The sequence below is a fragment of the Novacetimonas pomaceti genome (assembly GCF_003207955.1).
Classification (GTDB): domain Bacteria; phylum Pseudomonadota; class Alphaproteobacteria; order Acetobacterales; family Acetobacteraceae; genus Novacetimonas; species Novacetimonas pomaceti.
The window spans coordinates 1-57671 of sequence record NZ_NOXG01000012.1 but is presented as its reverse complement, the minus strand read 5'-3'; the positions used below and the strand labels follow the sequence as shown (position 1 = coordinate 57671).

37 protein-coding genes, 3 pseudogenes and 1 riboswitch (1 of these 41 running past the window's edge) are annotated in these 57671 nt (G+C 61.6%); of the genes and pseudogenes, 22 read left to right on the top strand and 18 right to left on the bottom strand.

Going from position 1 to position 57671, the window contains the following annotated elements; translation table 11 throughout:
* From CFR71_RS16900 to CFR71_RS10530, 3 genes and pseudogenes are all read right to left on the bottom strand, one after another.
* Window positions 1-300: pseudogene (locus CFR71_RS16900) on the bottom strand (flavin monoamine oxidase); its annotated part reaches 138 nt to the left of the window's first position; the annotation flags it as partial.
* 232 nt (window positions 301-532) lie between these two features.
* Entirely contained in the window at window positions 533-3118 is a 2586-nt protein-coding gene (locus CFR71_RS10535; RefSeq protein ID WP_239020364.1) for a TonB-dependent receptor plug domain-containing protein, read from the bottom strand.
* Between the two features lie 446 nt (window positions 3119-3564).
* Window positions 3565-4101 (bottom strand): annotated as a pseudogene (locus CFR71_RS10530) (transposase); the annotation flags it as partial.
* 215 nt (window positions 4102-4316) lie between these two features.
* Between CFR71_RS10530 and CFR71_RS10525 the strand changes: the two are divergent.
* The 6 genes from CFR71_RS10525 (at window position 4317) to CFR71_RS10495 (ending at window position 12949) form a co-directional block, all read left to right on the top strand.
* Complete coding sequence (locus CFR71_RS10525; protein WP_110530867.1) at window positions 4317-5024, top strand: hypothetical protein; 708 nt, start codon at window positions 4317-4319, stop codon at window positions 5022-5024.
* A gap of 73 nt (window positions 5025-5097) precedes the next feature.
* A riboswitch (Fluoride riboswitch) is annotated at window positions 5098-5178 on the top strand.
* Window positions 5179-5568: 390 nt separating this feature from the next.
* Window positions 5569-6390 carry a universal stress protein gene (locus CFR71_RS10520; RefSeq protein ID WP_338065935.1) on the top strand — a complete coding sequence of 274 codons (822 nt, stop codon included), beginning with the start codon at window positions 5569-5571 and terminating at the stop codon, window positions 6388-6390.
* A gap of 36 nt (window positions 6391-6426) precedes the next feature.
* Window positions 6427-6846, top strand: coding sequence for a fluoride efflux transporter CrcB (gene crcB / locus CFR71_RS10515; protein ID WP_110530866.1), 420 nt, complete (start codon window positions 6427-6429; stop codon window positions 6844-6846).
* A 383-nt stretch (window positions 6847-7229) separates the two neighbouring features.
* Window positions 7230-10391 (top strand): efflux RND transporter permease subunit, encoded by a 3162-nt coding sequence (locus CFR71_RS10505; RefSeq protein ID WP_110530864.1) that lies wholly within the window; start codon window positions 7230-7232, stop codon window positions 10389-10391.
* A complete protein-coding gene (locus tag CFR71_RS10500; RefSeq protein ID WP_110530908.1) occupies window positions 10384-11559 on the top strand; it encodes an efflux RND transporter periplasmic adaptor subunit in 1176 nt (391 codons plus the stop codon). The genes CFR71_RS10505 and CFR71_RS10500 overlap by 8 nt, the downstream gene beginning before the upstream one ends.
* Window positions 11549-12949, top strand: a complete 1401-nt coding sequence (locus CFR71_RS10495) for an efflux transporter outer membrane subunit (RefSeq protein ID WP_110530863.1) — start codon at window positions 11549-11551, stop codon at window positions 12947-12949. The genes CFR71_RS10500 and CFR71_RS10495 overlap by 11 nt, the downstream gene beginning before the upstream one ends.
* A gap of 39 nt (window positions 12950-12988) precedes the next feature.
* Here CFR71_RS10495 and CFR71_RS16540 read toward each other — a convergent pair whose 3' ends face one another.
* From CFR71_RS16540 to tmpT, 3 genes are all read right to left on the bottom strand, one after another.
* Entirely contained in the window at window positions 12989-13168 is a 180-nt protein-coding gene (locus CFR71_RS16540; RefSeq protein ID WP_165832090.1) for a hypothetical protein, read from the bottom strand.
* Window position 13169: 1 nt separating this feature from the next.
* Complete coding sequence (locus CFR71_RS10490; RefSeq protein WP_110530862.1) at window positions 13170-14426, bottom strand: cation:proton antiporter; 1257 nt, start codon at window positions 14424-14426, stop codon at window positions 13170-13172.
* 288 nt (window positions 14427-14714) lie between these two features.
* Window positions 14715-15368, bottom strand: a complete 654-nt coding sequence (tmpT, locus tag CFR71_RS10485; RefSeq protein WP_110530906.1) for a thiopurine S-methyltransferase — start codon at window positions 15366-15368, stop codon at window positions 14715-14717.
* Between the two features lie 131 nt (window positions 15369-15499).
* Here tmpT and CFR71_RS10480 point away from each other — a divergent pair, with 131 nt between their 5' ends.
* Window positions 15500-16327, top strand: coding sequence for a dienelactone hydrolase family protein (locus tag CFR71_RS10480; protein ID WP_110530861.1), 828 nt, complete (start codon window positions 15500-15502; stop codon window positions 16325-16327).
* Between the two features lie 51 nt (window positions 16328-16378).
* Here the strand turns inward: CFR71_RS10480 and CFR71_RS10475 are convergent, their stop codons facing one another.
* A complete protein-coding gene (locus CFR71_RS10475) occupies window positions 16379-21214 on the bottom strand; it encodes an ATP-dependent helicase (RefSeq protein WP_110530904.1) in 4836 nt (1611 codons plus the stop codon).
* A 145-nt stretch (window positions 21215-21359) separates the two neighbouring features.
* Between CFR71_RS10475 and CFR71_RS10470 the strand changes: the two genes are divergently transcribed.
* The 3 genes from CFR71_RS10470 to CFR71_RS16895 all read left to right on the top strand — a co-directional run bounded on the left by CFR71_RS10470 (window position 21360) and on the right by CFR71_RS16895 (window position 24989).
* Window positions 21360-22367 carry a zinc-dependent alcohol dehydrogenase family protein gene (locus CFR71_RS10470; RefSeq protein WP_110530860.1) on the top strand — a complete coding sequence of 336 codons (1008 nt, stop codon included), beginning with the start codon at window positions 21360-21362 and terminating at the stop codon, window positions 22365-22367.
* A 505-nt stretch (window positions 22368-22872) separates the two neighbouring features.
* Window positions 22873-24243, top strand: a complete 1371-nt coding sequence (locus CFR71_RS10465; RefSeq protein WP_110530859.1) for an NAD-dependent succinate-semialdehyde dehydrogenase — start codon at window positions 22873-22875, stop codon at window positions 24241-24243.
* 476 nt (window positions 24244-24719) lie between these two features.
* Complete coding sequence (locus CFR71_RS16895; RefSeq protein WP_239019265.1) at window positions 24720-24989, top strand: 2Fe-2S iron-sulfur cluster-binding protein; 270 nt, start codon at window positions 24720-24722, stop codon at window positions 24987-24989.
* A 19-nt stretch (window positions 24990-25008) separates the two neighbouring features.
* On the opposite strand, the gene CFR71_RS10455 is transcribed toward CFR71_RS16895, so the two are convergent.
* Window positions 25009-25944, bottom strand: coding sequence for a ketopantoate reductase family protein (locus CFR71_RS10455; protein WP_110530857.1), 936 nt, complete (start codon window positions 25942-25944; stop codon window positions 25009-25011).
* Between the two features lie 271 nt (window positions 25945-26215).
* Between CFR71_RS10455 and CFR71_RS10450 the strand changes: the two genes are divergently transcribed.
* A complete protein-coding gene (locus tag CFR71_RS10450; protein ID WP_110530855.1) occupies window positions 26216-26986 on the top strand; it encodes an SDR family oxidoreductase in 771 nt (256 codons plus the stop codon).
* A 16-nt stretch (window positions 26987-27002) separates the two neighbouring features.
* Here CFR71_RS10450 and CFR71_RS16195 read toward each other — a convergent pair whose 3' ends face one another.
* The 4 genes from CFR71_RS16195 to CFR71_RS10435 form a co-directional block, all read right to left on the bottom strand.
* The gene (locus CFR71_RS16195; protein ID WP_133251133.1) at window positions 27003-27236 is read right to left on the bottom strand and encodes a hypothetical protein; all 234 of its coding nucleotides are present in this window, start codon (window positions 27234-27236) and stop codon (window positions 27003-27005) included.
* 73 nt (window positions 27237-27309) lie between these two features.
* A complete protein-coding gene (locus CFR71_RS10445) occupies window positions 27310-28392 on the bottom strand; it encodes an L-idonate 5-dehydrogenase (RefSeq protein WP_110530853.1) in 1083 nt (360 codons plus the stop codon).
* A gap of 200 nt (window positions 28393-28592) precedes the next feature.
* On the bottom strand, window positions 28593-30038 hold the full coding sequence (locus tag CFR71_RS10440; protein ID WP_110530851.1) for a helix-turn-helix domain-containing protein: 1446 nt from the start codon (window positions 30036-30038) through the stop codon (window positions 28593-28595).
* Window positions 30039-30117: 79 nt separating this feature from the next.
* Window positions 30118-30369 carry a hypothetical protein gene (locus tag CFR71_RS10435; RefSeq protein ID WP_110530848.1) on the bottom strand — a complete coding sequence of 84 codons (252 nt, stop codon included), beginning with the start codon at window positions 30367-30369 and terminating at the stop codon, window positions 30118-30120.
* Between CFR71_RS10435 and CFR71_RS10430 the strand changes: the two genes are divergently transcribed.
* The 6 genes from CFR71_RS10430 (at window position 30368) to CFR71_RS10405 (ending at window position 37345) form a co-directional block, all read left to right on the top strand.
* Entirely contained in the window at window positions 30368-31297 is a 930-nt protein-coding gene (locus CFR71_RS10430) for an AMP-binding protein (protein ID WP_110530846.1), read from the top strand. The genes CFR71_RS10435 and CFR71_RS10430 overlap by 2 nt on opposite strands.
* Window positions 31298-31536: 239 nt before the next feature.
* Window positions 31537-32544, top strand: a complete 1008-nt coding sequence (locus tag CFR71_RS10425) for a Gfo/Idh/MocA family protein (protein WP_110530844.1) — start codon at window positions 31537-31539, stop codon at window positions 32542-32544.
* Entirely contained in the window at window positions 32541-33935 is a 1395-nt protein-coding gene (locus CFR71_RS10420; protein WP_110530842.1) for an MFS transporter, read from the top strand. The genes CFR71_RS10425 and CFR71_RS10420 overlap by 4 nt, the downstream gene beginning before the upstream one ends.
* A 32-nt stretch (window positions 33936-33967) precedes the next feature.
* Entirely contained in the window at window positions 33968-34729 is a 762-nt protein-coding gene (locus CFR71_RS10415) for a 2-keto-4-pentenoate hydratase (protein WP_110530902.1), read from the top strand.
* A 17-nt stretch (window positions 34730-34746) separates the two neighbouring features.
* Window positions 34747-35676, top strand: a complete 930-nt coding sequence (locus tag CFR71_RS10410) for a 2-hydroxyacid dehydrogenase (RefSeq protein ID WP_110530840.1) — start codon at window positions 34747-34749, stop codon at window positions 35674-35676.
* Window positions 35677-35962: 286 nt separating this feature from the next.
* The gene (locus CFR71_RS10405) at window positions 35963-37345 is read left to right on the top strand and encodes a carbohydrate porin (RefSeq protein ID WP_239019307.1); all 1383 of its coding nucleotides are present in this window, start codon (window positions 35963-35965) and stop codon (window positions 37343-37345) included.
* Window positions 37346-37443: 98 nt separating this feature from the next.
* Here the strand turns inward: CFR71_RS10405 and CFR71_RS10400 are convergent, their stop codons facing one another.
* Both CFR71_RS10400 and CFR71_RS10395 read right to left on the bottom strand, forming a co-directional pair.
* Window positions 37444-38415: an MIP/aquaporin family protein gene (locus tag CFR71_RS10400; RefSeq protein WP_239019306.1), complete on the bottom strand. Its 972-nt coding sequence runs from the start codon at window positions 38413-38415 to the stop codon at window positions 37444-37446.
* A gap of 388 nt (window positions 38416-38803) precedes the next feature.
* The gene (locus tag CFR71_RS10395; RefSeq protein ID WP_110530837.1) at window positions 38804-47395 is read right to left on the bottom strand and encodes a GH36-type glycosyl hydrolase domain-containing protein; all 8592 of its coding nucleotides are present in this window, start codon (window positions 47393-47395) and stop codon (window positions 38804-38806) included.
* A 528-nt stretch (window positions 47396-47923) separates the two neighbouring features.
* Here CFR71_RS10395 and CFR71_RS10385 point away from each other — a divergent pair.
* The gene (locus CFR71_RS10385) at window positions 47924-48577 is read left to right on the top strand and encodes a glutathione S-transferase (RefSeq protein WP_110530833.1); all 654 of its coding nucleotides are present in this window, start codon (window positions 47924-47926) and stop codon (window positions 48575-48577) included.
* 83 nt (window positions 48578-48660) lie between these two features.
* On the opposite strand, the gene CFR71_RS10380 is transcribed toward CFR71_RS10385, so the two are convergent.
* The 3 genes from CFR71_RS10380 to CFR71_RS10370 all read right to left on the bottom strand — a co-directional run bounded on the left by CFR71_RS10380 (window position 48661) and on the right by CFR71_RS10370 (window position 51143).
* Window positions 48661-49407, bottom strand: a complete 747-nt coding sequence (locus CFR71_RS10380; RefSeq protein ID WP_110530831.1) for a hypothetical protein — start codon at window positions 49405-49407, stop codon at window positions 48661-48663.
* Window positions 49404-50078 carry a type 1 glutamine amidotransferase domain-containing protein gene (locus CFR71_RS10375; protein ID WP_110530829.1) on the bottom strand — a complete coding sequence of 225 codons (675 nt, stop codon included), beginning with the start codon at window positions 50076-50078 and terminating at the stop codon, window positions 49404-49406. Before CFR71_RS10375 ends, CFR71_RS10380 begins: the two co-directional genes overlap by 4 nt.
* 159 nt (window positions 50079-50237) lie before the next feature.
* Window positions 50238-51143 (bottom strand): LysR family transcriptional regulator, encoded by a 906-nt coding sequence (locus CFR71_RS10370; protein ID WP_110530827.1) that lies wholly within the window; start codon window positions 51141-51143, stop codon window positions 50238-50240.
* A gap of 116 nt (window positions 51144-51259) precedes the next feature.
* Between CFR71_RS10370 and CFR71_RS10365 the strand changes: the two genes are divergently transcribed.
* The 3 genes from CFR71_RS10365 to CFR71_RS10355 all read left to right on the top strand — a co-directional run bounded on the left by CFR71_RS10365 (window position 51260) and on the right by CFR71_RS10355 (window position 56581).
* The gene (locus tag CFR71_RS10365; protein ID WP_110530825.1) at window positions 51260-52975 is read left to right on the top strand and encodes an NAD-dependent malic enzyme; all 1716 of its coding nucleotides are present in this window, start codon (window positions 51260-51262) and stop codon (window positions 52973-52975) included.
* A gap of 55 nt (window positions 52976-53030) precedes the next feature.
* On the top strand, window positions 53031-55097 hold the full coding sequence (locus CFR71_RS10360) for an FUSC family protein (protein ID WP_239020362.1): 2067 nt from the start codon (window positions 53031-53033) through the stop codon (window positions 55095-55097).
* A 272-nt stretch (window positions 55098-55369) separates the two neighbouring features.
* Window positions 55370-56581, top strand: a complete 1212-nt coding sequence (locus CFR71_RS10355; protein WP_110530823.1) for a cation:proton antiporter — start codon at window positions 55370-55372, stop codon at window positions 56579-56581.
* 20 nt (window positions 56582-56601) lie between these two features.
* On the opposite strand, the gene CFR71_RS10350 is transcribed toward CFR71_RS10355, so the two are convergent.
* A complete protein-coding gene (locus CFR71_RS10350) occupies window positions 56602-57000 on the bottom strand; it encodes a DUF4910 domain-containing protein (protein ID WP_338065934.1) in 399 nt (132 codons plus the stop codon).
* A gap of 143 nt (window positions 57001-57143) precedes the next feature.
* Here CFR71_RS10350 and CFR71_RS10345 point away from each other — a divergent pair.
* Window positions 57144-57671, top strand: a pseudogene (locus CFR71_RS10345) (helix-turn-helix domain-containing protein); the annotation flags it as partial.

The following is a 57671-nucleotide window of genomic DNA, read 5'->3' as shown; positions in this document are numbered from 1 at the left end:
ATGCAGCAGGCCCTGATGGTGATAGGGAATACGCCACGGACCCGGATTGATGTAATTGCCCGATGCGAAACTGACCTTCTGGGTGCCGCCTTTGTGAAGATTTTTATAAAAATCTTCACAAAATTTTATGATTTCAGTGAGTTGTCATGACTGTCTTTTCAAACAGTCTCTAAAATCCGTACCCTGCGCATGTCCCATGGACGTCATGGCCTGATACAGGGCGGCACTACCGGCAAGCATGCCAATACGTGTTAAAAGTTGCCTGTGCGTGGGTGCCTTGCGCGGATGAGCGTCTGTCACCAGAAAATTCCCATAACAACAGCCGTGATGCACCTGGCTCCATTGCTCGGAACGGATTCTGTCCGGAAACAATGTGAGCGGATATGAAGATCGTGCCTCCCTGGTCTTGGGCGGATTGCAAACTGTCTGCGTGTTCCGGATGATCGCAGAAAACAGCAGGGTCTATGCCCGTCATCAGTAAAATACCCATGGCGTGGGCCGTATGCGTTTTGACTTCAGCTGTCAGACAGGATCAGAAGTTGGCGTTAAGGCGGCCGTAATAATACCCGCCATACATGGGGATCTGGGCGGAATCTTCATCATAGGGCATGGCGCCCAGTGCATTGAGCGCCTGCGGGACCATGCGTGGACGCACGTTGAATACGTTATTGGCACCGACCGCCATGTGCCAGTTCTTCTTGAACCGGACGCCGATTTCAATATCCGTCAGCCAGTGTGGCGTATTGATGAACTGCTGCAGGGCGTTGTTGGAGTACTGCAGGGCCGCAGGACCCCAGTCCTGATATTGCATCATGTCACTGGTTTGGCCATAGCGGGTCTGGCGGATATTAAAATCCCAGTTCCTGTAGGTATAATAAGCATTCAGGATGATCTTGCTACGCGGATAATCGGTTGTGATTGCCGCGATGTCCGAAAGGTTCAGGTCCGCGCCGTTATGATGCAGACGGGTGCGGTTGAGGTCGATCGACATCGACAGCGCAAGATTGCCATATTGATGGAAGCGGAACATGTAATCCGCCTTGATGTCCACGCCCTGTGTGCGGGTGCTGGCACCATTTGTGAAATAATCTGCATACACATCGTTATAACCGGAAAAGCCGGTTGGCAGGGAGGCCAGCTGGGCAATGGCCTGCGCCGCGACCTCGCCCTGTGTTGTATTACCGTAAGGGGTAGAGCCGCCGAAATTCGTATCCTGAACGATGCGGTCACGCATATTGATCTGATAGACGTCGGCTTCAACGTGGAAACCATCGACAGGTTCCAGCACGATGCCACCGCTGACGCTGGTCGAACGCTCGGGCTTCAGCTTGGTCGCGCCAATGGCCTGGGCCGCGGCCGAATCAGCGGCAAGCAGGCCACTGGCACCGGTAGGTGAAACATTGACGGCGCTAAAATGTGATTCAGCCAGCGTCGGGGCACGGAAGCCCGTGCTGATGGTGCCACGGATGGCGATACGCTTGGTAAAGTTGTAACGTGTTGAAATCTTGCCATTTTCCGTGTTGCCCACGTCGGTGTAATGTTCCAGCCGCCCGGCAAAATCCAGTTCCCACTTCCTGGTCAGGCGGAAATCCCCATCCAGGTACCATGCCCAGATGTCACGGTACCATGTGCCAGCCGAACCGGGGGAGATGCCAGCATAACCCTGCGTACCGCCCCCCATGTACGAGACGGGATTGCCTGCGGTGATGTTGTAGGATTCCATCCGTTCTTCCGCGCCAAAAGCAAGCGTCATCGGAACAACGTCCCCGATCTTGAAACGACGGCGGAAATCGACGTTGTTGGTCCATTGCACCATGCTGTAGCTTTCAGCCCGTGCCTTACGGGGGCTGGATCCATAATCGGCAACATAAGATGTGTTAAGGGTATTCTTGTTGCCGATCTTGTCGATATCTTCACCATAGGTGGAACTGATATCCCAGTTGAAGCCCATGAAGTTGTCACCCTTCAGGCCCAATGTGGCGGCAAAATCGTTTTCTTCCATGGTTTCCAGTGGTGAGAAACCAAAGGGCGCAATGGCGGCGCAGGCCTCGCAGGAGCCACCTACAGTAGGAGTGCGGTAATTTTCATAAGCTTCCGCATGACGATGGGCATAAGTAATCAGCCCATAAAAATTGATACCGGGCGTAAACTGCTTGCCCCATTCAATCGCCAGGTTTTCACGTGTTTCTTCCGGCGTACTCATGATCTTGTTGGAGCGTTCTGAAATCTTGCCGGCATTGACGCCGGTATAGGTCGCACTGCTGGCATCGGCAGGCTGTGAAGCAAGCAGGCGGTGGTCCCGCGCGTTGTTGGCCACGAAGTGATCCGTATGGTACATCTGGCCGCTGATATGCAGGAATCCATCCTGCCCCAGTTTCATGCCGCCATCGGCATTGAGCTGGTAGCCCCAGCCGTCGCCGTTATAGGCATTCGCGCCGGTCTGGCCGCTCAGGTTCAGGCCATGATCCTGTTTCTTGGTGATGATGTTGACTACACCGGCAATCGCATCGGAGCCATACATGGCGGCCGCACCGTCTTCCAGCACTTCGATATGATCGATGGCGTTGGCCGGAATCATATTCAGGTCAACCGGGGTCGAGCCTGAATCCGGGCCTGAATCCGCATAAAGGTTGGCAGTCGTGTGGCGGCGCTTGCCATCAACAAGCACCAGCACTTCATTCGGGTTCAGACCGCGCATGCGAATGGCGGAAGTCAGGGCGCCCGCATCGGCCCCCATGGTGCTGACATTGATCGAGGCATAGGTGCGGGTCAGGGCATCAGCCAGGTTCATCTGACCCGAACGGCGCAGGGTTGCCGCGCTGACAACCGAGACGGGACTCATGCTGTCACGCGCCTTTCGATTCACTGTGTGCGTGCCGGTCGACACATTTATTGTTTCTACACCGGAACTGTTTACACCTGTGTTGTTCTCCTGCTTCAGGTTTTGCGCAGCACGCGGATGCGTCTGCGCTGTCGTTGCACGACGTGCGCGGGCGGCTCCGTTTTTTCCTGGATTCTGTTCCTTTGTTACAGGATTTCCGTTGGGTGTGGCGGCGACTGCTCCGAAAGAGACAAAAGAGCAGATGGTCGTAATTAGGAGAGAAGTTCGTCTGTTCATGATGCCCCGCGATTCTTCCATCGATTTACGATATTAAAAGATATTAACGGGACGTAATGATTATCGAGGAAAAAATACCTATCCCATTGCTTCGATATTGGTACGTTGCCGGAATGCTACACTCTGCCATGTGTCATATTATACTTACAATTTTAATAACTTAACGAAACAATACTCATAAACGTTGAGTAATTCCGGAAACCGAAGGTGCATTAAGTTGGAATTCCGATTGAGATGTCAGATGATTATGCGAATGCTTGCAGAGAGGCTGGTAATGCAGAGAGATGGGTCCGTTTGTTCGGACAGTTTTGCGGGTTGAATAAGTTCTGGCCGGTTGATGTCATGCCGCCATTCTGACGGTGTTGCTGTCGGCCCCCTAGGGCCTGACAGGCCTTGATATAGTCTGCTGTAGCAGCGATGAGGATGACGAGGAGGAAAGATGCTGCTGTCTTCTCATATCGGGTTGCGACAGCCCGCCATTCCTTGAGCCTTGCCCACAGGTTTTCGACCAGATGCCGGTGTCTGTAAGCCCATCCGGACAGGCGATCTCGGGATCGTTCTTCCTTGGCAGGATGACAGGACGCGATCCGTGGTTCCAAAGATCTTCACGGAATTTGTGCGAGGCATATCCGCGATCACAAACGACATGGGTCGGTGGATGTGGTAGTTCGTCGAGCAGGGCATACGCGGATCGTCGTGCCATCGAGAAAGACCATGCCGAGGGCCTGATCCCGGTCTTTGACCTTTTCAAGGAGGTGCTGCCACACACCGAGCTTCGACCAGCGAATGAACCGTTGTGCGGCAATCCACCAGGGACCAAGCTCAGGCGGAAGGGCACGCCATTTCGCGCCGCTCTGATGCCGCCAGAAAATCGCTGAGATCGTCCGTCGAAGGTTTTTCGGCGGGGTCTTGCCCTTCGGACGGACTTCCTCGATCAAAGGCTCCCATATGGACCATGCGGTATCGGAAAAGACAGACTGCATCATGCTCATCATAAACAGCCATGCAGTCCGTTCCGTCATTCAAGACCTGACAGGCCATAGACACGGCATAATGGGGGTGACAGACAAGGTATCGATGCCGTGCCGGTCATCATGGACCGGGAAAACCCGTCCCTGCCTGTTCGCCACGGATCCGACCCGTCTTCCATCGCCGGGCGGGCCGCGATGACCGCAACGCCCTATTTCAGGAGCCAAAAGTGCATAATCTCGATTTCAGTTCGTGGCACAGCCTTCTGGTCACCCTGATCGGCCTGTCGCTGATTACGTTGATTGGCGTTGGCATCCGGCTGCTGATGATGGTTGTCATCCAGCAGCGTCGCGAACGCATGAACCGCCAGATCAATGAACGCCTGCGGACCCTGATCGCGGCCTACCGGACGCTGGGCGGTTCATTTACCGGCGATCTGGCGGTTGATCCACGGCATCGCCGTGAACTCCGCATCATGCCAGAAGGCACGACGCTGCCGGGTGATGACACGACCGGCCAGACGGGGACGCAGGCGGGTTCAGAACGCGCGCGGCGTATCCGCGACGCGGTGGAGGCCGCGCTGTCGGACATCATCCTTCTCGGCACGGAGGAACATGTCCGCCTGGCCGAACAGGCGGCACGGGAACTTGTGGCGGGACAGCGTGTGCATACCCATAACCTTGTCGTCTCGCTCCGCAGTTTCATCCGCAAGGCGCTTGATCTCGAACCCATCCCGTCCGACCTCGCCATTCCCATGCAGGGGCCGGTGCGCACATCGTCATCCGGTGGCCGCGCGAAGGAGGATGGCAAGAAAGACGGGTCGGATAAAGGCGGCGGGGGAGGCGATGGCGGCATGCACGGGGCGGGTGACATGACTTCCTTTGGTGGCGGAACCGGCACGGACGGCCACGATGCGGCATCCCATCCCGGCCCCTGAGCGGACGCAGGGGGCAGGGGCCGCGCGCGGGATCGGGCAAGGCGCTTGACCTGAGCATGGCGCGGATGCGAATGTGGGGGCAGGCAATGGACTCTGCCTGACTTTTATTTCCGAAGGTCGAACCGCCCGCAGGGCTGATGATTCCTACCTCGCCAGATGGCATGAGAGGGAGGAGTGTGTCTGCGGTCATGGGTCTGTTTTTACGAAATTCCGGATATGGTCGGGTCACGATCCTGCGGGGTCGCGTCGGTGCCTTGTATCGCGTGTCCGCCCTGTCCGTCCGGGCGGAGTGTCGGCCTGTGGGGAAAGGGATGTTCCATGCCCCCCCGCGTGACGTCCTTATCACCCCGGATAAATGTGGTGTTCCATCGATCCCATCGGTTCAGGTGCGCGTTTCCGATCCTGTCCGGACCGGAAATGGAAGTATTCCATTGCGACGGGAACCAAAGGAAACAGTCCGGCACATCGGAAATAAAATATCCACCAATAAAATTACAATAAACAACAATATCCGAATGCAACCCAACTTCCTGCGGGAGTACTGATGATGCGTATCCTCGCCATCCTTGATCGTCCTGAAACGGCCATGTTCACGCTTGAGACGGCAGGCGGACTGGCGGACCGGATGAACGGCTCCGAAATCCGGGTTCTCTGCCCGCAGCCCGCAGGCGACCCGGATTTTCAGTCCCCGGACGAGGGATTGCCCACCCATGAGGAAAAAGCCCGCTTCGCGCGTGACATCTCGACCCGGGTGGAGGCCCTGCGTAACGCCTTTGATCGGTGGGCGGCTTCTGCCGGGCGGTCCCATGGCGCCCGATGGGTGGAAATCGCGGGCGATATTCGCAAGGTCGTCGCGCGTGAGGCGATGACCGCCGACATGACGGTCCTGAGCCGCCCGCGTTCCGGGGATCCGGACCATGTAACGCTGGCGTTTTCCGCGGTACTTTATGACGCCATGGCCGCCGTGGTGGTGGCCCCCCTGCAGCATCATCAAACGGTGGGCGCGCATCCGGTCATTGCCTGGCATCCGGCCCCCAATCTGGAACGCGCCATGGCCGCCGCCCGCCCCCTGTTGGATGGCGCGTCCCGCGTTACGGTCATCATCGGGGAAAGCCGGGAAAATGAACAGCCGGAGCCGCCTTTCGTGGATGCGCTGCGCCAGCGCGGGATTGTCGTGACGGTTGATCGTTTCATCATCGCCTCGGCCAATGTGGGGGAGGAAATCAGGACCCGCGCCCTGGCGGCAGGGGGCGACCTGCTGGTCATGGGCGCGTACAGCCGCCCGCATTTCATCGAATGGCTTTTCGGCGGACCGACGCGCGACATCCTTGCGCATGGCACGCTGCCCATCCTGACACATCACTGAAACCACCACCGCAAAAGACGGGAGAGAAAGTCACCCATGTATTCGAATGTCCTGCCTACCCTCCTGATCGCGCTTGGGGGCGCGACGGGGACCGTCCTGCGCTACTGGGTCGGACTGGCGACCGCACGATGGAGCCAGTCCCTGCCATGGGGGACGATCCTGATCAATGTGACCGGTTCCTTCGCCATCGCATTTTTCGCCGGGCTGACCATGGCGGGGGGACGCCTGCATGTCCCGGAGACAGGCAGGCTTGTATTCATGGTGGGGATCTGTGGCGGATATACGACGTTTTCCTCATTCAGCCTCCAGACGCTGGACCTTTTCCGCAACGGGACGCCGGAAAAGGCCTTTCTCAACATGGGGCTTTCCGTGGTCCTGTGCATGATCGCCGTATCGTTCGGCTATTACGCGGCACAGGCCCTGAACCAGGCCGACACGACCATCGGGCATCACTGATCCGCTGTGTTCCGGCGGTTGCGCACCGCCGGAAACCGGCTGTCATGCCACGGCTTTCCATGACCGTTTCCCGTAACCTGCGTGACATCGCGCATGGGCGCTTGGTCATTGCCTGAAACCCGGCATGGCCGCTGGAGCGGCAGCGGCGGTTTTTTCGGAATTTGATGTCATCCGATCTCCCCATTCATGCGTTCAGCGTGAAACCAGCCAGAACCGCAGGGACCGAACCACAGGAACCGGTGGTGACGTCAGGGAGCACGATCATGAAAAAGCGGGTCGTCATCAGGGGGAAACGTGCCATCCACCCCCTGCGTGTGGGAAGGGGATCGCAGCGGGGCCGGGGATCGCATGCCGGCACAAGCTGCAGGGGATAGCCCCGGGGCATGAACGCGATTGTCCGTCTGGCGCTTGCCCGGCCCTATACCTTCGTCGTGATGGCGATCCTGATCGCCATTGCCGGCGTGCTGTGCGCCATCCGCACGCCACAGGACATCTTTCCCGATATCGGCATTCCCGTCATTGCCGTGGCATGGACCTACAGCAACCTTTCCCCGCAGGACATGTCGGGACGCATCGAACTGCCATTCCAGCGGGTGCTGACAACCACCGTCAACAACATCGAACATATCGAGGGGCAGTCGCTTACGGGCATTGGCGTCACCAAGATCTTCTTCCAGCCCGGCACCGATGTCCGCATCGCCAACGCGCAGGTCACGGCCATCGCGCAGACGATCCTGCGCCAGCTTCCTGTCGGCACCACGCCACCGCTGATCCTCAACTACAGCGCATCGACGGTGCCCATTGTCCAGATCGCCCTGTCGGGACAGGGGCTGACCGAACAGCAGATGTATGATTACGGATTCAACTTCATCCGCAACCGGCTTGTCACGGTGCCGGGGGCCGCGATTCCGTATCCCTATGGCGGGCGGGTGCGCCAGATCCAGATGGACCTTGACCCCCGGCAGCTGCAGTCGCGTGGCGTCTCGGCGCAGGATGTCGGCACCGCCCTGGGCAGCCAGACCCAGATCACGCCGGCGGGCTTCGTAAAGATCGGGGAATACCAGTATAATTTCAGGCTGAACAACCAGCCGGTTTCGGTGGAACAGCTCAACATGCTGCCGGTACGGACGATAAACGGCGCGGTGGTGCGCGTGCGCGACGTGGCCCACGTGCGCGACGGCGCGATGCCGCAGCAGAACGTCGTCCATGTCGATGGACAGCGTTCCGCCCTGATGACCGTCCTGAAATCGGGCGCGACCTCCACCATTTCCATCGTGCAGGGCATCAGGGACATGGTGCCCGATGCGACACGCGGCCTGCCGAAACAGCTCCGGCTCCGCCTTGTCAACGATCAGTCGCTGTTCGTGAAGGCGGCGGTCAACGGCGTCATGCGCGAGGGCGCGATCGCAGCCTGCCTGACCAGCCTCATGATCCTGCTGTTCCTCGGGTCGTGGCGTTCGACGCTGATTGTCGCGACCTCCATCCCGCTGTCGGTCATGGGGGCGATCACGGCCCTGTCCACACTGGGCGAGACCCTGAATGTCATGACGCTGGGCGGCCTTGCGCTGGCGGTGGGGATCCTTGTGGACGAGGCGACCGTGACGATCGAGAATATCGAACGCCACCTTGAAATGGGCAAGGATGTCCACGCCGCGATCATCGATGGATCGGGGGAGATCATCGTCCCCGCCTTTCTTTCGCTGATATGCATATGCATCGTGTTCGTGCCGATGTTCTACCTGCCCGGTGTCGCGGGGTTCCTGTTCGTGCCGATGGCGCTTTCGGTCATGTTCGCGATGGTGATGTCCTTTGTGCTGTCCCGCACGCTGGTGCCGACCATGGCGATGTTCCTGCTGCGCGCCCACCATGACGAAGGCGGCAGGAAGGGGATTTTCCAGAAATTCCAGAAAGGGTTCGAACGAAGGTTCGATGCCCTGCGCACCCGTTACGGCGCGCTGCTCGAAGGGGTGCTGGAACATCGGGGGCGGTTCGTCGGCGGTTTCCTCGGCTTTGCGTTGCTGAGCATGGGGCTGCTGCCCTTTCTGGGACGCAATTTCTTTCCGCAGGTGGATGCCGGCACCCTGACGCTGCATGTGCGCGGTCCGGTGGGCATGCGGATCGAGGAATCGTCGGCCCTGTTCCAGCGGATCGAAAAGCAGATCCGCAGGCGGATCGCACCGGCCGAACTGGACTCGATCGCCGATAATATCGGCCTGCCCACCAGTTCCATCAACACGGCCTATAACGCGTCAGGCACGATCGGGCCGCAGGATGGGGACATCATCGTGGCACTCAGGCCGGACCATCGACCCACCGGGTATTATATCCGCCTTCTGCGCAACGAACTGCCGAAACTGTTCCCCGAGGCAACCTTTGCCTTCCTTCCGTCGGACATCACCAGCCAGATCCTCAATTTCGGGGCGCCAGCGCCCATAGACATCCAGGTTTCCGGCCCCGACCCGGCCGATACGCGGCAGTTCGCGGAACGGATCCTGCGCCAGATCCGCCGGATCGACGGGCTGGTCGATGCCCGTATCCAGCAGCCGGGACATTACCCCGAACTCCGCTTCGATGCGGACCGGACCCGCATCAATCAGCTGGGCCTGACCGAAAGCGACGTGACCAGCAGCATCGCGACCTCGATTGCCGGCACGGTGCAGACCGCGCCGCTCTACTGGGTGGATCCGCACAGCATGGTAACCTATCCCATCGCGGTGCAGATGCCGGAATACCGGATCAGTTCGCTGGCGGATGTCATCGGCCTGCCGGTGACCGGGATTGCGACATCGCAGCTGCAGGTGCTTGGCGCGCTGGGCACGATTACGCGCGATACGACCTCGCCGGTGGAGGCGCAGTACAACATCCGCTCCCTCATCGATGTTTTCGCGGGCGCGGATGGCCGCGACCTTGGCGCGATCGCAACGGACGTGCAGGCGGTGCTGCGCCATCTGGAACATGAACGGCCACAGACCGTAACCGTTACGCTGCGCGGGCAGTACCAGGCCATGACAACCGCATTTTCGGGCATGGGGTTCGGCCTTCTGGGCGCGATCGTGCTGATTTACCTGCTGATCGTCATCAATTTCCAGAGCTGGACCGACCCCTGCATCGTGGTCCTTGCCCTGCCGGGGGCGCTGGCGGGCATATGCTGGATGCTGTTCGCCACGCGCACCCCGCTTTCGGTGCCCGCGCTGACGGGGGCGATCATGTGCATGGGGGTCGCCACGGCGAACTCCATCCTTGTCATCACCTTCTGCCGTGAACAGCTGGCGGAACATGGCGATGCGATCCGCGCGGCCGTGACCGCGGGCAGCACCCGCCTGCGGCCCGTCCTGATGACGGCGCTGGCGATGGTCATCGGCATGCTGCCCATGGCGCTCGGGCTGGGGGAGGGGGGGGAACAGAACGCGCCGCTGGGACGTGCCGTCATCGGTGGCCTGCTGTTCGCGACCTGCGCCTCCCTGTTTTTCGTGCCGACACTGTTCGCCGTCATCTATGACCGGCGCGCGCGCCATCAGCCGGGCGGGGCGCAGGCCCATGGCTAACGCGGACCGGTCGATACAGCATGCGGGACACAGGATACGGCTGCGGTGGATCGTGATCGGCGGGGCCGGCCTCTTTGCGCTCATCCTTGTAACAGGTCTCCTTGAACGTCTCCATTCCCGCCGGCAGCTGCATGCCACGACCATGGCCGCGCTGGTGCCGAGCGTGACCGTCGTCCATCCGGGCGGTCACGCGGTCGATACGCTGGTCCTGCCCGGCATCCTTCAGGCATGGTACACGGCCCCCGTCTATGCGCGGACCAATGGCTACCTGCGGCGCTGGTATGTCGATATCGGACAGAAGGTGACGGAAGGCGAGCTTCTGGCGGAAATCGATACGCCCGATGTCGACCTTCAGCTTGCCGGTGCGCGCGCGGCGCTGGGCACCCGTACGGCGCAGCGCGACCTCGCGCGCATCACGTCGCGGCGGTGGGATCGCCTTGTCGCGCAGAATGCCGTTTCCCAGCAGGAGACGGACGAACGTCGCGGCAACCTCGCCGCCAGTGAAGCCGCCCGTCACGAGGCGGAGGCAGAGGTCGGGCGGCTGGAAACGCTGTCGGGGTTCAAGCGCATCATCGCGCCATTTTCGGGGGTCGTAACCAGCCGCGCGACCGATATCGGCGCGCTGATCGTCGCTGGCACCGCTGCCGCGCAGCCCCTGTTCAGCGTATCGGACGTAACCCGGCTGCGGCTGTATGTCCGGGTGCCACAGGCCTATGCCGCGCGGATGCGCGAAGGGTTCATCGCCCGTTTCACCGTTCCCGATTACCAGGAACGCAGGTTCGAGGCGCACCTGCTGCATTCCGCCGACGCCGTTGATTCCCAGTCGGGCACCATGCTGGTCCAGCTTGTCTATGACAATGCGGAAAACCTGCTGAAACCCGGGGCGTATGCGCAGATTTCCTTTACGTTCCATGGGCCGGGGCCGCAGGTCCCGCCATCGGCGCGCATTCCGGCCAGCAGCCTGCTGTTCCGCAGGGACGGGACAACAGTGGCGGTGGTCGATGACAGCAATCACGTCCATATCCAGCCCATCTCCATCATGACCGATTTCGGGACCGAACTGGAGGTCACGGGCCTGACCCCGCGCAGCAGGGTCATCGACAACCCGCCCGACGATATTGCCGAGGGCGATCCGGTCAAACCGCGTGAGGACGGACATGCGTCCTGAGTGGCGCAGGGGGATCGTCCTCCTTGTCTCCCTGCTGTGTGGATGCGACCTCTCCCCGCGTTACAGAAAACCGGTCATGGCGGATATTCCGGCCACCTTCCGCGAAAGCGGACCATGGACGCCCGTCACCCCTGCAGACAGCGTGGGGCGCGGCGCATGGTGGAAAATCATGGACGATGACGAACTGGACCGGCTGGAGGACAGGATCGAACATGGCAGCCCACATCTGGCGGCGGCGGTGGCGCGATATGACCAGGCGCGCGCGCTTGTCCGTCGCGCGCGGGCCGAGTTCTTTCCCCAGGTCGACGCCACCGCCAGCGCGCAGCGCGAACGCGCGCTGTTCCCCGCGACAGGACGTTATTATGAATATCGTGATTACGACGCGGGCGGCACCATTTCGTGGGAGCCGGACATCTGGGGCCGCATCCGCAACCTGGTCAGGGCCGCGCGGGCCGACGCGCAGGCAAGCGCGGGCGACCTTGCCTCCCTGCGGCTCAGCCTTGAAGGGGAACTGGGTGACGATTATTTCCAGCTGCGCGGCCTCGATGCCCGCATCAGCCTGCTACAAAAGACCATGGCGGCCTATTCGGCGGCGCTGGACCTGACGACGAAACGCTTTGCCGGCGGGGCCTCGAACGAACTGGATGTCGGGCGGGCGCGGACCCAGCTGGCCACGGTCCAGTCCCGGCTGGAACAGCAGGTCGCAGACCGGGCTCTGCTTGAACACGCCATCGCCGTGCTGGTCGGTGAACAGCCTTCCACCTTTTCCGTGACGCCGCGCGACGACCTTGTGCCCGTGCCGGTCATTCCCGTCACCGCCCCGTCCCGGCTGCTTGAACGTCGGCCGGACGTCGCTTCGGCCGAGCGTCACATGGTCGCGGCCAATGCGCGGATCGGGGTCGCGAAGGCGGCATTCTTTCCCAACATCACGCTGGGCGCGACCGGCGGATCGGAAAGCACGACAAATACGCTGCTGTCGGCGGGGTCGGGCGTATGGGCGCTGGGACCGGCCCTTGCCACGCTGGCGATATTCGATGGCGGGCGGCGGTTCGCCAATCTGGCGATCACCCATGCGGAATATGCCGAAGCCGCCGCGAATTACCGGCAGGTGGCCCTCAATGCCTTTCGCGAGGTGGAGGACCAGCTGGCGTTGCTCAATCATCTGGCCGATGCCTCGGCACGGCAGGATGAAGCCGTCGCCGCCGCCACGCGGACCGATCAGCTGGCTGCCATCCAGTATCGGGAGGGCGCGGTGGATTACCTTCAGGTTGTCATCGCGCAGACAGCGGAATTACAGGCGCGCGAAGACCTGATTACGGTCAATACGCGTCGTCTTGTGGGGGGTATCGACCTTATCCGCGCCATGGGCGGGGACTGGGGCAGGGGATGAGAGGCTATTTGAAAGGGCAGGACCGATAATACCCTGAATTCATAAAAGTTTTTGGTGAAGCTTTTTATAAAAAGCTTCGAAGGACGTCACCTTTTTAAAAAAAGGCGACACCCAAAAACTTTTATTTTTTATCAACGGATTGTTTTCAAATAGCCTGCCAAATCCGACTTGAAGGATATGCAGGCCATGTTGTCCCGGGCGGGCATGGCCTGCAGGCATCTCATTCCTGAACGGGCACCACCCTTTGACATGCGCGTGGGGCGGGTGCCTTGCGCGGGCGTGGGGCGACGAACTGGAACAGGGGACCCGTCAGTATCGTCGAAATGACCGCAAGCAGCATCAGGGACGTAAATGCGAACTCCGAAATCATGCCCTGGGCATGCAGGATCGTGGCCGCCACGATTTCCATCAGGCCCTTGCACTGCAGCAGCGAACCGATCGCCAGCTTCTGCCGCCCGCTCAGGTCCGCCGCCGGGGCAAACAGATAGACCCCGCCCATCTTGGAGGTAATGGAAATCACCACGAGCATGACGGAGGCAAGGACCGACGGCCATGTCAGGGCATCGCCATTGATGTGCAGGCCGCTATGGCCAAAGAACATCGGCGCGAACCAGATCAGGGCGAACGTGCCGACCTTTTCCACCGGCAGGCGCCGGACCCAGCCCGGCGGCATGACGGCCCCGGCGAAATAGGCCCCGATCAGTTCATGCAGCCCGAGCTGCATGCTCGCCCACGAACCTGCCGCCAGATAAAGCGGCAGGCAGCCCCAGATCAGCCATAAGGGCGGATGGCGCAGGTTGCGCGTCGCCCAGCTTCCCATCAGGGCAAGGGCCGCCAGCAGGCCGACGGCAATGAACTGCATGGCGCTCCAGCCATGCAGCGCGGCCGATCCCCTTGCCGCGAACTGCAGGGCGGCCAGCCCGATCCACAGGGTCGCGTCATCAACCACCGCAAGCTTGAGCGCCAGTTGCCCGAGCGGTTTCTGCGCGGGTTCGAGTTCCCGCACCACCCCGATCAGCACCGGCAGGGCGCTTACGGCGATGCACAGGCCAATCCCCAGCGCCGCGATCATGCCGGTCGCATGCGGCGGCTGCCATCCGCGAAGGGGCAGGAAAAACTGATGGATCAGGGCCGAACCAACAACGAACGGCACCGCCATGGCGACGAACGCCCCGCCAAGCAGCCGCCCGACAGATGGCTGGGGTATGGACTGCACGGCGGGATCCTCGCCGGGGTGCTGCCACATTTCCAGTCCCGCCGTAAAGGCAAGGATCAGGACCGCCACCCAGCCGATATCGGTACCATAGGTGGACGGAATCCCCAGCCGCCCGACCGGCATATGCAGGGCGGCCAGAGTAATGCCGACAAGGATCGGAAGGACAACGATCGGGATGGCGCGCTGCATGAGCCGCCACGCAAGCCACGGCAGCAGCACGAAGACACCCGCATCCAGAATAAGCGCCGTAATATCTGACATGATCTATCCTCCCTCGCTTATTGGAGGAAGAGTGTACGTTTTTTCATGCCTGATATGCAAATTTTACATTCTATTGATGGAGGGATCACATCCCGCCACCTGCCATATGTATGAAATAATACATTGTTATATATTCATTATTTTCAGGTGCCCTGAAATGGGTTCACATTCTCGATATCAGCTTTCCCTCCCGCTTCATGCGGTTTAACCGGGCCAATTCGACACGTTCCTCTTTTCCCCATGATATTGATGACATGGCCAGGCGTTGCTTCCCGCCTGATGGGCGGCTTACCGCGCTGTTTCGTCGCGGGGTTCCAGCTTCCAGACGATTTCCATTGCAGGGCAGGCGCCCTTCAGGCCACCGGGGACGTCCTGCCTTTCCAGACAGGTCAGTTCGAACCTGTCTTCATAATGTCGTCGGACCTCGGCCTCATTGACCGAAAAGGGCGGTCCCGCGCGACATGCCTGATCATAATCAAGACAGATCAGAAGCTGGGGTGCCGCATCCGTAATCGAAATCAGGTGCGTGGCATAACGCTGCCTGACAGGCGCGGGCAGGGCGATGAGCGCCGCGCGGTCATAGACCCCATCGACATGTCCCAGTTCCTGTCGGCTCAGGTCAAAGAAATCGCCAACAAAAATGCACAGCCCCTTGGCCTCGAACCGCCGCAGCCTGCCCGTCGCGGTAATGCGCGGGACCAGGTCGAGTTCAGCAAACAGCTGCCGGACCGCAATATCGCTCAGTTCAATGCCGCAGACCTTATATCCCCGTGCCAGCAGCCAGTGGATATCGAGGCTTTTCCCACACAGGGGCAGGAAGATGCGCGACCCTGCCGCAAGATGCATCGCGGGAAAGTGGCGGATCAGGAACGCATTGGGCTGGCGTTCATGAAAGCCGATTTCATTGCGCTGCCATTTCGCGTGCCAGAAGGCCCCGTTTATTGCATTTTCACTCATGCGTTCAGTTTATACGCTGCGGACACGACAGTCACGATATTGGGATCCGCATGGGAACGCAGGCGGATTTACGATCCGGGCAACAGCCGTTTCATGAGCCATTTCATGGGGGACCCATGCGGACCACGCTTTCATCCTTCGTTTCACGCTGCTGGCCGATATTCGTCCTGTCCTGCCTGCTTGCCGGGTTCGGGCCGGTGGCGCAGGCGCGGATGGTAACAAGGCCCCTGTCATGGGATTTCGAACATACGCGCTTTGACGGCGTCATCGTCTATGACGATGCGGTCACGGCAAAGCGGCCCGGCCTGCTGATGGTGCCGGCATGGTTCGGGGTCAATGACAATGCCATCCGCAAGGCTGAACAGATCGCGGGCCAACGTTATGTCATCCTGCTTACGGACATGTATGGCGCCGGCATCCGACCACGCGATACCGCGCAGGCCCGCGCGGCTGTCGCGCCGTTGCTGACGGACCGGGCGCTGATGCGCCGACGCATAAACTTTGCATTGCAGCAGTTCCGGGCACAGGCGGATACAGCACCGCTTGACCCGTCCCGGCTTGCGGCGATCGGTTTCTGTTTCGGCGGGGCCGCCGTGCTTGACCTTGCGCGCAGTGGCGCGGCCATTGCGGCAGCGGTGTCGTTCCACGGCAACCTCAGCACGGACAATCCAGCATTGGCGAAACAGATCCATGCCCATGTCCTTGCGATGAATGGCGCGGATGACGAGGCAACGGCACCGGATTTCGGGGCTTTCATGCAGGAAATGCGGCAAAGCCCCGCCCCATGGCAGTTCCTGGTGATCGGACACGCGGTCCACTGCTTTACAGAGACCGAGGCGACCGCCAGGACGGGACAGTGCCGATATGATCCACAGGCGGCGGCGCAATCCTATGGCCTCATGGACCAGTGGCTGGCGACCAGTTTTAAAAAGGGCGATCGTTAAAGGGTTTCACCTGATACGTCGTTTTCAAAAAAGGCTTTGAAAAACGACGTATCAGCCACGCCATCCCAGTCCTTTGGGCAGTGCGGAGAAGCCGACCTGCCGAAGGTCGGGAACCAGCGGTGAGCGGCCTGCCGGTTCCCCGTTGATCGTTTCCACGGTGAACATGGTTCTTTTTTCACGTTTCAGCATCGACGCCAGTGCCGTGAAGGATGCGCAAGCCATGGCCGCGGCGCGGGGGGCATCCGCTTGGAAATATGTCAGCAGGCTTCGCCCGCCATGCGACAGATAAAGTGCCAGACATCCGTCGCACAGGACGACGATCGCGCCCTTGCGCCGCACCGGTCGTATGCCGGTGCCGTGCGCGGGCCAGGGCAGGATCGTGCCAAAAGGGTTGGCGGGATCCAGTGCGGCAAGGGCAAGTGCGACGGGTTCGGCGGTCGGGGGCGTGGCCAGATCGCGCAGGCGGTCGATCGTCTCGCGATCTGCGAACTGGGCCGCGCCCAGTTCCTCCACAAATCTCCCGCGCAGGACATGTCCCGCATCCTCCATGCGGCGCAGGAAGGGATGCAGCGCCGGAAACCCGCCATTTACGTCTTCTGCCATTGTCGCCCCACGGGTCACGATGGCGTACCTGTCCAACAGCTTTTCCACCACGGCCAGTCCACGCTCCGTATCGCTGCATGGCCTGTAGGGGATCACGGACCATCGGCCGGGCATCGTGGCGTCTTCGTGGCGTGACGCGCCCTGTAACGTGGCGCCAGGCGGACGCAGGCGCGAGGATGGGGTCCATATTCCGCCATGCCGCCGCAGGGGACGCGCGGGCCTGCGCCCTGCCAGCGATGGCCCGCGCGGAGTGATGAGCAGCCGGAGCGGCGCGAAGCTGTCCGCCGAGACATAGCCATGCCAGGCAAGGCCCCACAGGGCGGCGCGGATATCACTGGTCGTGGCGCGTTCCATCCCGGCTGGCGGCATGGCGTCGGGATGCAGCAGGTCACGCAGCTGACGCACGAAAAAGGCACCGCCATCCGCCATGATGCGCAGAATCCTGTTCTGGAGCGTGGACAGTTCCTCCGGCGGGACCGACGGGGCGGCGGGAAGCGTCTGTTCCGCGATGTCGCGCAGGTGAAGGGAAACAAGGCCGTCATCGTCACCGATGGTCCCGTGCCCAAGCCAGATGACATCACCGCTGGCAAGCAGGCTGTCGAGCATGTGCGGGGCATAGTCACGCACGCGCGAAGGCAGGATATGCGTTTCCCAAAGGGAGGCTGGCAGGGGCAGGGAAACCAGCTGTTCGACGACGCGCATGACGCCATCCACCCCCTCCAGGCATCCCTGTCCGGGAATTGACGCGGCGTCAGCGAACCCCGTGCTCCCGACCACGGGACACAGGTAATGCCGTTCGGCCAGCAGGCGGACATAGGCCTGTGGCGGCACGGGCCGCGTGGCATCCCGCGCGGCGCGCAGCGAACGCAGGCGCAGACGGCGGAACACCTCCGCCGATACCCATTCATGTTTCGCGACAGGCAGGTCGCCCACGGTGGAGGGAACCTCCTCCTCCAGCTTTCTTTCGACCCCGAAATTGCCTTTCAGGACCGCGCCCCGGTCGCACAGTTCGTTCAGGCCCCTGTCCGCCACCACCGTCCCAAGCCCGAAATGGCTGGCGATTTCCCCGGTCGTAAAGGGCGTATGGGTGCGCGCGTAACGGGCAAGAAGGTCGCGCAGCGGGTCATCGGCCGGACGCAGGAACGCATCGGGAATGCCATCAGGAAGTCGTACGCCAAGCGCATCGCGCAGCCTGCCCGCGTCCTCGATGATCGCCCAGTGTTCCTCGCCCGCGATATCGACCGCGATCAGGCGCGATGCCTGCTGCAGTTCATGAAGATACGCGCCGACATTCTCGGCCTCCGCCTCCGCGACGCTACGGGTGATGCGCGGCAGCGTCAGCGGCCCGAGTTCACGCAGAAGGTCCACGATCCCTTCCGCGCCGCTGACACGCCGATCGGGAAGGGTCCGGCCCAGTTCCTGCCCGACCAGCGCCACGACCTCGGGGTCAAGGATTTCGCTGAAATCAACCTGCCCCAGCAGGTCGTCAAGCAGGCCGGTATCCAGCGACAGGACGGAGGCGCGACGTTCGGCCAGCGGCGCATCATCGGAATACATGAACTGCGCGACATAGCCGAACAGCAGCGTGGCGGCGAACGGGGAGGGGGTTTCGGTCGTCACTTCGACCAGGGCGATCTTTCCCGCCTGCAGGCCGCCCATCAGGTCATGCAGGGCCGCCAGGTCATAGACGTCCTGCAGGCATTCCCGCGCGGTTTCGACAAGGATGGGAAAGTCGCGATGCTCATGCGCCACCTGCAGCAGCTGCGCCGAACGCAGCCTCTGCTGCCACAGCGGCGACCGCTTGCCCGGATTGCGGCGCGGCAGGAGCAGCGCGCGCGCGGCGCATTCGCGAAAGCGCGAGGCAAAGAGCGCGGATCCCCCCACGGCATTTGTCAGGAATCCCCGCAGGAGATCGGGATCGAACGTGAAAAGCCCGGCCCCCGGGACGCGTCCGCCCGCGTCGGGCACGCGCGCCACGATACCGTCGTCGCTGGCGACCACCGACGGGTCAATCCCGAAGGCTCCGCGTGCCCGTTCCGCCACGGCCAGCGCCCACGCGGCATGGACGCGCCGGCCATAGGGGGAATGCAGGATGACGCGCCAGTCGCCGGTTTCATCGCGGCAGCGTTCGATGACAAGGGTTTCATCCGTTGGCACGACGCCCGTCGCCTCGTGCTGTTCCATCACATAGCGCACGATGTTGGTCGCGGCATTGGCATCCAGGCCGAGCATCCTGAGCTGCGTGTCCGCAAGGCGGGTGGCCGCATCCTTCTCCCCCGCGTGCGCGATGGACGTGTCGAGTTCGCGCAGGAACCGCCCGATCGCCTGTCCCAGTTCGGCGGGGCGGCCGGGACCGTCGCCACGCCAGAACGGCAGGCGCGCGGAACGTCCGGGGGCGGGTACGACGATCACCTGATCATTGGTGATCTGCTGTATCCGCCATGAAGAGGCACCCAGCGTGATGATATCATTCACGCGGGATTCATAGACCATCTCCTCGTCCAGTTCGCCGACCCGGCGCGCGCCGGCTTTTTCCTCTCCTTCGGGAAGCATCACGCTGAACATGCCGCGATCGGGGATCGTGCCCCCGCTGATGACGGCAAGTTGCCGCGCGCCCGGACGCGCGCTCAGGGTGTCCTCTTTCCTGTCCCACACCAGCCGGGGGCGGAATTCGGCGAATTCGTCGGATGGGTACTGCCCCGCCAGCATTTCAAGCGTGGCGTCGAAGGCCTTGCGCGACAGTTCATGAAACGGCCAGGCCCGCCTGACGGTCGCAAACCAGTCCTCCACCCCCAGCGTATCCATCGCGACGGCGGCCACCGTCTGCTGCGCAAGGATGTCGAGCGGGTTGCGCGGCGGGGCGATTGCCTCCAGCCTGACTTCGAGCATGCAGCGGGCCGTCACGGTCGCATCGATCAGGTCCCGCCGGGAACGCGGATAGACAAGTCCGGTCGAGAGGCCGCCCACCTGATGGCCCGCCCGGCCGATACGCTGAAGCCCGCTGGCCACCGTGGGGGGGGCGCCGACCTGGATCACCAGATCGACCAGCCCCATGTCGATGCCGAGTTCAAGGCTGGAGGTCGCGACCACGCAGCGCAGTTCGCCGGATTTCAGGGCGGCCTCTATTTCCCCGCGCTGTTCCTTGGACACCGATCCATGGTGGGAGCGCGCGATCAGCGGCGCGACCCCGGTCGCGCGCCCCTGCGTCCCCCCGGACCATGACTCGTAATTGACAGGCGCCGCAGGGGGCGTGGGTGACTGCGCCTCATGCCGTTCGGCATACAGTTCGTTCAGGCGTGCCGTCAGCTTTTCGGCCAGACCACGTGAATTGACGAAGACGATTGTCGAACGCCGGTCCTCGATCTGATCAAGGATATGGGCGGTCACGTGGGGCCAGATCGATCCCGTCTGGGTGGGGTGGGACGTGTTGCCGATGGGACCGCCGGTGGCGGGGATGTCGGCCATATCCTCCACCGGGACGACAATGCGCAGTTCCAGGCGGCGCGACGATTCCGGATTGACCACGGTTGTCGGCTGCGCCCCGCCAAGGAAGCCCGCGACCCGGTCGACCGGGCGCACGGTGGCGGACAGGCCGATGCGCTGCGCCGGGCGTTGCAGCAGGCGGTCCAGCCGCTCAAGGCTCAGCGCAAGGTGGGAGCCACGCTTGGTCCCGGCGACGGCATGGATTTCGTCAATGATGACGGTGCTGACATTCCGCAGCGTTTCACGGGCGTTGGATGTCAGCATCAGGTAAAGGGATTCCGGCGTGGTGATCAGGATATCGGGCGGTCGCCGGACAAGGGCCGCGCGTTCCGACGGCGTGGTATCGCCGGTGCGCATCCCGACCGTTATCCTGACCGGCGGCGCGCCAAGCTTTTCACGCGCCGCACTGACGCCATCAAGGGGAATGCGCAGGTTACGCTGCACATCCGCGCCAAGCGCCTTGATGGGGGAGATATAGATGACCCCTGTCGTCGTCCGGGAGCGTCCGGTGGAAACGGGCGGCGCGGTTTCGCCCGCGCTGAAAAGGCTGTCGATGGCCTGAAGAAACGCGGCAAGGGTCTTTCCCGAACCCGTGGGCGCGATGACAAGGACGCATTTCCCCTTGCGGATTTCCGTCCATGCGGCGCTCTGCACGGGGGTAGGGGCGCCAAAGGTGTCACGGAACCATGCGCGCGTCGAAGGCGTGAATGACGCAAGGCTTTCGCGGAAGGCGTCAGGCTGTCGGGTGCGCTTGCGGGAAATGGGCGTGGCCTCCGGTCGGTGTGGTTCATGTCGGAACATGGCGGACATGTCATAACATGCGCGGCGTCCTGCATCAGTACCTGTCCGGGAACGATGTGCGGGGACCGGATGACGGGTGTCGCGGATTGGAAATCGCTTGCGGCCTCTGATATCCCGGTCGTTCACGAAACAAGGAGAGGTGATCATGCCACAGGCGATCATGGTGCAGCCACCCGGGGGATTTGCGAACGTTGGCATCGTCGATGTGGCATCGCGCCCGCCCGGCCCGGGCGAAATACGGGTAAGGTTGCATGCCTCGTCCCTGAATTATCATGATTACGCCGTCGTCAGCGGCATGTGGGGACCCACGACGCCACGAATTCCCATGGCGGATGGCGCGGGCGACGTGGTGGAAGTCGGACCGGGCGTGACGGAATTCGCGCCAGGGGACCGGGTGGTCAGCACATTTTTCCCGACATGGCTTTCCGGCGCGCCAGAAGTCATCGGATTCGCCACGGTTCCGGGGGATGGCATCGACGGCTATGCCCGTGAAGAGGTCACGGCCGCCGCCACGTCATTCACCCGCGCGCCAGCGGGCTGGACCCATGCCGAGGCAGCCACCCTGACGACCGCGGGCCTGACGGCATGGCGCGCGCTGTTTGTCGATGACCATATAAAGCCGGGCGATACGGTCCTGGTGCAGGGGACTGGCGGTGTCTCGATCTTCGCGCTCCAGTTCGCGAAGATGGCGGGCGCAACAGTGATCGCGACATCCTCCAGCGGTGAGAAACTGGAGCGCCTGCGCGAACTTGGCGCGGATCACCTGATCAATTATCGCGAAGATGCGACATGGGGCAAAACCGCGTGGGACCTGACGGGTGGAAAAGGGGTCGATCATATCATCGAGGTCGGTGGCCCCTCGACCCTTGAACAGTCGATGGCGGCGATCCGGGTGGCGGGCCATATTTCCACGATCGGTATCCTCAGCGGGGTTTCGGGCCGGCTGGAAGTCGTGCCGATGCTGCTGAAGCAGTTCCGGCTGCAGGGGGTGCTGGTGGGCTGCCGGGTTGACCAGCAGGCGATGGTGCGGGCCTTTGAAAGCTGCGCCATCCGTCCGGTCATCGACCGTTCGTTTGCGCTGAAGGATATTGTCGCAGCCTTCAGGTATCAGGAAAGCAACCGGCATTTCGGGAAAATCTGCCTGGAATTCTGACCACGCATCTCCCTGGCCGGGCCATCTTCGGCTTTTTCCTGTCGCCCTGCTGTTTCTTTTAAAAGGAACTGCGGGCGACAGGGCATATCTGGCATGTCCGCGCCGATACCATGTGTGGATGGGTAATGGTACGTGCATGCCAGATATTTCCATAAATGGATGCTATATTACTGATATATGCGTCACATTTCCTGAAACCTGATCCCGCATGGAAAAGCCGGGATCACAACCTTTCGGTCCCGCGCCCCACCATCCGGCAGGGATGGGCAAGGGTGCGCAGTTCTGACCTGAATGCATAACTCCCAGTCATAATAACGAATTTCACGTGATATTGAGCGTGAAAGACATTGTTGTACGACCATGACTATATATGCTAGTATATAGACATGGCTGACCAGCCCGCCACCAGTTGCGCAATTTCACATCACGACGGGCATGCCGTGGCTACGGCCGAAGTAATTTCAGGTTGGCCGTAGAAAAAATATCGGGAGGAAACCGTTTTACCATGAAATACCAGACCATAAATCCGTACACGGAAGAAACGCTCAAGACATTCGACCTCCATTCGGATGCCCAGCTGTCCGGTATCGTCGCAACGGCCGATGCCACCTACAGGAACAACTGGCGCAAGAAGAGCTTTGCGCAGCGCAGGGAGGTCCTGCACAAGGCCGCTGAAATCATGCGGCATAACCGCGACGCGTTCGCCACGCCGATTACCGTCGAAATGGGCAAGCTGTTCCGCGAGGCCCAGGCGGAAGTGGACCTGAGCGCCGATATCCTTGATTATTACGCGGATAATGCGGAAAAATTCCTCGCCCCTGTCGATCTGAAGGTCAATGATGGGAAGGCGACAATCATCAGCCAGCCCATTGGCATCGTGTTCTGTATCGAACCGTGGAATTTTCCATATTACCAGCTGGCGCGCGTGGCGGGTCCGAACCTGATGGCGGGCAATGTACTGATCGTCAAGCACGCGCCCGGCGTGCCGCAATGCGCCGTCATGTTTGAAGAACTGTTCGCCGATGCCGGTGCGCCCGAAGGGACATATTCGAATGTGTTCATCACCAATGAACAGTCCGCAACCGTCGTGGCCGACCCGCGCGTGCGTGGTGTGGCCCTGACCGGCAGTGAACGCGCGGGCAAGGCGGTTGCCGCGGAAGCAGGCAGCGCGCTCAAGAAAAACACCATGGAACTTGGTGGCAGCGACGCCTTCATCGTGCTGGATGACGCCGACATGGATGTCGCGGTGAAATGGGCGGTCTGGGGCCGGATGAACAATACCGGGCAGTGCTGCGTGGCGGCCAAGCGCTTCATCGTGCATGAAAAAATCGCCGATACGTTCGTGGCGCGGTTCAAGGCGGAACTTGAAAAGCTGGTCGTCGGCGACCCGATGGATGAAAAAACGACCCTTGGCCCGCTTTGCAGTGAAAGCGCGCTGAAACTCGTGCTTGGCCAGATCGAAACGGCGGTGGCGCATGGCGCACGCGTCATAACCGGCGGCAAGCGCGTCGAACGGCCGGGCTATTTCCTGCAGGCGACCATCCTTGAGAACATCACCAAGGATAATCCCGCTTTCTATCAGGAGTTTTTCGCACCTGTCGCCCTGATCTTCCGCGTCCCGGACGAGCAGGCGGCGATCGACCTTGCCAATGACTCGCCTTATGGCCTGGGCGGTTCCGTCATCACGACGGATATCGAACGTGGCAAACGTGTCGCCAGCCAGATCGAGACAGGCATGGTCTTCATCAACCGTTCCACATGGACAGCACCCGGACTGCCTTTCGGCGGCGTCAAGAATTCGGGATATGGGCGTGAGCTTTCCTCGCTTGGGATCGAGGAGTTCCTCAACAAGAAACTGATCCATACGCCGGCCTGACCGCTATTGCGCATGGTGGTGCCGGGGATGATCCGTTGGCATCCCCGGCATGGCGTCTGCCCCCGTCAAAAAGGCCTCCCTGCAACGGGAACTGCAGGGAGGCCAGGGGCCGTCGGGCATGAAACCGGGAATACGGATATCCTGTAGTTTCTGTTCCACTCCCGCTTTCCGTTCAATCCTGCTTTCCCTGTCCCTGACAATACATATCCGATGTGTTGCCGTTTCCTGTCCTGCCCGGCCGCATTCATGCACGGCGGGGCAGGGTGGGGATGGTTATATTTCCTCTCGTCCCCGCCCTGCGCGATTGCCTCGTCCGGGCCATTGCATGCCCCGGATGGTGATGTAATCATCATGCCGCGTGATCCGGATGGGTTCATGAAGGCCGCTTTTCCCACGCGCCCGCCACCGGCCGGCGCGCGGATCAGGGCCATCAGGAACCTTTTCGTCCCACGCGGATGGCAAGAGTGGAGAATACCATGTCGGATCAGGCATTCGATGTCGTGCTGGCCCGTTCCGGCCGGACCGTTCACGTGTCTGCGGGACAGAGCATCGCAAATGCCCTGCTGGATGCGGGGATTGATGTGGCGGTGGCGTGCGAGGAGGGCATGTGTGGCGCGTGTGTCGTGCCCCTGCTGGCGGGGGAGGCCGATCATCGCGACACGGTTCTGGGCGATGACGAACAGCAACGCGCGATTGCCCTGTGCTGCTCACGCGCGCGCACGCCATCCCTGACGCTGGATATGTAAACACACGAGCGGCAGGGGCCTATCCGGCCCGGTCCTGCCTTTGCCGTTCATAGACACGCAGGTTGAGGTCGACCAGTTCCAGGATGGGGGTTGAGACCTGTGCTGCGCGGGCACGTTTTACCAGATCGCCAATGATCTGGCATGCCTCCACCGGGGCGCCCTGCATCAGGTCGCGATACATGGAGGATGTGAGGGTGGAATCCGCCTTCGTCAGCATTCGCACGATACCCTCGACATTGTCTTTGGCCAGTGGATATCCGGCCTTCGTCGCGACCGATGTGCATTCGCCGATGACCGCGCGCGCGAAATCCGGGCCGGAAGGCTGGCTTGCGATTTCCCCCACCGTTCCGCGCATCAGGCAGCATATGGTGCCGAGTGACGCCAGCAGCACCCATTTGTTCCACATATCCTGCAGGATATTGGATGAAAGCACCGTGTCGAACCCGGGCGCGGAAAGGGTTTGCGCAATCGTGCGATCCTGCGGCGTATCCGCGCCGGCCAGTTCACCGAAGGAAAGCCTTGGCCGGGGGCCTGTCTGGATAATCCGTCCCTGCTGGTCCAGTCTGCTGACGATGAAGCATGTCCCCCCCATGACGGAGGAAGCGCCGAACCGCGCCGCAAGCATGTCGAGGTGTCGCATGCCGTTAAGCAGGGGGATGATGCGGGTGTCGGGACCGACGGCCGGGGCAAAGTCAGTCATCGCGGCATCAAGGGAATAGGCCTTCACGCTGAGAAGGACGATATCGTACGGACCGTCAATTTCACTCGCCATGACCATTGATGGGCGAACGGTTTCGTCTCCCATGGTGCTGATCAGGCAAAGGCCTTCGGTGTGAATCTGCTGCCTGCGTCGCGGGCGCACCAGAAAGGTGACATCATGTCCCGCCGTGGCCAGCCGGGCGCCAAAATACCCGCCAACAGCTCCTGCGCCGACAATAAGGATCCGGGATCCCATCCGAAACTACTCCCTGTTCCTGTGCCTCATGGTGAAAATCCGGCAACACCCGCGCATAATGTCTGACATCTTATGATTTTTCAGATGAAATGTATCTGATGACCGGGACGGGATCGGATACCGGGCAGGGGAAACGCAAACCCCGTCCCCGGCGTCGCGATGTGTGACAGGCCGTCTGGAAATTGCATGTCCGCGCGCGGATACGTGTGCGGGCACGGGTTGGCGCCCATGCTATGGTCGATGATATAAATAACATAAGGCGGAAATTGCCATGCACGACAATACCCTTTTCTCCCTTTCCGGAAGGCGGGCGCTTGTGACCGGGGCTTCGCGTGGGATCGGCCTGACCCTGGCGCGGGGCCTTGGCCGGTATGGGGCGAAAATTGTGCTGAACGGTCGCCATCCCGAACCGCTGGAGGCAAGCCGCGCCATGCTGGCGGACGAGGAGCTGGATGTCGTGACCGCGCCCTTTGACGTCACCGATCAGGATGCCGTCATTGCAGGGGTCGAAAAAATAGAACGTGAACATGGCCCGATCGATATCCTGATAAACAATGCGGGCATCCAGCGACGCGCGCCACTGGATCAGTTCAGCCGGGCGGACTGGGATGCGCTGATCGCCACCAATCTCAACGCGGTTTTCTTCGTGGGGCAGGCCGTGGCACGACACATGCTGCCGCGCGGGCGGGGCAAGATCGTCAATATCTGTTCGGTGCAGAGCGAACTGGCACGGCCCGGTATCGCCCCCTATACCGCGACCAAGGGGGCGGTCAGGAACCTGACCAGGGGCATGGCAACGGACTGGGCCCGTCACGGCCTGCAGATCAACGGGCTTGCGCCCGGTTATTTCAAGACGGAAATGAATGAAAAGCTGGTGGCGGACCAGGCCTTTACCCAATGGCTGTGCCAGCGCACCCCGGCGGGTCGGTGGGGAAATGTGGAGGAACTGGTGGGGGCGGCGGTCTTCCTGTCTTCCGACGCATCAAGTTTCGTGAACGGGCATGTACTTATGGTCGATGGCGGCATGACCGTCTCTGTATGAAAACAGGCTGGATATTTCACCTGTGTTCGCCGGGGCGGATGGAAATGGGCCGCTTTCCTTTACGGACTGTCCAATAGGTCCGACTTTGGGAACAATCGGGGAAAGCCGCTTTTTTAAAAGCGGCAACCGAAATATTTATGTTCTTGGAGACTGTTTGAAAATAACCTGCTGATAAAATATCAAAAAAGTTTTTGGGCGTCGCCTTTTTTAAAAAAGCGACGTCTTTCGACGCTTTTATAAAAAGCTTCACCAAAAACTTTTCATGACTTTAGCGTGTTGCCGGTCTTTCCCTTTAAAACAGTCTTTTATCATACGGGCTGTTTTCACGAAATCTCCTGATCGCGCAGGGACAGCAGGACTTTTGTCGCCTGCCTGCGATCGGGCGCAAGGGCAAAGGCCGTGGCGAAATCGCGCAGGGGAAACTGCTGCGAAACCAGAATGTCGGCAATTTCGGGATGTTCGGCCAGCAAGGCAAGGGCCGCGTCGAATTCCGTATCGAAACGGAAGGTTCCCCTGTAATCCAGCTCCCGACTGATGATCTGCGCAACCGGCACCGCCACGTCCCCCGGCGGGAACATGCCGACCTGCACCAGTACGCCGCCGCGTCGCGTACGGGCTATGGCCGTTGGCAGGGCGGCTGGCACGCCGGTGGCTTCGAATACGATATCGAATTCTTCCTCCACCGCGACATGACGGGTATTGTGGCACGCGTTCGCGCCAAGCCTGCCCGCGCATCGCAGGGGAAAATCCTCCAGGTCGGTTGTCACGACCCGTCCTGCCCCGTGATGCGCCAGACCCGCCACCAGTAACAGCCCGATCGGGCCCGCCCCCTGTACCATCACATCACGCCCCCGCACGTCGCCCGCGCGCGCAATGGCGTGCAGGGCCACGGACAGGGGTTCGGCAAGGCAGGCCCGGCGCAGGTCCAGGCCGGGGGGGAGATGGTGCAGCTGCGTCGCCCTGACGGTCATCGTGCGACGGAAGCCGCCATCGGTATGCGGATCGCGCGCGGCACTCCCCAGAAACCGCATGTCGCGACACAGGTTCCGCTGTCCCCGCATGCATTCGGGACAGTGACCGCAGGGTCGCGCCGGATGGATGGCCACGGCTTCGCCCGGGACAAAGCCCTTCACATTGCGGCCCATCGCGCCAATAGTGCCAGAGACTTCGTGTCCCAGAACCATCGGGGCATGCAATACCGACGCGCCGACGCCCCCATGGGCGAAATAATGCAGGTCGGAGCCGCATATGCCGCCCCACGCCATGTCCACGCGCACCTCATCCGGGCCGGGAGGGGACTGGGGCGCGGGCTCCAGCCTCAGGTCATGCGGGGCATGGATGACCAGTGCCTCGGTCAGGGAAAAAACGGCCTCTTCATGGCCGACCTTGTGATCCACACTATCCACGTTCCTAACGCTCCCCGCCTGTTGCGGGCTTCTGGCCGCATGTAACCGTCAGGTGCGGGTTACAGGGCCGGAAAGCCATTTCCACGGTTTCTTCCGGGTCAGCGCGGCGCCCCGGGGCGCCGCCGCTTCCTAACGGGGCATCAGGCAATCTGGTTTCCCGCCAGTCGGGACAAAGCCTGCCGCTGGACAGGGAACACCCCTTACTGCGCCGTGCGATAGGGGGCGATGCCGCGACCCTCGTTATTGATATCGACACGGTGGCCGACCATCGGCAGCGCGCGATGGTGGCAGTTTTCGCGCGTGCAGGCGCGGCAGCCCGGCCCGATCGGGATGATCATGCGCGGATCCTTCAGGTCGAGGCCTGCGGAATAGACAAGGTGTTCGGCATCCGCGATGGAGCAGCCCAGGACGACCGCGGTCAGGCGCGGGCGGTCAAGGTAGGAGATGCTGCTACGACCGACGGTGCGCGCGATGTTGAGATAGACGGCGCCATCGGTCGTCTGTGACATCTGGACCTGCACCTGCAGGGGCGTGCTGAACGCACGGAAAATATTCCACAGCGGGCACGGGCCGCCGAAACGGGACTGGGTAAAGCGGTTGGCGCTGAAGCTCTTGAGGATGTTGCCAGCTATGTCGGTTTTGAGAAAGTAGAAGGGAATTCCTTCGCTGCCCGGCCGCTGCATGGTGCTGAGCCTGTGACAGGCCTGTTCGAAACTGACGCCGAAATGGCGTTGCAGCCGTTCCAGATCATGGCGCACCTCGTGGGCGGTTGCGCGAAACCGCTCGTAAGGCAGCAGCAGCGCCCCGGCGAAATAGTTGGTCAGATAGACGCGCGCCAGGCCCCGGGCCTCGCTCTCACGCAGGCGGGAGCGGCGGATGGTGCGCGCGAACACGTCCTGATGTTCAATCTGACCCAGCGCCTGCGCCATCCAGAACGTACTGCTTTCCGACGGCACGATGCGCGACAGGAACAGGGTGCGCTGTCGCCGGTCCATGCGCCACATCAGGCCCTTGTGGTTCAGGCTGAGGTCAACCTCGGTGCGGATGCCGTGATGGTCCAGCAGATAGCGGGCAAGCTGTTCGGCGGGGCTGCCGTCATCCAGTCGCATCAGTTCGAACTGGTGTTCGGCCGTGCGGTCGACCTCGTCAAAATAATTCCGCTGGGCCTGAACCCAGTCACTGACGGCCTCGTACGGCTCCACCCGGTCGGGTGCCTCGAACGTGCCGGCGCGTGAGGGGGGGCTGCTGCCGACCAGCGGAGTGGCGGTATGCTCCTGCTGCAGCAGGTAGGCGCGGTAAAGCCGGATGAACTGCGCGCACAGATCGGGCGCGACCCGCATGGCGGCCTGAATGCTGTCCAGCCTGACGGCCTGCATGTCGAAGACGGGATCAGCCATTATCTCACGCAGGGTCTGTATGCCGCGCGTTTCCTCGGTATCGCTGAAATAATCCACGCCCACGCGAAAGATGTCACACAGCGCATTGAGCAGCGGCAGAGGCAGCGGCCTGACGTCATGCTCGATCTGGTTGAGGTAACTGGCCGATATGCCAAGCCTCGCGGCAAGGGCGCTCTGCGTCATGCCCGTGCGGTTGCGCTGATGACGGATACGCGATCCGGTGAAGGTTTTGGTGGCGGGCTTTTTCATCTTCGCAATCTTTGCAATTCGCACCGTGGCGTTCGCACCTTTAAACGGCAAAACGTCTTCCGCCCGCAACCGCGATTTGTCACAGTCCGGGACAAGAAAAAGAAACAGGGACAGTACCGATGAAATGCCATGACCGGGCCACGGCCCCGACGGACGACATGTTTTTGTGGAATTCCGCAATGCGTCCGGTGGCATCTTTAACTGGATGCCGGGCGGAACTGCGCCCGGCATCGCTTTCATCCGTATAAGTCACGCGCACCCTCTCCTTTAATTGACTGCTGCGCCGCGCATCGCGGGTGCCGGGGCGGTTGAACGACGGAAGCAGGTCCATGATCGGCAAAACCTATGACAATGTCTCCATCCTGCCTGTCGCCCATGCGCGGCAGCGCTTTGGCCAACCGGCGGATTACGCGGTAATGTCGCGTATCCAACCGCTGCCACGACACGCCCCTCCCGTTCCGAATATCTCCGCCCTGTGCATTGACCGCCATCTTGGCGATCATGGGGACAGGATCGCGATATCCTGGGATGGGGCAGGCGCACGACCGGACAGGCGGGTGTCCTACAGGACGTTGCATGAGGAGGTCTGTCGTCTGGCAAACGCCCTGACGGATCAGGGCGTGCAGCGCGGCGACAGGGTTGCGATCCATCTGCCGCTGATGGTCGAAAGTATAGTGGCAGTACTCGCCTGTATCCGTATCGGCGCGGTGCATGTCGTACCGGGCGAGGATCTGGATGCGCCTTCCCTCGCGGAACGGCTGGCGGAATGCGGGGCGGTTGCCGTGCTGACAGGCCATGACGCAGGTGATGTCGCGGACCATGCATCGCCAAAAGCCGTGCTGGACAGGGCGCTTGCCATCATCGGTTCACGTTGCCGGATGCAACTGGTCCTGGTTGTCGGGCCCGGTGGGGAGGACGTGCCGATGAAGCCGGGCCGCGATCACAATTATGATGCCATGGTGGACTGGTACGAACCAGATTTCACGCCGGTGGTCATGTCGCCGGATGATCCGCTGTTCCTGCTCCATCCCCCCGGCAGGTCAGGCAGGACGCGCGGCGTGACATATACGGCGGGCAGGTACAGCCGACTGACCACCTATGCCATGGACATGCTTGCGCCCAGGGGCAATGTGGAGATTCCCGGCAGCCTGCTCGACATGGCATGGAACGCGGGGCAGACCTCGCTGCTGGTAAGCATGCTGGCAAAAGGCGGCACCATCACGATCCCCGCAGGCGGCGCCCGGCTGGAGGGCTGCTGAACCAGATATATGGACCTGAATGCGCCTGACTTTCACAACTTTGTTTTCAGCCTGAGAAAACCGGCCCGACAGGGTGACGTTTGAAGTAAGTCGTGCCCGTTACCGAATACAGGGCAATAAACAATAAATAAAAATTAAACATTCAGCTGCTTCCCACAACTGACAACAGAAGACACGCCCCCTCGGGAAAAAGCGTGCATATATAATGGAGAGGGCCTGAAATTGTCCCTGTTTATCCAATGAATACCCCAATCGGTTGGGCCTTGATTGGCGCGAGTAACGTGGCACGGCAATGGATTATCGACGCCATTCGCGCGCAACCTGACAGCACGATCCTGAACGTGCTGAGTTCAAGCGAGGAACGCGGCGCCGGATTTGCGGCCGAAAACGGCATTCCCGCCCATACGACGGACATCGACGCGATCCTGACGGACCGGAAGGTGGATGCCGTCTATATCAGCACCGCCAACCAGTTTCACTGTCGCCAGACACTGGCGGCAGCGGCGGCGGGTAAAAATGTCCTGTGTGAAAAGCCGATCGCCCTTGATGTGGCCGATGCCCAAAAAATGATCGTCGCCTGTCGCGAGGCGGGCGTGGTTCTGGGGATCAATCATCACCTGCGCTGCAATGCCATGCACCAGAAACTGCGGCAGCTCCTGCGGGAAGGGACGATCGGCAGGCTCAATGCCGTGCGGGTGTTCCATGCCAATTTCCTGCCCGAAGCGCTGCATGGCTGGCGCGTCAACGATCCGGACGGGGGCGGGCTGATTCTCGACAGCACGATCCATGACATCGACACGCTGCGTTTCCTGATCGGAAGCAACCCGACGCATGTCATGGCCATGACGCAGAGCGGTCGCCTTGCCCACGATGGCGTGGAGGACGGCATCATGGTCGTCATGCGTTTCCCCGGTGACGTGCTGGTGCAGATCCATGGCTCCTATACCGTTCCCTTCTCCGAAGGGGGGGTGGAGTTCTACGGGAGCGGGGGCGTCCTGATCGGTCGTGACTGCATGAGCCAGCGGGCCGCGGGCCGGCTGTTCATGCGCAATGCCGACGGGGAACGGGAAATACCGGTTCAGCATCACAACCTCTATCACTACGCGCTTGCTGCATTCAGCAGTGCGGTGCGGGGCGCGGGGCACCCCGCCGCGACCGGCGAAGATGGCCTTGCCGCCCTGGCCATCGCGCTGGCCATTCGTGAATCGGCCCGTACGGGTCGTCAGATCGAAGTGGAAATCCCATGACACAAGCAGCATTCGGGGCCATCGGCGCAGATGGCCGGATAATGGGGCCGCCGGTCCGCCTTGCCCTGACGGTAAGCGAACTGCGTCGCGCGGCATGGACATGCTCGTTGGGAAGCGCGCTGGAATATTATGATTTCGCGCTCTACAGCCTGGCCTCCGCACTGGTTTTCGGGCCACTTTTCTTCCCGTCGGCCACGCCGGTCACCAGCCTTATCGCCAGCTTTGCGACCTATTTTGTCGGATTTGCCGTCCGTCCCATCGGCGGAATCATTTTCGGCCGCCTTGGGGATCATATCGGCCGCAAAAAGGTCCTGCTGATGACGGTAACCCTCATGGGGCTTGCCAGCACGGCCATCGGGCTGATCCCTACCTATCAGACAATAGGGATATGGGCGCCCGTCCTGCTGATTACGGCCAGGATGCTCCAGGGACTGGGGGCAGGGGCGGAGCAGGCGGGGGCGGCCGTGATGATGACGGAATACGCCCCCCTGGGTCAGCGCGGCTTTTACGCATCGCTGCCGTTCCTGGGCATCCAGATCGGCACGATCATCGCGGCGCTGGTCTATTGCAGCCTGCTGTTCGGGGTGACGGACATCACGCATTCATGGATATGGCGACTGCCGTTCCTGGTAAGCGCCGTAATCCTGGTGGTCGCGCTTTACATGCGCCTGAAACTCAAGGAATCCCCAACTTTCGAAACCATCCAGCGCAAGGTGGCGGAAGAGCGTGAATCCCTTGCTTCCCTCCTGCGGAGTTCATGGCGTACGATCCTGGCGGGAATTGGCGTACGGATGGCTGAAAATGGCGGCTCGTCCATCTATCAGGTGCTGGCGGTCAGCTATCTGGTCAATACGATGGGCCTGCCCGGTCTGTGGGGGACCACATCGCTGATCACGGCTGCCATCGTCGGTGGCTTTACCGTGCCCGCCGCAGGCATGCTGAGCGACAGGTTCGGGCGGATAAGGACATACCGCACCTTTGCCATCTTGCAGGCCGTGACGGCGCTGCCGGTATGGTATGCCTTCAGCACCGGGCGTCCCGTGCCGGCCGTGATCGCCCTGTCCGTGGCGCTGGGCGTGACCACGTGGGGCATGTTCGGAACGCAGGCCGCGATGCTGCCGGAAATGTTTGGCGCCCGGCACCGCTACATGGCCGTGTCGATGTCGCGTGAAGTCTCGGCGGTGATCGCAGGCGGCCTGACCCCGCTGGTCGGTTCGTGCATCATCAGGTGGGTTGCGACCTTTTCGCCGAACGCGGCGCATCCGGGCCAGATGTCATGGCTGCCAATCGCGGCCTATGTCATGTTCCTTGCCGGCATTACCATCGGCACGACCTTTATCATACCGGAATGTCGCGACCGCGACCTCGTTGAACAGCACGACATCCTGTAGTTCATTTTTATTTCATAATGGAAAATATATACATGCAAACCGTTACGTCGTCCGATGTCGCGCACCTGCTGCAATCCGTGCGGAACGGAACAGCTACGCCACCCGCGCGGGTGCCTGACAGCCTGATCCCGCGCTCCATCGAGGAAGCCTATGCCATACAGGATGAGGTCGGGCGTCATCTCGGGCCGGTCGCGGGATGGAAAGTCGGATCGGAAACACCTGAGTCAGAGCCATTCTGCGCGCCCATCCATGCCGCGACCCTGTTTGGCGACGACGCCGTCATCCCGGCCGATCTTTGCCGCCACCGGGGCGTGGAGGCCGAAATCGTCTATCGGTTTGAGCGCGCCCTGCCGCCGCGCGCCGGGGAATGGACCCGTGACGAGGTGCTTGACGCCATTGGAACGATCCATCCGGCCATCGAGATTCTGGATACCCGTTTTGAAAAACCCGGTTCACAGCACAAGCTTCTCCACACGGCGGACCAGCAGAGCCACGGCGCCCTGATCGTGGGACACGGCGTGACGCAATGGCGTAAATTCACGCCGGTGACGCAACGGGTGATCCTGTCCATCAATAAACGGAACGTGGTCGAGCATATCGGTGGCAATTCCGCAGGCGATCCCCTGCGGCTGCTGGTGTGGCTGGCCAACCATGCCTCGCGGCGGAAAATCGGCATCTCCGCCGGCAGCGTTGTCACGACCGGTTCGACGACCGGAACCATCTTTGTCGGGCATGATACCGAAATTGAGGCCGACTTTCCCGGAATCGGCAGCGTGCATGCCCATCTTTCCTGAACTGGAAACCTGAAATCATGAAACCCGAAATTCTGCTTATTGAACCGATGATGCCTGACATCGAAAGACAGCTTGACGCGGCCTATACCGTGCATCGCTTTACTTCGATTGCGCAACTGAAGGACATCGCGGGCAATATACGCGGCATTGCAACGGGCGGTGCCACCGGCGTGCCGCAGGACGTCATGGACAGCCTGCCCGCCCTTGAAATCATTGCCATCAATGGAATTGGCACGGATGCCGTCAACCTGACGCAGGCCAAAGAACGAAATATCCGCGTCACCACCACGCCGGGCGTCCTGACCGATGACGTCGCGGACATGGCAATCGGGCTGATCCTGTCGCTGTTGCGGGGCCTGCCCGCAGGGGATCGGTATGTGCGTGACGGGGAATGGGGCCGTAAATCCGCCCCGCCGCTGGGGCGCAAGGTGACGGGCAAGAGGCTGGGAATTATCGGCATGGGGCAGGTCGGCCGGGCGATCGCCCACCGTGCCCAGGCTTTTGCAATGCCTGTCTCCTACACCGATCTGCGGGATTTCGGCCTGAAGGATCATACGTTTGTTCCGGACCTGAAAACCCTGGCGCGCGATAGCGAGGTTCTGGTGGTCGCGGCATCTGGCGGCGCGGGATCACGGCATCTGGTCAGTCGCGAGGTCATGGAAGCAGTGGGGCCAGAGGGTTTTCTGGTCAATGTTGCCCGTGGTTCGGTCGTGGATGAACAGGCCCTGGCGCAGGTGCTTGAGGCAGGGAAGCTGGGTGGCGCGGCACTTGATGTGTTCGAACATGAACCCGAGGTGCCTGCGGCGCTGCGCCATTCCCCCCGCACGGTATTGCAGCCCCATCGTGCCAGCGCAACCGTGGAAACACGTCTGGCGATGGGCGAACTGGTTGTCAGGAACCTTGCTGCCCACTTTGCGAACCAGTCCTTGCCGACCGCCGTGATCTGAACGGACAGACTGCGTGCAGGATACGCCCCGCGCGGGCGTATCCGCCATGGATCGCCACAGGCAGCCAGACCGACATGGGCTGCCTTTCCCCCATATCGCCATAAATTCCCAAGTAATTCTTCCGCATGGGAAGATTTATTTACAATAATAAAAAATAGATTCAATCGGATCAGAATGGATGCGTACGCTCCTTACAGTGATTATGGCATTCCATCGTCAAAAACTGGTTTCCAGAACAGCAGTCCGGATCATTACCGTCGCAGGCATGATGGTGTGTGGTCAGGCGATGGCGCAGACTTTTCAGGACAATTCAAACAGCGACGCCAGGCTGCGCGTGGCGACGCCCCTTATGGCCCATCCGTCGAACTCACCAGTCGTGCCGGCATTTTCACGACCGGAAGCTGTGTTTTCGGATCCATTCGGCATGACGTCATGGCTGCGCGCGCGCGGCATTGCGCTGACAATGGATAATACCAATGAATACACGGATGCCATTACCGCCCCGACGCCCGGTCATCCGAATTACAAGCAGGGATCAAGCAATGCGGGACAGGTCAATACAGCCCTGCATATCAACTGGGAAAAGATCCTCGGGCTGAAAGGATTTGCCACCCATACGCTGTTTACCAGCAGATATGGCACGACCGCCAACCGTATGATGGGCGACTGGCTGGCGCATTCGTCAGAAATATACGGGGGCGGGGGAAATGTCGTCGTCCATCTGGTGACGGCGTATGGAGAAGAAAACCTGCTGGGCGGTCGCGTCAGTATCGCTGGCGGCCGCTTGACGGAAATGAGCGAGTTCAGCGCCAGTTCGCTTTTCTGCAACTTCCAGAACAACAGTTTCTGCGGGCGTCCCAAGGCGGCCATCGATAATCAGTACATTACATCCTATCCTGCGGGAGAGTGGGGATTTCGTGTCCGTGGGCGTCCGTCACGCTACATCTACATACAGGCGGGCGTCTATTTTGCCGAACGCGGAATCTATGCCAACAGCCAGCACCGGACAGGCTTTCATTTCAATTCGTCAAATATCGTCGGACAGCTTGCCCCGATCGAATTCGGATGGGAACCCCTGTTTGGCCGGCAGCATAAACTGCCGGGACATTACAAGATCGGCGCCCAGCTGATTTCCGCCCCCAATCCGGACAATTACTATGATGCGGCGGGGCAGCCTTATGCCCTTTCAGGAAAAACCGCCCGCAACCACCAGCAGACATGGAGCACATGGTTTGAAATTGACCAGAAACTCCTCCATCATTCCTACTCCAATTCCGAAGGCGGCCTGACCACGATGGCTGGCGTGATCTATAATGATCCGCGCACATCACTGCGTAATTATGAGACATACGTGGCATTCGTTGATCGCGGTTTCCTCAGAAGCCGGCCCTATGATTCCCTGGGCGTCGTCATGACCTATGTGAAAATCGCCCCTGGCGTCTCGGCCACCGATATGCTGGACCTCAACATGGTGCCGGAAAAAACGGCGCCCAACCACGCGACAGGGGTGCAGGGCCACGCGACAATATTCGAAACGGACTATCAGGTTCACGTCATGCGCGGCGTGGTGCTGGCCCCGGACTTCCAGATTTATTTCCATCCCAATGCGCAGAGAAACCTCAGGAATGTGGAATTCATAGGTTTCAAGTCACAGATACAGATTCTGTAACCGGGGCCTGAGCGCGCAATTTCAGTGTATTACGAGACCTTCTTTTCAAACAGCGCTTTTGGGCGCGCGTCCGCAGCGGTGTGGTGTCGCGGCCTGTCTCATGTATCCTGCTGGGCGGCGTTCTTTTGTGCCTTCAGCTTCGCCAGTTCCTCCAGATGCGCGCGATAGGCGTCGTAATGCTCCGGCGCGGCATGCTTGAAATGCGGATCATCCAGATGCGGCACCCTGCCATGATGGCCGAAATTCACCAGTCGCGCCTCCAGAAGGTGGATCTTGCCAAAGAGGTCGAACTGGATCGCCAGAACCGCCAGCGACGAACCGGCGAACGGTCCGATCAGATAGATCCAGAGGTTGGTCCATTCCCCCGCGAACAGGGCTGGCGCAAGGCTGCGGGCGAAATTGACGCTGTTGCCAGACAGCCATGCGGTAATGGGATTCATGACCAGAAAGAAAATGCCGCCAATCCATGGCGTCACGGCCTTGTACCGGGGATGGGCCGCAAGCCAGTAGAGCGTGATGATCAGCAGTCCGGTGACCAGTGCCTCTGACCCCAGCGCATACCATACCGAAATCTTGGTATAGGGAATGGTCGCGCCATAATGCACTTCGGACGACAGGGTGCGCCATGAGGCAAAAACCATGCCCATGCCATATACGGCGGCAGTCCCGAACAGGGCGCCGATAACCTGCGCGATGGCATATCCCAGAGCATCGATCCAGACAATTTTCTTCGACAGCATGAAGGCAAGGGTGACGGAGGGATTAAGGTGCGCCCCGCTGATCTTGCCAAACGGCGTCATCGCCGCCGCCGTGCCGGCCATGCCAAAACACAGGCCGCACAGCGCCGTCTGGATATTGGGGTAGGGGGCAAGCAGGCGGCCAAGGAACGTATCAGGCGCGGTCAGCAGTATGACGCATACAAGCCCCACGATCATGAGGACCGCCGTCGCAAGGGCCTCACACCAGTAGAGACGCCAGTGGAACGGGCGTTCGGGATGTGGTTCCCCCGACAGGGGACGGTCATGGAAGTGGATATGGAAATGGGGCCAGTGGATATGCGGCAATCGCACATGAGGAAGATGGAAATGAGGTAAATGCATATGTGGCATATGAAAATGCCGATGCCCGCCATGCTTTTCCGTATCGTCCTGATGTTCTGACATCGCTCTTCTCATGTATTCGTTATGTCATAAAAATATGAATATATCTTATTTTACATTTTGTTTTCTGCATTCCTTTTATAGACTTAGATCATTGGAATGAATTTTCAACGTCAATACATCGTGAATATATGACATTTAAATAGGGATTATTTATGATTTTTGTTTGAGTTTTATTTTAATATGCGTGATTAATACTATAAAATCGCGAATACAAATTCACACCGCATGAATGTATTGCGGGACATATACATATACAGATTATTATTTTTCAAATTATGTCGGTATTGCCCGCCATTTATCCAAGCATGACGGATACGGCATGCGTCATGCCATCATCCGACATCATCACGCGATCGGTACCGCCCAGGATCTTTCCATCCACGTTCAGTTCGCGGACCCCCCGGCTGACATGGTCCGGATTATGGACCCTGATCACATAGCGCGCCGTGCGCCAGATGATCGTGACGTCGTACCCTTCCCACGATGTCGGGATGCACGGATCGATCACCAGCGCCTCGCCCTCGATGCATATTCCCAGCAGGGTCTCGCACCCCACGCGCTGCATCCATCCCGCCGATCCCGTGTACCACGACCATCCCCCCCGACGCTCATGCGGGGGGCGGGAATAGATGTCCGCCGCCACGACATAGGGTTCCAGCCGATAGATTTCCGCTTCGTGCAGCGACAGGGCATGCGTGATCGGCAGGAGGTCATGGAACAGGGCATGCGCGCGGTTCCCATCGCCCAGCCGGGCCACCGCCATGACGCTCCACAGGGCGGCATGGGTGTACTGGCCGCCATTCTCGCGGATGCCCGGCGGATATCCCCGGATATAGCCCGGATCAGGGCCGGCAACGTCAAAGGGGGGCGCAAGGACAAGGACAAGGCCCGGCGGTTTTCCCGTCAGGCGCTGCAGCACGGACTGCATGGCGTGCGTGGCGCGTTGCGGTGCCGCCACGTTGGACAGGACGGCCCACGACTGTGAGATGGCGTCGATCTGGCATTCCGCGTTCGCGTGCGAACCCAGCGGCGTGCCATCATCAAAATAGGCACGCAGGTACCAGTCCCCGTCCCACGTCTGTTCCAGCGCCTGGGCCAGCGCGTCCGCATGCGCCTGCCACGCGTCGGCACGCGCATTTTCGTGACGCGCGCGTGCATAAGGAATGAACGCCATCAGTGCGGCATGCAGGAACCACCCCAGCCAGACGCTTTCGCCGCGTCCCTTTTCCCCCACGCGGTTCATGCCATCGTTCCAGTCGCCCGTCCCCATCAGCGGAAGCCCGTGTTCCCCGACGCGCAGCCCATGGTCCAGCGCGCGGGCGCAATGTTCGAACAGGGACCCCACCTGCGCCGAGACCTCAGGCACGCTGAAACGGTCATGCTCGTCCTGCGGCAGAAGGGGGGCCTGCAGGAAGGCAATCGGTTCATCAAGCACCGCCACATCGCCACTGACCCGCACATAATGGGCCACGGTATAGGCAAGCCATGCGCAGTCATCGGAAATATGGGTCCGCACCCCGGCCCCCGTCTGCGGCAGCCACCAGTGCTGGACATCGCCTTCGACGAACTGGCGCGATGCCGCGCGCAGCAGATGCGCCCTTACACGCGCGGGGCATGCAGGAACAAGCGCCATGCCGTCCTGCAGCTGATCCCGGAAGCCGAACGCGCCGCTGGCCTGGTAAAATCCCGCCCGCGCGCGCACCCGGCTGCTGAGTGTCTGGTACAGCAGCCAGCCATTGAGCATGATGTCCATGGCGCGGTCCGGGGTCCGGACCTGGACCGAACTGGCCAGCCCCTCCCACTGCTTCGTGACCTCTTGCAGGACGCCGTCCAGGCTGGTGGCGCGATAATGCGTGACAAGGCGACGGGCCGCGTCCTCATCCTCCGCCTCGCCCAGCAGGACGACAATTTCCACCCGTCCGTCCGGCGGTAACGTCACGACTGTCTGGACGACCCCGCACGGGTCCATTCCCGCGCCGGTCGCGCCATTGATCCCCGCGGGATCGCGAAATGCCGCCGGGGAGTCCAGCGTGCCATTGCGCCCGATAAAGGACGCACGATCGCCCGATGACGCCGTGCTGTATCCACCGATATCCACAAAGGCGACGCGGGGGGCATATGTCACGTCCCACTGGTTGCGCGCGAACAGCGCCCCGGTCTGCTGATCGATCCGGGTCGTGATGAACGGGGCCGTATTTCCCCGCGCGCGTCCCATCACCCATTCCACATAGGCGGTAATGGACAGGGTCCGCGCGCGCGTGGAAAGGTTATGCAGCTGTATGCGTGAAATCTTGACGGGATCGGCCACGGGCACGTACTGCAGCAGCGAACTGGCGATCCCGTGCGCCACCCGGTCATGACGGGTATAACCCCAGCCATGCCGCGCGACATAGGTGCCCCCCGCGTCCCGGCGGATCGCGGCGGTCGGACACCACAGTTCATGCGTATCGTGATCGTGGAAATAGATGTGCTCCCCGCAATAATCGCTGACCGGATCGTTCGACCATGGCGTGATCTGGTGTTCCCGGCTGTTCTGCGACCAGGTATAGCCACGGCCTTCGGCCGATACCTGAAAGCCGAAGACATCGTTGGCAATCACGTTGATCCATGGCGCGGGCGGCGTCCGTCCGGGCGCCAGAACCACGACATATTCACGTCCGTTGCGCGCAAAGCCGCCAAATCCGTTGAAGAATTCCAGCTCGGGAATGACCGGCGCCCCCGGGGCACGCACGGGTGGCGGATACGCCGGCACCATGGGTACTACCGCACCACGGGCGGGCTGCCGTTCCGCCTGGTCCAGCTGTTCCACAAGGGAGTGCCGCGCCGAAAGCACCACCCGCGCTGTCGAGACCAGCATGTCGCGCAGGGCGGGGGAAATCAGGTCCGCCCGCAATGTGCGCACCGACCCGCCGCCTGCCGCCGCCCTGGATGTCGAACGCACCAGATCGTCCAGCGATATCTGGAGATCCTGAAGGTAGGAGGAGGGATGTTCGTTCAGGATGACAAGGTCAACCGCCAGCTGCTTCATCCGGAAATATTCATGGGCAAGCAGCAGGCTGCGCACGATTTCCGTATTGGCGTTATCCTTTATCCGCAGCAGGAGGATCGGCAGGTCGCCCGAAATTCCCAGCTCCCACAAAACGGGCTGTGATCCGCCCCCCCTGATGATGCTGGCGCCCGGCGCGCGCAGCGATGGCCCCGCGAACAGGATATGCCCCGCCAGGCGCTGGAACAGGTCGGCATCGGTGGGTGCGATATCCAGATGCCGCAGCTGCACCTGCGCCTGGGTCCATGCCAGTGTCCGCACGCGTTCGAACGCGGCCTGGTCCCTGTGGGTGTCAATCAGGTCCAGCAGGGCCTGCCGTGTTGGTGCGACCAGCATCCAGAACGTGACCCGCGCCATTGCGCCGGGCCTTGCGACAACCGTGCCACGAATGGAAAATACGGGATCCAGCACCGTGCCGGTCTGTCCCGACAGGGCCTGACGCGCCGTGATGGCGGCAGGGGCGCGGACATCACGCCCGCGTCCGATAAAACGCGCGCGGTCGGTTTCCACCTGAACGGGCGTGGCACATACCGCCAGATGCGCAACCCATATTTCCGGTTCATCCGGGGTGCGCCGCCGCCGGGTGGCAAGCAGGGCGCCGGATTCGGGCAGGTATTCCGTCTGCACGAACAGCTTGGTGAACGCTGGATGCGCCATGTCCGCGTCCTGCGGCAGGAGGGCCAGTTCGGCATAGGACGTGATCTCGACCTCCACCGTGTCGCTGCCGCCGTTGAAAAGTGAGACCTGACGTAGTTCGGCATCATTCTCGGCAGAGACCATGACCTCCATCGTCGTGGTCAGCGCCCCGTCGCGACGGGCGAATTCCGCGCGGTCCTCATGAAACACGACGGCGTAATCGTCAGCCCGCGCGCCACAGGGCTGGTGCCCGGCGGACCAGACCTGTCCCGTATGGGTGTTGCGCAGGTAGACGTAGGATCCGAAATTATCCAGCGTCGGATCCTCGCGCCATCGGGTCACCGCCTGTCCCTGCCATCGGCTGTATCCTGACCCTGCGGCGCTCAGCATGACGGTATATCGCCCGTTCGACAGCAGGTGTGTCATGGGTTCGGGCGTGTCGGGGGTGCTGTAATACCGTCCGGCGGATGCCGTCTTTGGCCCGGCGGGGGTGGGGGTCGCCTCTTCTGAAGGAAGGGCGCGCGCGACCGCGCCGGTGCGGGGCGCGCGTTCCTGCAGAAGGAGTTCGGCCGCGGCGATGGCCGGGTCATCATGAAAACGCGAACGCATGATGCCATTCATCACCGTGTCGGCGGCGGCAAGGATGGACATCCCCTGATGATGGGCCATGTAGGCACGCACGATCGCCACGCGATGATGGTCGGGAATACGATCGGGGGTATAATCAAGGGATTCGTAAAACCCGTAGCACCCCTGCGCGCCGGTCCTGTCGAGCACGGAGAGGTTTGCCACCGCCTTTTGCGGGTCGATCATGGAGGCCAGCATGGTGGCATAGGGGGCGACGACCATATCCTGCCCCAGACCGCGTTTCAGGCCCAGGCCCGGCACGCCGAAATTCGAATACTGATAGGTATATTCAAGATCGCGCACGTTATATGCGGATTCCGAAATGCCCCACGGAATGCCGCGTGCCTGACCATAGGAAATCTGGCATCGCACGATCAGCTTGTTGGTCTGTTCCAGCAGGCTTCCTATCGGCGCGCGCATGACAAGCGAGGGCATGAGGTATTCGAACATCGACCCCGACCATGACACCAGCGCCGCGCCGTTGCCGACCGGTGTTATGGCGCGCCCCAGACGGAACCAGTCATTGGCGGGTATGTCGCCCTTCGCGATGGCGAAAAAGACCGCAAGCCGCGCCTCGGACGCCAGAAGGTCGTAACAGTTGGCGTCCTGCGCATCTTCGGCAACCACAAAACCGATGGACAGCAGCTTTCGCGATTCATTGCACAGGAACCCGAATTCCATTTCCTGCGCCATGCGCAGCGCCCGATGTTCCAGAACCTCCAGCCGTTCCCCCACCGATGGGCCGGCCGCCGGCGTCAGGTCACGCAGGTGGCTTTCGATGCACCGCAACGCGGCCTGCGCCCAGAAAAGCGGATCGGCCTGTGATTTCGCCCCGCCATCGGGCAGCGCGCGCCTTATGCCCGCGGCCTGTTCCACGATGGCCCGCGCGCGTTCGCGCAAAAGGGAAAGGTCAGCGGCCAGCGCCCTGGGTGGCGCGGAAAGGACCACGTTCTTGAATCCGGAAAGCGCGCGGAGCAGCTTCTTTTCCGGCGGGGAAAGGGACAGGCGGACGCCATTGCGGAATGTCAGGTCGGTGATGGCGATGTTGAGTGCATCGGAAACCCCTTCGCGCCATGCGGAAGGATCGACATTCCTTTCACGCCACAGGCGACAGGCGCTTGCCAGCGTTACGAGGTGCCCCGCCATGTTTCCGCTATCGACCGTGGAGACATAGACCGGCTCCAGCGGCGCAAGGTCCGATGTATCGTACCAGTTATGGAAATGCCCGCGATAGCGCCGCATTTTCCCCAGCGTGACGAACGTCGCCTCCAGCCTGTCGAGGGTATCGTTCATCCCGGCCCAGCCAAAGTCACGCGCGCTGACGCCGCACAGGAGGTACAGCCCGATATTGGTGGGCGACGTCCGCCGAGCGAGGACCGGATCGGGATCTTCCTGGAAATTGTCGGGGGGCAGCATGTTGTCGGCTGGCGTCACGAACGTTTCAAAAAATCTCCAGGTACGCCGCGCCACCATGCGGAGCGAGCGGATATCGGTGCGCGAGGGCCGGGAACGGGCATAGATGACAGGCAGCCTGCTCGCCCACATCGCAACGGCGGGGGACGTCCCCCACAAAAGCGTCAGCGGCCCCGCGATAAACAGGCTCCACGGCGCAAGGTGCGCGACCACGTCAATGATCCCGATGGAAAGGAGAGGGGCGGAAAGCATCCGGCGATAGTACCCCGCCACCCCCGCGCGGCTGGCTGACACGGCCTGTGCCGCGGGAACCCATTGCAGCAGGTAACGCCGCGTGATGAAAACCCGTATCAGGGTCCGCACGATCGCATCACCCATCAGGTAGGCCTGATGGGCCACGAATGTGATGTTGAGGCAGGTCACCACGGCGGCATCGGTCGCATCGGCAAGCAGGACGCTGCCATAGCTGCGCAGCGTTATCCATTCCCGCCGTGGCACGAAATCCGCCAGGACCGGCAGGAAAACCGGCAGCGCCATCATGGACAGAAGAAAGAACGTCCAGATGTACGCATCATGCAGCGACAGGAGCCAGCAGGCGACAAACGCCACCATGATCAGGGGGGCGCATAACGTCCGGCGCAGGTTGTCCGCCATCTTCCATCGTGAAATGCCCGACAGGCGAAGCCGGGGGTCGCTGGGACGGTGAAGTCCTGAAAAAATCCACGGCAGCAGCTGCCAGTCCCCCCGCGTCCAGCGATGGAGCCTCTGTGCCGCGACCAGATAATCGGTCGGGGCCTCCTCGACCACCTCGATGTCGGAAACAAGGCCCGCGCGCGCGAAAATCCCCTCGAACAGGTCATGGCTCAGCATCGTGGAATCCGGCACGCGATGGGCCAGCGCGGCCTCGAACGCATCGATGTCGTAAATGCCCTTGCCGGCATAAGACCCTTCGCCAAACATGTCCTGATACAGGTCGGATACGGCAGCGGAATAGGCATCGATGCCGCTGGCGCTGGAAAATGCGCGCTGGAACAGGGTGTTCTTGTGACCGACCGGCAGGGCGGGCGTCACGCGCGGCTGCATGATCGCGTATCCTTCGTCCACCCGCCCCGTCATGTGGTCGAAACGCGGGCGATTCAGCGGGTGCGCCATCTTTCCGACCAGCCGCCGTACCGTCTCCAGCGGCAGGCGCGTATCGGCATCAAGGGTGACGACATACCTGATGTCGTTCGGCAGGACACGCGCCGGGTCCGCAAGGAAGGTCGTGTCGGTCGATCCACGCAGCAGGCGGTTGAGTTCATGCAGCTTGCCACGCTTGCGTTCCCATCCCATCCATGCGCGCTCGCTCCCGCACCATACCCGCCGGCGGTGCAGCAGCACAAAGCGCTGTCCCCCCGCGGTCGGGCCATATTTCTGGTTGAGGCGCACAATCCCCTCGGCGGCAATGGACAGCAGGATGTCGTCATCCGGCGCATGGGCGCTGTCATGATCCATCCAGTCGCTGAGCAACGCGAAATGGACCGAATCATCACGCGTGGCCAGATAATGCACCTCCAGCCGCGCGACCAGTTCGGCAACCGTCGCGCGCGTCGTCAGAAGGACGGGCATGACCACCATGGTGCGCAGGCCCACCGGAATACCCGCGCGCAGTTCCAGCCCGGGCAGGGAGGTGACCCTGATCGCCTGCAGCGCCAGGCGGTTGATGCAGGCGACGGCCGCATCCGTCGTGGGAATGAAGGCAAGGAAAGCCACCAGCAGCACGCCCGGCGGCATGTCCGCGACACGCGGCAGCGACCGCCACAGGGGCAGGGCAAGGAACGCAACCGTAAGGATGGTAACGGCCACGCTGTATCCCGTGATGCCCCATCCGCAGAACATCCGCACCATCCGCATCGGCGCGGCGGGCCGGAAGCCCAGCAGCCTTTCAAGGTCCGCGCGTCCCGCCATCAGCAGGTAATATCCCGGATCCCCCCGGCGCGGATCGTCCGCGGCGGCCTCCGGCGCCTGCCGCGCCAGCGCGACGGCGGCGCGGGCAATCTCCATTTCCGTACGGGCACAGCCCTGCGACAGTTCCTCTATCGCCTTGCGATACAGGTCGCGGCTGGCGAAATCCGCCTGCGTGAAGCTGTCATATCCGGCGAACACCTGATCGATCAGGCAGATCTGCTCGAACGCCTTGGTCCAGTCATAACCGGCAATCAGACGCAGGCTGGTGATGATGTTGCGGATCGTGGCATTGAACGCCCCCTGTTCCTGCAGGTCTTCGCGCACGGCCGCGTCAATCGTGCTGTCCCTGTCGGCCAGCCTCTGTTCCAGCCAGACAAGGGCGGCATCCCTTTCGGGGTCGAGGCCGCGCAGGCGATGGGCAAGCCGCGCGGTGAAGGCTGGCGTCAGGATCCCCGGATTGACAGAGGCCAGAAGGTCCGAAATCGGGGGGCGTCCGTTCCTGCGCGCTTCGGCCAGACGCTCCGCCAGCCTGTCGGCCTCGTGCCTGCTGGCATTGTTTTTCATGATCGCCGCGACAACCCGGCGCAGGTTTTCGATCAGGACGATGCGCACCGTGATGGGCACGGCCCACAGTTCGCCAATGGTCAGGACCTCCACCTCCTGATAGGCCAGAAGATAGCGCCGCAGGCTTTCCGGCTGAAGATGGCTGTCGGTATGGGCGACGAAGGACCAGGCCACGCCAAAGATGCGCGGCAGGCCGACAAAAGGCCCATTCGAAAGCTTTGGCAGGCGCGCGTAATAGCCCGCCGGAATATCAAGCGCGGTTTCGCGGATCTGCATGTCCACAAGGGCATAGTTATCCGCCAGCCATTGCGCCGCCGGCGTCAGGGGATGGCCCTGCGTGATCGCCCGGGCGATTTCCATGTCGGCCTCGCGCAGGAAGGCGCTGTTATCCGCCAGCCGACGCGATAATGGCTGCCGGGGCCACAGATGCGACCGCAATGGCGCGACCTTCTGCGCCGCCGCCAGGCTGCGGGCATGATCCTCAAGCCGTTCGACGCCGAAAATCTCGCTTTTGAGGGGGAAGGCGTCATCCTGCCATCCATGCGTCCCGTCATGGTGGTCACGGCGCAGGAGGCGCCGCAGCAGGTCCGCGCCGCCACGCCACGCCCCGGAAGCAGAGGACGGCTGTGGCGTCAGTGTGGGATTCACGTCCATGCCATGCTCCGCAGGCGACATCGGAAAAAGGGGAGGGGAAGACGGGCTACACCACGCAGGTGGCCCGCCATCGCGCAACGGCCCTATTGCCGAAAAAGGGTTTTTCTTGTTTTCGTTACATATCCGGCAAGTTTGCGTATCAGCGGCGTGGGCACATCGGGTTGCGGCATGTCCATGTCGGGCGCCGGTCCCGCCGGTGCGTCGTTTACGGCAGGGCTGTCGCGCCGGTCCTCATTTTCCGGTAATTCCATGATATTTTCCCCGGCCAGAAAAACGTGGGAACCGCCACGGTTGGGTAATCGGGAAACCTGCCGCAAACACCACGCCCGTTCGCAAGCGTCCTGACAACGCGCAACGCGGTCGCGTGTTGCATGACCATCTTTTCCGGCCATCTTTCGTCGATGGCGATGCAACGGCGCATGAACATTCCCCATCCCGGCGCGTTCAGGTCGCGATGCTGACGCACTTCATGCGCAACATGTTCCCCCATCACTGGAAATGGGGGCGAAAGCATAGGGACGCTTCGCCATGATTACCGTGCATCATCTGAACAATTCCCGTTCCCGGCGCATATTATGGCTGCTGGAGGAACTGGAACTGCCCTATGAAATCCGCTTCTACCAGCGCGACCCGAAAACCATGCTGGCGCCCGCCGCGTTGCGCAAGGTGCATCCGCTCGGCAAGGCCCCTGTCATCACGGACGGGAACGTCACCGTTGCCGAAAGCGGCGCCATCATCGAATACATACTGGAACGTTACGGCAATGGGCGCCTGTTGCCACAGGCGGGAACGCCCGAATGGCTGCGTTTTACCTACTGGCTGCATTATGCCGAAGGATCGGCCATGCCGCCGCTGGTGATGAAACTGATTTTCCAGCGCCTGCCCCGACAGGTTCCGTTTTTCCTGTGGCCTGCCGCGAAACTGGTGTCCAGCGGCGCCCAGCGGCATTTCATCGACCCGCAGATCCGGCTGCACATGGATTACTGGGAAACCGAACTCCAGACCCATGACTGGTTCGCCGGCCCGGATTTCACGGCATGCGATATCCAGATGAGCTTTCCCCTGGAAATCGCCGTAACACGGGGGCGCGCCATTGCGACATGCCCCCATGTGACCTTTTTCGTGGAGCGCATACGCGCGCGCCCCGCCTACTGTCGTGCCCTGGAAAAAGGCGGTTCGTGAGCCTGTGCCCGTGCCAGAACCTGAAACCGCATCGCATTGCCCATGCCGTCCCGGCGGAACATCGGGCATGCGATCAGGTCCGTTCAGGCGGGGGGCGTAAGGCGTCCCGGATTTGCTTTCCAGTCGCGCAGTGCCTCCTCGCAATAAGGCAGCACCTCGAATACCGCCATGGCTGTCAGGGCGCCCGCGGCATAGGGCAGGCCCAGCGGGTCGCGTTTCAGGCGCAACGGAGCAGGGGACATGACCCGCCGTCCCATCAGGGCCTCCAGCTGGGGCCAGTGCAGGACGGAAATCATCGACACCGCCAGCAGGGGTATCATTTCAAGGAAACTGTGGACATGCTGTTCCACCGGCTGCACATCGCGCCGCGTCACGGCATAGCTGACATCCCACATCGCCGTCGCCTCATGCACGAAAAAGGTGGCGATCATCAATGACAGGACCGGCACGTCGATTTCCAGAAACAGCCCGGCCAGGACTGGTACCGCCGCCTCGCCCAGCATCAGCAGGTGAAGGCCGGTCTCCTTCAGGCCCGTCGTATGCTGGATGTCGGTGCGGCGGTGGCACCACCAGTCCGTCAGGCCAGAGGCCAGCCACAGCGGAATGACGAAATACTGCAGCACCTTGCGCACGACGCGACGTGTTTCATCCGTTTCGGCAGGTTCCTGTGGCACGGGTGTCCCGCCCGTGGGGGATGCCCCGGTGGCGATGACGATGCGTGACTGGCGTTTGCCCCGCCACCATGCCACCACCCCCGCGCCCAGTGACACGCCCGCCATCGCCAGCGTGCCGATCGCGTAATACCTGAGAAAAGTCCTGTTTTCCTTCATGTGGCATGCCCCTGCGTCATCTGGGCCGTCGTCGCGCGGGACGCCGCGTGGGCGGAGGCAAACATCGCCACGATGGCGGGACAGAAGACCTTCAGATCACCGGGGTTGCGCGATGTCACCAGCATGCCATCGGTCACGACGTCACGATCGACCCAGTGCGCGCCCGCGTTCGTCAGGTCCGTACGCAGGGAGGGCCAGGATGTCATCGTATGGCCCCGCACGCCCTCGGCATCGATCAGCGTCCATGCCCCATGACATATGGCGGCAACCGGCTTGCCCTCCTGCACGAATTCCCTGACAAAACGCACCGCGTCGCGATCCATGCGCAGGTGATCGGGATTGGTGGTGCCCCCCGGCAGGACCAGGCCTGCGAAATCATGGGCATGCGCCTGTGCGACCTGCATATCGACATGATAGCGGTTGGTGGGATTGACATCGGCCTCCATGGCCTGGATCTCCCCGCCTTGCGGCGAAACCAGCACGGTGCGCGCACCCGCCTGCCGCAGGGCGGCGGCAGGATCGGTCAGTTCCACCTCCTCCACCCCATTGGTCGCGAGGATCGCAATCGCAAGCCCCGCGAGACTGCCGCCATCACGGCGCGTCGCGGCATCGGAAGGCGGGGCCGCCACATGCATGGCGGCGTCCGTCTGGCGCGAATTCCTGAGTATCATGGTCGTCCTCCATCTGCGATGGGCAGGGGATGCCGACAGGCTCTTCAATCGTGTGAATCGACACCCCGTCCATGATCCCAACGAGTGGAGCGCGACGCATGTTCCCTGAAAAATACACAGGCTTTCCCTACCGAAAGCCGACATGCACGCAATCTTCGCTCAGGTTACGAAATCCCGATGCCGCAGGGCCTGGCGGACAAAATCCAGGAAAAACCGCGTCCGCGACGGCAGGTGCGCGCGGGAGGGATAGACCGCGCACAGCACGATTTCCTCCCACGTATATGACGTAAGGCATTCAATCAGCCGACCGCATTTCAGGTCATCGGCGATGTCCCACAACACCTTCAGCGCGATGCCATGACCACTGACGGCCCAGTCATGGACGACCTCGCTGCTTGAGGCCGCCAGATGGGGCGTGACATGGATTTCCTTGCGCACCTTACCGTCGTGATAGACCCATTCATTGAAAATCCGCTGCCGGCGCAGCAGGCATATGCAGTCATGTTTCAGAAGGTCATGCGGTGTCGCGGGAAGTCCCCGGCGCGCGCGATAGTCGGGGGAGGCACAGACCACGCGGCGGCTGCTGATCAGGGTGGTCGCCATGACCCCCTGGTCGGGCGGCATGCCCGCGCGGATCGCGATATCCAGCCCATCATCAATGACATCCAGCCCCGCATCGGACAGCGTCAGGTGAACGGTCACGTCGGGGTATTTTTCGACAAAGGCCGCCACGATACCCGCCAGTCTCTTGCGGCCCAGTTCGGATGGAACCCCGACCCGCAGCAGGCCGTGCGGAATATCGGCCCGGGCCGTGACTTCCGCCTCGGCCTCCTCGATTTCCTCCATGATGCGCACGGCGCGTTCATGCAGCCGCTGCCCTTCGGCCGTCAGCGCGAAATGACGCGACGTACGGGTCACGAGGCGGGTGCCCAGGCGCGCTTCCAGCCCGCTGAGCCTGCGGCTCATCGCGGCGGAGGACATGCCCACGACGCGCGCGCAACCCGCGATGCTTCCCGCTGCCACCAGGGTGCAGAAGAATTTCAGGTCACTGATTTCGTCTGGCATACGCTCTCCATGATTGCGTCTGGCGTACGGTTACCGTGCATGCGCGTGCTCTACACGGAATTGTGCAGATGGGTATTGTGCGCATCCTTTCACCGTGATCGCAATATCGAGTTCTGATGCCTTTTCCCGCGCGCCTTTCCCGCACATCCCCCCGCAAGGTCGGCCTGCATGGACGCAACCTTCTGGAATGTCCTGTCCTGAACAAGGGAAATGCCTTTGACATGCGTGAAAGGGACCTGTTCGGATTGCACGGGCTGCTTCCGGCCAATGTCACGACGCTGGAACGCCAGGTCGCCCGCGCCACGCGCCGGCTTGCGGCCCTGCCGGACAATTTTTCGCGCCATGTTGCGTTACGCGAAATCCAGGACCGGAATGAAACACTTTTCCACGCCATCATCGCGCAGTCGCTCGAACACTATCTGCCCATTATCTACACCCCGTGCATCGGACGCGCCTGCCGGCAGTTCAGCCAGATATGGACACGTCCGCGCGGGCTATTCCTGAGTTACGAAGACAGGGGGCGGCTGGCCGATATCCTGTCGGACCCGCAGTGGGACGATGTGCGCGTGATCGTGGCCAGCGACGGGGGCAGCATTCTGGGCATTGGCGATCAGGGCGCCAACGGAATGGGCATCCCGATCGGCAAGCTGGCGCTCTATACGGCCTGTGGCGGCCTGGACCCGGCATGCGCCCTTCCCATCGAGCTTGACGTGGGAACGGACAACGCAACCCTGCTGGAGGATCCGGATTACATCGGCTGGCGTCATCCGCGCGTGCGCGGCGCGGAATACGACGCGTTCATCGCCGAATTTGTCGAGGCGGTGGAAGCGCGCTGGCCCCGTATCGCCCTGCACTGGGAGGATCTGGCGGGCGCGGACGCGCTGCGGATCCTTCAGCGTTATCGCGGGCGGATGTGTACCTATAACGACGACATACAGGGCACGGCCGGCGTTACTGCCGGCGCGCTTCTGGCGGCAATCAGGGCCGGGGCCGCGCCGGTTGGGCAACAGCGCATCGTCATCTTCGGCGCCGGGGGCGCGGGCTGCGGCATCGCGGACCTGCTGTCGCGCCTGATGATCGCGGACGGCATGGACCCGCAGGAGGCGCGGCGTCGTTTCTTCATGATCGATGTCGATGGCCTTGTCCGGCAGGGAATGGCGGGCATTACCGACGGGCAGCGCCCCTTTGCCCAGCCCGCGGATATCGCGGCGGAATGGCATGTGCGCGATCCCGGCCGCCTTTCGCTGGCGGATGTCATGGCCCATGTCCGCCCCACCATGCTGGTTGGCACGTCAGGGCAGGGCGGGGCGTTCACGCGCGATATCATCGCCCCCATGGCCACGGGCACCGCGCGTCCCGTCATCTTCGCCCTGTCCAACCCGACCGCCAATATCGAGGCGACGCCTGCGGACCTGCTGGAATGGACGGATGGTCGCGCCATCATCGGGACGGGGGGACCTTTCGCGCCGGTTGTCTTCAACGGGCAGGAACGCCCCGTGGACCAGATCAACAATTCCTATGTCTTTCCCGGTGTCGGCCTTGCGGTGGTGGCGGGGGGGATCACGCGCATGACCGATGGCATGTTCCTTGCCGCCGCCCACGCGCTGGCGGAACTTTCACCTGCGGCACATGCACACGGGGCGGGCAGCGCGCCGCTCCTGCCGCCGGTTTCCGAACTGCCTGCGGTGGCGGCGTCCGTGGCCCGCGCGCTTATCCGGCAGGGACAGGCTGAAGGCGTGGCCCCACCCGCCACGGAGGCCGAGACGGAAGCCGACCTGCGCCATGCGACATGGACTGCGCATTACCAGCCTTATGAAAAGGTGGATGGCTGAGGCCGCGCCGCCGCCACGCAATGCATTTCCATTACATCGGAATGCGTCATAGCTGATGTATCTTCATCGTTTCATGACGAACGCGCCCTTTCGTCCGGCATGGACGCGCAATGGGGCCGCCATGATGCAATGGCTGTTCTGTCCCGCGCCGCAGGCCGTAGGTTTCGCCCTGCGCAATACGCTGGCCTCGCTCCTCGCGCTGGCGGTGGCGTTCTGGATGGAACTCGACAGCCCGCAATGGGCCGTGGCGACCGTCTGGTCCGTGGCGCAGGTGCGCCGGGGCGAAAGTATGTCCAAGGCGCGCTGGCGTATCGTGGGCACCATGGCCGGGGCGATCGCGGCCGTGGTCTTCATCGCTGCGTTTCCACAACAGGCATGGCTGTTTTTTCCTGCCGTGGCCGTCTGGATCGGGTTGTGCAGTTTCCTTGCGACGTTCAGCCTGAATTTCCGTTCCTATGCTTTCGTGCTGTCCGGATATACCTGTTCCATCATCGCGGTCGCCGCCGCATCACAGCCCGACAATGTCTTTTTCATCGCGGTATCGCGCGCGACCTATATCGTTCTGGGGGTCGTGTGCGAGGCCGCGATGGCGTTGCTGTTCGCCCATGACCTGGCGACCCGCGCGCGCGCGACAATGCATGCGCGGGTGGAGGAGGTCCTGCACCAGCTCGCGCTGCTTCTGCGTGAAATCGTGCTGCATGACCGCGAGACCCTGACCCATGCGGGCGAGTTTTCGGACATGATGGTATCGGTTCACAAGGGAATAGAATTCCCCGCCATTGAAATGGGACGCCATTCCCATGCGGCGGACCATGCGCGCGCGGTTTTCGCCGATATTTCGATCATGGTCACGCGCCTGTTCGGTCTGTCAGGCGCGGCAGGGCAGGGGGACCCGGTTCTGCTGGATACGCGCGAACGGCTTTTGCGCCTGTGTGACAACCTGCATTCCTGCCGGTTGCATCAAGGCATATTGCAGGCATTGCACGGGGAGGCCGAAGCCCTCGCCGTGCTGTTCCAGGATCGCGCCCTTCATGACAACGGGGCAGAGGCGCGGCGTGTCACCCACACGGTGCTGCATGCCGCGATGACGGATCTCGCGCAGGCGCTGGCGCACTGTCAGGCCATTTTCACGCCGCCGGCACATGACCGCTTCCGCTTTCGCCTGCCGGGGCATCGGGACCTGCGGCTTGCGCTGTATAACGGCCTGCGTGGCGCGGCGGCCATCATGATCGCCGGCCTTGTCTATGAAGTGACAGCATGGCCCGGCGGGATGGGATTCATCGCGATCACCACGCTGGTATGCGGCCTGTTCGCCACACGGGAAAACCCGGTCGTGGGGACGCTGCGCTTCCTGTCCGGTGCGATATGGTCCGCCGTTGCGGCCGGATGCCTCGACCTGTGGATCGTGCCCTATCTCAGCAATTACGAGGAACTGGCCTTCGTGCTGGGCATCTTCCTGTTTGTCGGTGGCCTGGCAAAATATAATCCCGGCACGGCTGGCGCGGCGGCGGCTTACGGGCTGCTGATGCCCAATCTCCTGATGCCGGGAAACCAGCTGAGGGTGGATGAGATCACGTTCCTGAACAACGCATTGCATACAGTGCTGGCTGTCGGGCTGAGCGTGCTGGTATTCCGGCTGGTGCTGCCTTTCCGCGCGGCGGAGGAACGTATCCGCTTTGCCGCGCATATCCGTGCCGAACTGCGCGGATTGTGCATCATGCCGCTGCCCCCGTTGCCCCAATGGTGGATCGGGACCAGTGTTGACCGGATCGGGCGACTGGTCCGCCATGCCGCGCAGGCCGGGGATCGCGCGGCGGCGGGGGAAATCCGCCAGGCACTCATGCTGTCGGCGGTCGGGCTGAATATCCTGCTGCTGCGTCAGCTGAAACGCGAACAGGATAACGACGCCTCCCACAGCCTTGCCGTGCTGCTGCGGACACTGGCGCGGTACCAGCCTGTCAGTCGGCGGGGACTGGCGATGATCTCCGTCACGCGCCGCCGGCTACGGGCGAAGGCGCGACATGACGGGGCTGATCCATGGCTGTTGCAGGTGATGGGGTGCCTTGATGGCATTGAACACACAGCCGCCATCAGCATGAATGGAGATCGGACACACATCTGAGAATACATCATGACGGCCACAGAAAAGCATGGTAATTTTCAAAATCCACACATGACATGAAGTGTTCCATGAAGAATTAAAAATACATACGGATTTATCATGAAATCCAATGTCTGATAAAATCCGCATGAAAGTCATTTTCCATGAAAGACAGGATTTTTTTGATTTCTGATGCCCCATCAGGATGCGCCGGGCAGGTGGCGTTTTATTTACACGCCCTGCATACCGATATATAACAATCCGGGTCGGAAACAAAAACAAAAGAGAACGGCATGGATAGGATGTTTCATTTTTCCGCGGACATAGTCCTGTTCGTTTTTATTCCCCTGCTGTTGTGGCATCTCTGCCGGAAAGCCATACCGATTGTCGTAATTCCCATTCTGGTGGGGATCGTGATCGCTGTTACAAAATATCCCGTCGGCGCATGGGGCATTCCTTCCCAATATGGTGAAAACATCGGCTGGATCGCCGTGCTCGTGCTTGCCTTTACCGCCGGGCTGGACATGTGGCAGCTGTCCGATGGCACGGATCCCAACCAGACCTTTACCTCACCATCGCTGGGGCGGTTGCTGGCAAGCGCGCTGGTGGCGCTGGGGGTGCCTTTTGGCATCGGCTCCGTGCTGATCTATTTTTATTTCCTGCCCCTTCATGGATGGGAAACACCGCACGGCAGCCCTGTCATCGGGGCGATGTCCATCGGGCTGTGCCTTGCCGTCAGCGCATTGCCGGTGCTGATCGGAATTGTGCGTGAGCTTTCGCCAGCGGAACGTCCGATGGGCCAGCTGGCGCTTCGGCTGGCGGTTGTGGACGACGCCGCATTGTGGATCGGGCTGGCCTGCCTGCAGTTCGCGGCGGAAGGGTCGGATGCCTTCCACGGATGGCGCATCCAGCAGTTCCTGGCCGTCGCGTTGCTGGGCATGCTTGCCCTCATCAGTGGCGCGGCCACGCGGCGTCTGCAGCATCCCCCCATATGGGCCATCTGGATGTGCGTGCCAATCTGGCTGGTGGCCGGGGCGTGGGCCAGCAGGGAAATCGGGCTGCATGAACTCATCGGGGCTTATTACGCCGGCGCTGTCATGCCCCCCCGATGGGTACGTCGCCTGCCGGTGGAAAAGGTGGGAACATTCGCCCTGTTCTGGCTGGCCCCCATGTTTTTTGGCCATAGCGGCATGCACATCAATGGCGAGGCCCTGACATGGCCATCCGTGTTCGCGTCCTTCATGCTTGTCGTCATTTCGATCGGCAGCAAGATGGGGGCGGTTGTCCTGTATCCGCCATCCCCCGACATGTCCCGTTCCCAGGCGCTTGGCATGGGCGCGCTTTTGCAATGCAAGGGACTGATGGAAATCGTTGCCGCGACCATCCTGCACGGCAAGGGCATGATTTCGGAATTTGCCTATGCCTCCCTGATGATCCTGGCTGTCGCGTCCACGACGCTGACAGGTCCCATGTTCCGGCTCGTGATGAAACGACAACCGACGTAGAAAGAAAGGGTCGATCGGGATCAGTCTGACCGCTGCGCCAGAAGGCCTGCCTGCGTCAGGGCGTCTGCGGCGGCGGCCACGGCGGCAAAGGGCCTGCCCGCCCGTATTGCGATATCCAGAAGCGAATGGCCGCCATCCGCAAGGTTCAGGGTCCACAGCAACGTCATCTGGTCGAACTTCGCCCCGCCCGCGTCTTCGTCCCCCCCGCCAATGGCCTTGTAAAGGCCGCGGCGTCCCAACTGTGGTTCGCCATAAGGAAACAGGCTGCGTGGAAGGAAGTCATTTTCGATCATCATGACAAGATCAGCGATAAAACAGAACGAGGCATGAAGCCCCGCCGGCGTGACAAAGTCCAGGTTATCGGCGGACGTATGATACTGCGCGAACTGCCCGTTGGGTGAACGCATCAGACATCCCACCGGCAGGTTGAACCCGGGCGAGCAATATTGTCGCTCATCATATCCATAATACCAACCATTGTTTGGCCTGACTCACGGGGTACCCATCGGTTTAAAAATGTGATTCATAGGATGCAGACCATTCTCTGAAGGAGGCATTCTGGATGGGCAGCCCTCTATCCCTGCGTGACGATCATGATAGTTCGGAGTTGCGACGCCTTGCGCGCAGAAGCCGGCATGCGGGTCAGTCGCGTCGCCTGTTGGCGCTTGCGGCGATTTATGATGGCGCCTCGCGCGGCGAGGCGGCCCTGCTTGCGGGGACAGACCGTCAGAGTATCCGTGACTGGGTGCTGCGTTTCAATGCGGATGGCCCGGATGGCCTTGTGGATCGTCATGGCGGGGGACAGAAAGCCCGCCTGACACAGGAGATGCTGTCTGCCCTGAAAACCCGGCTCGAAGAAAGACCCATCCCTGCGGTGCATGGTGTTGTCCGCTGGCGACTGTGTGATCTCTGCGGGTGGCTGCATGAGACCTATGGCGTCAGCCTGTCGGAAACGCGTCTGGGTCAGATCATACGCCGCGAGGGGTTCCGCCTGCTGACAGCCCGGCCACGGCACTATCGCCAGGATACAGAAGCCCAGGACATTTTTAAAAAGAGTTCCCCGGTGTCATGGCGGCGATCAGGTCCAGAC

Coding starts and splice junctions, on each gene's coding strand:
- CFR71_RS10480 (WP_110530861.1), top strand. CDS start 15,500: ATGCGGACCACGCTTTCATCCTTCGTTTCACGCTGCTGGCCGATATTC.
- CFR71_RS10440 (WP_110530851.1), bottom strand. CDS start 30,038: ATGAAAAAGCCCGCCACCAAAACCTTCACCGGATCGCGTATCCGTCAT.
- CFR71_RS10365 (WP_110530825.1), top strand. CDS start 51,260: ATGCCTTTTCCCGCGCGCCTTTCCCGCACATCCCCCCGCAAGGTCGGC.
- CFR71_RS10380 (WP_110530831.1), bottom strand. CDS start 49,407: ATGAAGGAAAACAGGACTTTTCTCAGGTATTACGCGATCGGCACGCTG.
- CFR71_RS10410 (WP_110530840.1), top strand. CDS start 34,747: ATGAAACCCGAAATTCTGCTTATTGAACCGATGATGCCTGACATCGAA.
- CFR71_RS10505 (WP_110530864.1), top strand. CDS start 7,230: ATGAACGCGATTGTCCGTCTGGCGCTTGCCCGGCCCTATACCTTCGTC.
- CFR71_RS10375 (WP_110530829.1), bottom strand. CDS start 50,078: ATGATACTCAGGAATTCGCGCCAGACGGACGCCGCCATGCATGTGGCG.
- CFR71_RS10465 (WP_110530859.1), top strand. CDS start 22,873: ATGAAATACCAGACCATAAATCCGTACACGGAAGAAACGCTCAAGACA.
- CFR71_RS10370 (WP_110530827.1), bottom strand. CDS start 51,143: ATGCCAGACGAAATCAGTGACCTGAAATTCTTCTGCACCCTGGTGGCA.
- CFR71_RS16540 (WP_165832090.1), bottom strand. CDS start 13,168: ATGCCTGCAGGCCATGCCCGCCCGGGACAACATGGCCTGCATATCCTT.
- CFR71_RS10395 (WP_110530837.1), bottom strand. CDS start 47,395: ATGGACGTGAATCCCACACTGACGCCACAGCCGTCCTCTGCTTCCGGG.
- CFR71_RS10450 (WP_110530855.1), top strand. CDS start 26,216: ATGCACGACAATACCCTTTTCTCCCTTTCCGGAAGGCGGGCGCTTGTG.
- CFR71_RS10435 (WP_110530848.1), bottom strand. CDS start 30,369: ATGGACCTGCTTCCGTCGTTCAACCGCCCCGGCACCCGCGATGCGCGG.
- CFR71_RS16895 (WP_239019265.1), top strand. CDS start 24,720: ATGTCGGATCAGGCATTCGATGTCGTGCTGGCCCGTTCCGGCCGGACC.
- CFR71_RS10520 (WP_338065935.1), top strand. CDS start 5,569: ATGATGCGTATCCTCGCCATCCTTGATCGTCCTGAAACGGCCATGTTC.
- CFR71_RS10425 (WP_110530844.1), top strand. CDS start 31,537: ATGAATACCCCAATCGGTTGGGCCTTGATTGGCGCGAGTAACGTGGCA.
- CFR71_RS10470 (WP_110530860.1), top strand. CDS start 21,360: ATGCCACAGGCGATCATGGTGCAGCCACCCGGGGGATTTGCGAACGTT.
- CFR71_RS10415 (WP_110530902.1), top strand. CDS start 33,968: ATGCAAACCGTTACGTCGTCCGATGTCGCGCACCTGCTGCAATCCGTG.
- CFR71_RS10355 (WP_110530823.1), top strand. CDS start 55,370: ATGGATAGGATGTTTCATTTTTCCGCGGACATAGTCCTGTTCGTTTTT.
- CFR71_RS10405 (WP_239019307.1), top strand. CDS start 35,963: ATGGCGCAGACTTTTCAGGACAATTCAAACAGCGACGCCAGGCTGCGC.
- CFR71_RS10430 (WP_110530846.1), top strand. CDS start 30,368: ATGATCGGCAAAACCTATGACAATGTCTCCATCCTGCCTGTCGCCCAT.
- CFR71_RS10490 (WP_110530862.1), bottom strand. CDS start 14,426: ATGTCAGATATTACGGCGCTTATTCTGGATGCGGGTGTCTTCGTGCTG.
- CFR71_RS10420 (WP_110530842.1), top strand. CDS start 32,541: ATGACACAAGCAGCATTCGGGGCCATCGGCGCAGATGGCCGGATAATG.
- CFR71_RS10475 (WP_110530904.1), bottom strand. CDS start 21,214: ATGTTCCGACATGAACCACACCGACCGGAGGCCACGCCCATTTCCCGC.
- CFR71_RS10500 (WP_110530908.1), top strand. CDS start 10,384: ATGGCTAACGCGGACCGGTCGATACAGCATGCGGGACACAGGATACGG.
- CFR71_RS10455 (WP_110530857.1), bottom strand. CDS start 25,944: ATGGGATCCCGGATCCTTATTGTCGGCGCAGGAGCTGTTGGCGGGTAT.
- crcB (WP_110530866.1), top strand. CDS start 6,427: ATGTATTCGAATGTCCTGCCTACCCTCCTGATCGCGCTTGGGGGCGCG.
- CFR71_RS10495 (WP_110530863.1), top strand. CDS start 11,549: ATGCGTCCTGAGTGGCGCAGGGGGATCGTCCTCCTTGTCTCCCTGCTG.
- CFR71_RS10360 (WP_239020362.1), top strand. CDS start 53,031: ATGTATCTTCATCGTTTCATGACGAACGCGCCCTTTCGTCCGGCATGG.
- CFR71_RS10535 (WP_239020364.1), bottom strand. CDS start 3,118: ATGAACAGACGAACTTCTCTCCTAATTACGACCATCTGCTCTTTTGTC.
- CFR71_RS10385 (WP_110530833.1), top strand. CDS start 47,924: ATGATTACCGTGCATCATCTGAACAATTCCCGTTCCCGGCGCATATTA.